This is a genomic window from Flavobacterium resistens, from assembly GCF_900182645.1.
Lineage (GTDB): Bacteria > Bacteroidota > Bacteroidia > Flavobacteriales > Flavobacteriaceae > Flavobacterium > Flavobacterium resistens.
Map to the genome: position 1 here is coordinate 692,059 of NZ_FXTA01000003.1, position 57,671 is coordinate 749,729.

Genomic DNA, 57,671 nt, shown 5'->3' on the forward strand with positions numbered 1-57,671 from the left:
AAGCATTTCTTAATTAATTTAAATCACAAAAACCTACGTCCCGAATTTAATTGGATTATTTTTCTTTAGTATCTTCAATATCTTTGAAAAAAAGACATTATACATTTTGCTTATTATAGGGATGCTTAGTACAAGTGAAATTAATATAGCTAATGCGATATATAATATTATTTCTACATAGACATTTTGATAAATTAATAATTCAGAAAACTTCTGAATTATTAAAATAAAAAAAGGATGAAATAAGTAAATTACCAATGTATTTTTACCTATATATGTAATTTTAAGTTTTTTTTCAGGAATTAGATTTATCAAAGAAAAAATAAAAGCGCTAGCGATAAAAATCAAAATTAATCTTGTCAAAAGCCCCATTACTGGCGCTAACTCAAGTTTACCGTAGCTATCTGCCCCTTTTAATATTTCAGCCGGTACATTAAATCGATCAAAAAAATACATTAGAATTAATGTAGCGCAAAAAAAAGACACAAAACCAATAAATCTTGGTAATGATTTAATCTTAGTTATAATTTCTTGCGAGCAAAAGTAACCAGCTAAAAAATAAGGAAAAAAAATTAAAGTTCTAGAAACAGATAAATATCGTGATACATCGCTAAAAAAACCAGCATATAAGCTTATTAAAACTGAAATTAAAATTATGAAGCGAATATTGACAATTTTTTTTAAACTACTTTTCCAGAAAAACATACTTAACAAAAACCAATATGCATAAATCGGTTCAAATATGTTTATTTCCATTGTTCTCCATAAAAGAATTTGGAAAAAACTATTAAAAACAAAGTATGGAATCAAAAAATCAAAAAAAAGTCCCCCTTCTTGCTTTTCAATATTTTTTGAAAAATAACCCGCAATAAAAACAAACGCAGGCATATGAAAAGCATAAATGACTTTATAAACATCCAGAATAACTTTTTTATTCAAAAAAATTTCTAAGATATGCCCCAAAACTACAACAATAATAAGAAAAGCCTTAAAATTATCAAAGAATGCGTTTCGTTGTTTTTGTTCCAAAGTGTTTAAATTGCTACACAGTTTAATAATAAATTCTAAATTTATTTTGACAAAAAACTGTAATAAAAGTATCTAATAATAGTTTTCCATTAATCAAAAAACATATGGTACTATCATTAAATTTATCAAAAAATTATTTTATTGTTTTGCTAAATCTATTGCTAATTCAGGTTCATCCGTTACTAAAGCATTAAATTTATTATTCATTGCCCATTTTATACTTTCGCTATCATTAAGTGTCCAAACACTAAGACTTATATTATTCAATCTGGCACTTTCTATCCAATCGTTATGATTTTTGAATACCGAAATATTATAACAAGCACCTGTAATTTTATCCGACTTTAATTGTTCAGGAGAAACATCCCCATTTAAATATTGAAGATCAATCAAAGGATTTGCTTCTCGCATTAACTTCAATATATAATAATCAAAAGACGAAATTGTAATTATGTTTTCTGCTTCCAGCTCTTTAATCAATTTATTTGTTTTTTCTACAAATACTTTTTTCCTCGCAGCCGGTAATTTATCAGTTTTTAATTCACAATACAGCAAAGTTGTACTTGTATTTGATTTTGTAGTCTTTACATAATCTCTCAAAGTAGGAAGTATTTCTCCATTAGACAACTTTAAAGTGGCTAATTCTGAATACTTAGATGTAGAGATTAACAAATTATTATAATAAGGATCATGACTAACAATTAAAGAATCATCTGCTGAAATACATATATCAAATTCAGAACCTTTACATTTTAACCTAATTGCCTCTTTCAAAGAAGCAATTGAGTTGTGTGGCAATTTATTTTTTTTCCATGCGCCACGATGTGCCACTACGATATTTTCTATTATAGGATCAACAATGACAATAGGATCATCATTTTCATCATTAGGTATCGTAGTATCTGGTTTCTCAACATTCACAGGTTTCGAAGTAAAATTATTTACATCTTCTGTAGAACAGCCAGCGAAAAAAACAGCGAAAAACAATGCAATAAAAAGTAATTTTCTCTCCATATTGTAATTAAATTTTAGAATCAAATCTATAACTAACTGCAATGATAATTTTAAAATCCAAATTGCCCAAAAAAAAGAGCTCTTTTTTCAAAGTATTTTCAAAAAAAATACAACATTACAAAACCATCACTCTTTATTGATATATTATTCTTACTATAAATGTTAAATTACCTTAAGAGCTTCTTTTTCTGCAACAACCTTTCTTAATCCGCTACTCGAAAAACGATGGTCTCTTTTGTTAAAATACAATTCAATTCCTTTCTCTTCGCAATAAGCCCTTCCTGTAAAGTTTTTATCTTTATATTCATCACCTAAAATACGTACATCAATTTTAAATGAGCGTAAAATATCTTCTAAATCTTGTTCTGTAGCATAAGGAACAATTTCATCTACAAATTTACATCCTTTTAACTGTATATAACGCTCAACCACTGTTTGTGTTGGTTTATTTTTTTCTGGGCGGTCCAAAGTAGGATCGGTTTGTAGAGCACAAATTAAATAATCACATTGTCTCTTTGCCTCTTCTAACATTGTAATATGACCTGCATGCAATAAATCAAATGCACTGAATGTAATTCCTATTTTCATAACCGTTTCTTTACTTATTTTTTACAATTAATTAATATTTGCTTTCAACACACGGCTTCGCCCTTCCAACTCCCAAATTTTGAAAGCAGAAAATTCACATTGACGGCAAATATATTGACAAATTTTAAGTTTTTTTTATCAAATAATACTTTAACAAACATACTAAAACTGCTGTTTTTAAACACAAAATGCTAAAAATCAACAATATAAATAACACATACGTAAGAATACCCCTCTAATATTTTTGCAAAAGTACACTTCTAAAATGAATACTGAAAGCAGGAAAGAAAGAATTGTCTTAATTTAATATCTTTCAATCTTTATAGTATGGTAACAGATAACCGTTTAGTTTTTAAAAAATTGCATCGGATATGAAATTATTGCATAAATTTTTCCTCATTTTTTAACCGATTAAAATTTACTTTTGTCTATTTATTTGATTGAAAAATATTTACATGAAAAAACTAAGTTTCTATTTTTTTTTAATTTATTGCTCGGTAAATTCTCAGGTTGTCGGCTGTAACGATTTATACGCAAAAAATTATGACAAAACTGCTATCGAAAATAATGGAAGTTGTCAATATGAAAATTTTAAAATAAGACCAAAATATTCAATCCGGCTAAATGACTCAATAAAGGAAACATCTGGACTAATATCTTTTGAAAATCTATTATGGACGCACAATGATGATCACGATAAAATTATTTATGGATTAGATACTTTAGGAAAAATCAAAAAAAAAGTTATTCTGAATAAAGCCATTAACAACGACTGGGAAGAAATTTCACAAGACAGTTCTTCTGTCTATATTGGCGATTTTGGAAATAATTATTCAGGAAACAGAAACGATTTGCGTATTCTAAAAATCAACAAAAAAGATTTTTTCGAAGAAAATCCAACTATAGAAACAATCTCTTTCAAATATGCTGATCAAACCGATTTTTCTCCAAAGAAACAAAACGCGACCGATTTTGACTGCGAAGCTTTTATAGTTTCAAAAGACAGTATTTATTTGTTTACCAAACAATGGAAATCGTCTAAAACCAGTATTTATGTTTTACCCAATCAACCTGGAAATTACATTGCTCAATTAAAACAAACACTTGACACCAAAGGTTTGGTCACCGGAGCAACCTATTTAGAGTCCAAAAAATTGATTACGCTTTGCGGCTATTCGAAGCTCGGAAAACCATTTCTATATTTATTATACGGTTTTAAAAACAATGATTTTCTTTCAGGAAACAAACGTCGAATTGACCTTCAGCTTTCTTTTCATCAAATCGAAGGAATTACAACCATAGACGGACTTCATTATTATCTAACAAATGAAACGCTGATTCGGAAACCAATCATAAATGTTCCCGCACAAATTCATTATTTAGATTTGAGTCCGATTTTAAATCAATATATTAATCCGTAGAAATAATATTGTTTTTCGTTCCCATTATTAAAAGCCATAAACACGTTCCGATTTCGCCAAGAGTTGCCGGAAGTCTTACATAAGAAGAGATTCCTAGTTCGGAATAATTCGAAAACAATGCATTTCCAAAGAAGTTTATTAAATAACTCAAGCAACCAAGCATTAATAATATCCCCAAAAATTTCGGAATTATTCCTGATTTAAAAATTAAATATCCCAACGGAAATAACCAAAGTCCCCAAAATATCTGAACGATTAAATTTCCGTAATCATATTGATTCAGATAAAACATTACAAGATCTTTTTCGGGTCTCTCTGAACTAATTATAGAAAGTACTGCAAATTTATTCTGCATGTTTATAAAAGAAATTGGTACGCTTACAACAGCCAAGACGACCATGTATATTGCATATATTTTATGGACTGATTTGAATAATTTGTACAAAACCAAAGGCAGAAATAAAAAGAATGTATAACAAATTAAACCACTTACAATACCAAGTCTGAAAAGAAATTCAGCATTAACAATATTAGCAAAAGTTTTAGCAGCATCGTTCCAGACTATTAATTTTGAAGGAACATATCCTAAACTAAAAATTCCGGTTATTACGACAACTAAATATAACAAACCGGCGATTCTTCCTGTATTTCTAAAGGACAGTTTTGATTCTTGATTCATACTATTATCTTTTAAAATTTAAACTAGCTTAGGCCATTTAAGTGCAGTCCAAAATATTATAACTGTAAGGATACTTTCTATTATTGCGAAAAAAACGTAGAAACTCCACCAAGCTCCAGTTGTCGTAAAGGCTATTAACAGCATTATGGCGGTATAAATAATTCCGAAAATAATATTTAGCAAACGGTTTATTTTTGGCTTTAAAACAACCGATGCAAAAATCATTAATGCCGGAATTGTCATTAAAATTGCACCAAGAAATAATTTTACTGGAGAATCAAGCAATGTATCTCCGCTTATAAAATCTTCAACTTTCTTTGGAACATATAGCGAGAAATAATCTCCGTAGACATAACAAAACATTACGGAAGTCCACAATGCTGCAAGTTTGATTTTTGTATTTATTTTAAAATCTTCAAAACGATTGGTATTTACTTCTTTCTCACTCATATTTAAGGAATTAAATTTTAAATATGTCGGATATAATCTTAAAATGTTACAAGCTGTTTTTATTCTAAAAGATAAAACTTAAAAGCTTTTTTCTAATTTTCATTTCTCTAAAACTTAAATAAGATTAACAATTCGCAAATCGTAAGATAAAAGTTTACTTTTGCAAAAAGTTATGTTTTTCAAAACACTCATAACTCATAATTTATAACTTACAATATACAAAGTGAATTACTTATCTGTAGAAAATATATCGAAGTCATTTGGCGAAAGAGTCCTTTTTGACAACATTTCATTTGGAATCAACAAAGATCAAAAAATCGCTTTTATTGCCAAAAATGGTTCTGGTAAAACTACCATTATGAGCATAATTAATGGCTTAGACGAACCTGACACAGGACAAGTTGTTTTAAGGAAAGGAATCAGAATGGCATTTCTTTCGCAGGACAACAATCTGCAGGATGAACTTACGATTGAAGAAAGCATTTTTGCATCTGACAATGAAACGCTGAAAATAATTGAAGCTTATGAAAAAGCATTAGAAAATCCAGCCGACGAAGAAGCTTATCAAAAGGCTTTTGACGGAATGGATCAGCATAATGCCTGGGATTTTGAAACGCAGTACAAACAAATTCTATTCAAATTAAAACTGGAAGATTTTAAACTTAAAGTAAAAAATCTTTCTGGAGGACAAAAAAAGCGTCTTTCATTGGCCATAATCTTAATTAATCGTCCAGATTTATTGATTTTGGATGAGCCAACTAACCATTTAGATTTAGAGATGATCGAATGGCTTGAAAGTTATTTTGCCAAAGAAAATATCACCTTGTTTATGGTAACTCACGACCGTTTCTTTTTAGAGCGTGTTTGTAATGAAATTATCGAATTAGACAACGGAAAACTATATCAATACAAAGGAAATTATTCTTATTACTTAGAGAAAAAAGAAGAACGAATCACTTCTGAAAACTCAAGCATTGACAAAGCTAAAAACCTGTTTGTAAAAGAATTAGAATGGATGCGCCGCCAACCTAAAGCGAGAACAACCAAATCTAAATCGCGTCAGGACGACTTTTATGTAATTAAAGAAAAAGCACAAAGCCGACGTAAAGAAAACAAAGTTGAGCTTGAAATCAATATGGAAAGAATGGGAAGTAAAATTATTGAGCTTCATAAACTTTCTAAAAAATTCAAGGATAAAGTTATTCTCGATCATTTTAGTTTTGATTTTCAGCGTGGCGAAAGAATCGGAATTATTGGTAAAAACGGAACTGGAAAATCTACTTTCTTGAATCTGCTTACAGGAACAATTCCACCAGACAGCGGCCGAGTTGTAAAAGGAGATACAATCAAAATTGGTTATTATACACAGTCTGGAATCAATCCAAAACCTGGACAGCGTGTTATTGATATAATTAAGGAATATGGTGAATATATTCCGCTGGCGAAAGGAAAAATTATTTCGGCTTCACAATTATTGGAACGTTTTCTTTTTGATGCAAAAAAACAATACGATTATGTTGAGAAATTAAGTGGTGGAGAATTAAAACGTTTGTATTTATGTACGGTTTTAATTCAGAATCCTAACTTTTTGATTCTCGATGAGCCAACAAACGATTTAGATATTGTAACGCTTAACGTTTTAGAAAGTTTTCTTTTAGATTATCCAGGATGTTTATTGGTTGTTTCGCACGACCGATACTTTATGGATAAAATTGTCGATCACTTATTTGTTTTTAGAGGACAAGGCGAAATCGAGAATTTCCCAGGAAACTATTCTGATTTCAGAGCTTATGAAGACAGTGCTGATGTCGCTCAAAAAGAAGAAAACAAAGCCGAAAAGAAAGACTGGAAACAAAACAATCCAACTGGAAATTTAAGCTTTAACGAACAAAAAGAATATCAAAAAATCGAAAGAGAGATTAAAGATTTAGAAATCGAAAAAACTAAAATCGAACAATTATTCTCTGACGGAAAAGTTGCTGATGCCGATATTGAGAAAAAAGCAAATGAATTACAAAACATCATAAATAAAATCGACGCAAAAGAAGAACGCTGGTTTGAGCTTTCTGCTAAGATAGAAGGATAGTTTTTTGTCTCAAGTATAAGATTTCAGAAAACCGAAACCTTATACTTGAAACTATTTCCCTTATATTTACGACAAAATTTAAATACCACAATGAAACATTTTTTATCTGCATTATTTGCTCTTACACTTTTTATTTCTTGCACAAGTTCTGATAAAAATTTGAATACACCTCCAAAGGATTATTCAGCAGAAAATGATAAAGAAATTATTGATTATTTAGCCAAAAATAATTTAACAGCTCAAAAAACAGCATCAGGTTTGTATTACATCATTACTGAGCCTGGAACTGGAAAACAGCCAACTGCAACATCTTCGGTAACAGTTGCGTATAAAGGATATTTAACTAACAAAAAGACATTTGACGAAAGTGTTAACGGGGCTACTTTTCCTTTAAACAGAGTTATTGCCGGATGGACAGAAGGAATTCCGTTATTCAAAGAAGGCGGAAGTGGCGTACTTTTGATTCCGGCACATTTAGCATACGGCGATAACAACGTTAGCACGATACCAGCTGGATCAGTTTTAATTTTTGATGTAAAATTAATTTCTGTGAATTAGCATCTTTAAAAATCATTCATAATTCTATAACAAGAAGACTACAGCATAAAATGTTGTGTTTTTTTATCATACAAAAGCCTAATCTATTTTTAGATTGGGCTTTTTCATTAATTTATTTCAATTTCTGATTCGTATCTTCGCACTTTCTTTCAAATTCTAGTATGCTTTTTCAAATACAATCTTATTTTAAATTCCTTTGGAAATCCAAAAATGAACATGCGGTGCATTCGCCATTTGTTTTTAATCTTTTGACAAAGTGTTTTTATGATAAAAAAAGAAAACCTGAATATTCGATACTTAAGAATTACAGAAAAACACTTTTAGAAAATCAAAATTTTATTGAAGTAACCGATTTTGGCGCAGGCTCCAAAGTTTTCAAATCGAATAGAAGACAAATTTCTAAAATTGCAAAAACAGCTGGGATTTCTTCTAAACGTGCTGAATTATTATTTCGCGTTACCAGTTATTTCAAACCAAAAAATGTTTTAGAAATTGGAACTTCTTTAGGATTAGCATCTTCTGCTATTGCATTAGGAAATAAAGATTCTTTTTTACTTAGTCTTGAGGGCTGTCAAAGTACACTTTCAATTGCAGAAAATTTATTTAACGAGCAATTTCCAAATTTCAACTTTGATTTTGTAAATTCAGAATTCAACAAATTCCTGACCCAAGGATCTGCAAATATCTGTGATTGGGACTTAATATATTTTGACGGGAATCATTCTAAAAAAGCCACTTTAGAATATTTCGAACTTTTATTACCAACGATTAATAATGATTCTGTCTGGATTTTTGATGATATTCATTGGTCTGAAGAAATGGAAGAAGCTTGGGCAATTATCAAAAATCATCCAAAAGTAAAAGTTACAATCGATACTTTTCAATGGGGATTTGTATTTTTCAGATACGAACAGGAAAAAGAACATTTTGTAATTCGCGTTTGATAAATGACTTTAAAATAATACTTTTATTACATTCGATATTATAAAATTATGAATGCAATAAAAATTAATACACCATTAGAATATCCAATAGCTGTAACAGAATTTATCTCTGATACGTCAAATGATAATTGCGTGATTATAGCCTCTGCAACAGGCGTTAAACAAAATTATTATTACAATTTCGCAACGTTTCTTTCTGACAATCATTACTCCGTTTATACTTTTGATTATGGCGGAATTGGCGATTCAAAATCCGGACCGCTTTCCAAATTTTCTACGACAGCTAGCGCTTGGGCAGAAAATGATTTTGAATCTGTTGTAAAACATGTCAAAAGTAAAAACCCAAATAGAAAATTATTTATTATAACTCATAGTATTGGAGGACAGCTTATTGGTTTAGTTCCTTCCAATAATTTATTTGATGGCGTCATAATGGTGGCTTCACAATCAGGAAGCTGGATTCATTGGAAAGGATTCGACAGATTAAAAATGCAATTTTTGTGGTATGCTCTTATACCTTCTTTTTCCAGAATTTTTAATTATTTACCTTCCAGTCATTTAACCCGAATGGAAGATTTACCAAAAGGAATGGCACTCGAATGGGCAAAATGGTGTAAAAAACCAAATTACCATTTTGACTGCATCAAAAACGTAAAAGAAAACTACGATCAAATAAAATGCAAAATCAAATCTTATAGTATCGATAATGATTTTTATGCGACAGTATCAGCAATTGACTGGATTGCTTCACAATTTAAAAAATCTGAAGTAACCAGAGTTCATTTGAAAGCAGAAGAATTTGGTGTAAAAGATATAGGGCATTTTGGTTTTTTCAGAAGTCAGTTTAAAGAAAACATTTGGCAAATTTTTCTCCAGGATTTAAGAAAATTTGAGAATTAAGATTCAAAAAAAAAAAATGACGATCAAAAACAATCGTCATTTTTTTACTAATCCAAAATTTAAAAAAAACTTATTTTTTAGCTTCTTTATTTTCTTCAGACTTTGCTCCCATTCTGTTAACAGTATACATTGGAGCGAATTTTATTTTTAAGCCGGCAATTTTTCTATTGTCCTCAGCAGTTAAACCTTCTTTTTCTACAGTGTTTTTTCGGCTATCCAACGCTTCGTACAATAATTTAACTTCATCCCAGTCTTCTCTAGAGTAATTATCTTTATTATTTTCAACTGTATGAACAAATTGTTGGTACACACTATGAATATTTTGGGCATTTACCCAAGCAAAACTCATATCATCTCCAATTTTTCCTTCACCAAACAAAGCGTTACGCAATTGCTGTTTTGGACTTGGAGCTGGTGGCGGGGCAAAAACGGCGGTCATTTCATTTTTAAATTCTTCGTATTTAATTTTACTCGCATTTACTTTTTCAGTTGCTGCTGTTTTATCTTTTAAATCTGCTAAAGCTAATTCAGCTTCCTGTGCTCTTTTGTCATATTCAGCATCAACACTTTTCCAATCGGCTTTCAAATCTTCTGCTGCGACATTTTTCACTGAATCAACGTAGGCTACATAGGAGTCTACCGTTTTTTGAGCTTTTTCTTGTTTTTCATCTTTACACGATGTAAAACCCAAAACTAACAATGCTATTCCTGATAATAATTGTATGCTTTTCATAATCCTGATTATTTTTAATTAATAGATAAACAAATTTACCTAAACCTTATTCTAAAAAATTACATTATTCTCACATTTAAAATATAAAAAATATAACAAAACTATAAAACATCTCAAATAATGATAATAATATAAATTTTATCACAAATAATATAACAACTTATCTACTAAAACATTGCATATATTTTATCATCTAAATACATTTTGAAAGCGAAAGAGATTTTTGTAACAAAAACCAATAATCTACTACTTATGAATTTTATTGAAAAGTGTTTTGTACTTTTAAAACCAAAATTGTAAACCAAAATGGCAAATCCATTAATTAAAATAACTGATATAAAACGAAATTTTGTACTTGGTAATGAAATCGTTTATGTCTTAAAAGGAATTGATCTGGAAATAAATAAAGGAGAATATGTTGCTTTAATGGGGCCTTCGGGATCTGGAAAATCAACATTAATGAATTTATTAGGTTGTTTAGATACCCCAACTTCCGGACGATATATTTTGAATGAAAAAGATGTAAGCCAAATGCGGGATGATGAATTAGCTGAAATCAGAAATAAAGAAATTGGCTTCGTTTTTCAAACCTTTAATCTTTTGCCAAGAACAACTGCTCTTGATAATGTTGCACTTCCTATGATTTATGCCGGTCATGGAAAATCAGAAAGAATTGCACGCGCTACAGAAGTATTAAAACAAGTTAATCTTGCAGACCGAATGGATCACCAGCCGAATCAGCTTTCCGGAGGACAGCGTCAACGTGTTGCGGTTGCACGTGCTTTAGTAAACAAACCTTCAATTATTCTAGCCGATGAGCCAACAGGAAACTTAGACAGTAAAACTTCTGTAGAAATCATGAAGCTTTTTGGTGATATTCACGCACAAGGAAATACTGTTATTCTTGTAACGCACGAAGAAGATATTGCGGCTTATGCACATAGAGTTATCCGTTTAAGAGATGGATTAATTGAAAGTGATACTTCCAAAGAATTTCAAACAAATAAGATTTAAATAATAAATGCGACTGATAAAACTTTTCTTATTGCTCTCTTTATTATTCACAGCCTGTAAAGAGAAAACTGCAACAGAAATTCGTTATACCAATTTGCCACCAAAACCGCCGAAAACAGAAATAAAATGGCTGACCGAAAATCCAGTTAAAATAAAAACTAAAATCAATTTATCCTATCTTAAAGGTTTTGAATGTGATTCTGTTATCGGAATTGATTATATCGGATTTTCTGGAGAAGATTTCTATTTCCCAATTAATGAAAAAGGACAGTATATAAGTACCATTTGCAAAAAACAAAAACTTAATAAAGAGCAAATTTCAAGATTGAGTTCGATTCTGAGCAATAAAAAAATGTTCGAAAATCCTAATATTGTAGGATGTTACGAGCCAAGACTAGGATTTATTTACTTTAAAAACAATGAAGTAATCTGTCAGACAATAGTCTGTATAGGCTGTTCAAAACTTGAATCGTCTGCAGAAATTGCTAGCTTAAATTTTGGTTTTAATGAAAAAGCCAGAATAGAATTTAAAAAACTGAATAGTGAACTTGGTTTTTCAAAAGACTAATCTAAAGAACATAAAAACTTAGCATCTTAAAAAATGAAAGTATATACCAAAACAGGCGACAAAGGAACAACAGCGCTTTTTGGAGGCACAAGAGTTCCTAAAGACAATATCCGAATTGACAGTTACGGAACTGTTGATGAATTGAATTCCTATATCGGATTGATTCGCGATCAGGAAATGAATTCTCATTATAAAACTATTTTAATCGAAATTCAGGATCGTCTTTTTACTGTTGGTGCCATTTTGGCAACTCCTCAGGAAAAAGAAGTTTTAAAAAATGGCAAACTTCGATTAGAAAATCTTGGAATAATTGATTCAGATATTGAATTGCTCGAAAACGAAATAGATAAAATGGAAGAAAGCCTTCCACCAATGACGCATTTTGTTTTGCCGGGCGGACATCCAACTGTGTCACATTGTCATATTGCACGTTGTATTTGCCGTCGCGCAGAGCGTTTGGCAGTGCATTTAAGCCATAATGAACACGTTCCTGAAATAGCAATCAAGTACTTAAACCGACTTTCTGACTACCTTTTTGTCTTGGCACGGAAGTTGTCGTTTGACTTAAAAGCGGAGGAAGTAAAATGGATTCCGAGGAAGTAAAATTTTAGATTTTAGACTTCCGATTTTAGATTTTTAAGATTCAATAAATCTAAAATCAACAATCTAAAATCTGCAATTAATGGGACGTTCTTAAATTTTATTAAAATAAATCAAAATTTACTTGTCTTTTTCAGTAAAAAATTTATTTTTGCACAAACTAAACAGATAACAGATGTATTGGACATTAGAATTAGCATCTTATTTAAGTGATGCGCCATGGCCTGCTAACAAAGACGAACTTATTGACTACGCTATTAGAGCTGGTGCTCCATTAGAAGTAGTAGAAAACCTTCAGTCAATAGAAGACGAAGGCGAGATATATGAATCAATGGAAGAAATTTGGCCTGATTATCCAACAGACGAAGATTATCTTTGGAATGAGGATGAATATTAAAAAATAAACCAAAGGAAAAAGTCTCATCACAGAGGCTTTTTTTTTGGTTCAAATACATATAAAATAATAAAGAAATACAATAAATCATGAGTTTCATAAACAGTATTATTAAAGTCTTTGTAGGTGATAAATCACAGAAAGATGTCAAAGCTTTACAACCTTACTTAAACAAAATTAAAACATTCGAAACTCCTTTAATGAGTCTTTCAAACGACGATTTAAGAGGAAGAACCGTTTATTTTAAAGATAAAATAAAAGAAGCCAGAGCCGACAAAGATGCTAAAATCGCTTCGCTAAAAGCAGAAGTAGAAAACATCGAAGACATTGATAAAAGAGAAGATCTTTATGATGCTATTGATGCTCTTGAAAAAGAAGCTTATGAAATCTCTGAAAAAACGTTATTGGAAATTCTTCCAGAAGCTTTTTCTGTAGTAAAAGAAACGGCTCGTCGTTTCAAAGAAAACTCTCATATTGAAGTTACTGCAACTGCAAAAGACCGTGAATTTTCTGCAACAAAACCATATATTGTTATTGAAGGCGAAAAATCGATTTGGGCAAACAAATGGAACGCTGCCGGCAAAGACATCACTTGGGATATGATTCACTATGATGTGCAGTTAATTGGTGGAATGGTTTTGCACGAAGGTAAAGTTGCCGAAATGCAAACGGGTGAAGGTAAAACTTTAGTTGCAACGCTTCCATTATACTTAAACGCTTTAACTGGAAATGGAGTTCACTTAGTAACGGTGAATGACTACTTAGCAAAACGTGATAGTACATGGAAAGCTCCTTTATTCGAATTCCACGGCTTATCTGTTGATTGTATTGATAATCACCAACCAAGTACAGAACAAAGAAAAAAAGCTTACGATGCTGATATCACTTACGGAACTAACAACGAGTTTGGTTTTGACTACTTAAGAGATAACATGGCGCACTCGCCTAGTGATTTAGTTCAAAGAAAACACAATTATGCTATTGTCGACGAGGTCGATTCTGTATTAATTGATGATGCAAGAACACCGCTTATTATTTCAGGACCAGTTCCACAAGGAGATCGTCATGAATTTAATGAATTGAAACCAAAAATCGAAAACTTAGTTGCACAACAACGTCAGTTAGCGAATGGTTTCTTGGCGGAAGCTAAAAAATTAATCAAAGAAGGAAACACTAAAGATGGAGGCTTCCAATTATTAAGAGCTTACAGAAGTTTACCTAAAAATAAAGCATTAATTAAATTTTTGAGTGAAGAAGGAATTAAGCAATTACTTCAAAAAACTGAAAATCAATACATGCAGGATAACAATCGTGAAATGCACAAAGTAGACGAAGCTTTGTATTTTGTGATTGAAGAAAAAAACAATCAGGTAGAATTAACAGATAACGGTATCCAATACCTTTCTGGAGATACTGATGCCGATTTCTTCGTTTTACCAGACATCGGAACTGAAATCGCTGCGATTGAAAAACAAAAATTAGACAAAGACGCTGAAGCTGAAGCAAGAGAAAGATTATTTCAGGATTTTGGTGTAAAAAGCGAGCGTATTCACACTTTGACTCAACTTTTAAAAGCATACGCTTTATTTGAAAAAGATGTAGAGTACGTTATCATGGACAACAAAATTATGATTGTCGATGAACAAACAGGTCGTATCATGGATGGCCGTCGTTATTCTGACGGTTTACACCAAGCGATTGAAGCAAAAGAAAACGTAAAAATCGAAGCTGCAACTCAAACATTTGCAACTGTTACATTACAGAATTATTTCAGAATGTACAGCAAATTAGGAGGTATGACTGGTACAGCTGTTACAGAAGCTGGCGAGTTATGGCAAATTTACAAATTAGATGTTGTTGAAATTCCAACTAACCGTGGTATTTCAAGAATTGACAAAGAAGATTATATCTACAAAACTACACGTGAAAAATTCAACGCTGTAATCGAAGACGTTACTGAACTATCAAATGCGGGAAGACCTGTATTGATTGGAACAACTTCGGTAGAGATTTCAGAATTATTAAGCCGTATGCTTAAAATGAGAGGAATCACGCACAACGTATTGAATGCTAAAATGCACAAGCAGGAAGCACAAATCGTTGAAGAAGCTGGTAAAGCAGGAGTTGTAACAATTGCAACAAACATGGCTGGTCGTGGTACCGATATTAAATTATCTCCAGAAGTAAAAGCTGCGGGAGGTTTAGCAATCGTTGGTACAGAGCGTCATGATTCTCGTCGTGTTGACAGACAGTTACGTGGTCGTTCTGGTCGTCAAGGAGATCCGGGAAGTTCTCAATTCTATGTTTCTCTTGAAGATAACTTAATGCGTTTATTCGGTTCTGAAAGAGTAGCGAAAGTTATGGACAGAATGGGACTTAAAGAAGGCGAAGTTATTCAGCATTCTATGATGACTAAATCTATCGAACGTGCTCAGAAAAAAGTAGAAGAAAACAACTTTGGTGTTCGTAAACGTTTATTAGAATATGATGACGTAATGAACTCTCAGCGTGAAGTAGTTTACAAACGTCGTCGTCATGCATTGTTCGGAGAACGTTTGAAACTGGATATCGCTAATATGCTTTATGACACTTGCGAATTAATCGTAAGCAACAGCAAAGTAGCGAATGACTTCAAAGGTTTTGAATTCGATTTAATTCGTTATTTCGGAATTACATCTCCAATTTCTGAAGCTGATTTTACAAAATTATCGGATATTGAAGTTACTGGAAAAGTTTACAAAGAAGCTTTAGCTTTCTACACTGAAAAAACTGAAAGAAGTGCAAGAGAAGCTTTCCCTATTATTAAAGGAGTTTACGAAGAGCCAAATAATCATTTTGAAAGAATTGTAGTTCCATTTACAGACGGAATCAAAACTTTAAATGTTGTTACTGATTTGAAAAAAGCTTATGACAGCCAAGGTGCTCAATTAATTGCTGATTTCGAGAAAAACATCACACTTTCTATTGTTGATGAAGCTTGGAAAAAACACTTGCGTAAAATGGACGAATTGAAACAATCTGTTCAATTGGCTGTTCACGAACAAAAAGATCCATTACTAATTTACAAATTAGAAGCTTTCAACTTGTTTAGAGGAATGTTGGACAACGTTAATAAAGAAGTTATTTCATTCTTATTCAAAGGTGATTTACCGGCTCAAAACGTTCCTGAAATTCACGAAGCAAGAGAAGTTCGTCAAAAAGAAAATTTACAATTAAGTAAAGACGAAATTCCAAACAGCGAAAGTATGAACCGTGAAGCTGGAGAAACACAACAACGTCAGGTTACTGAAACTATCGTTAGAGATATGCCAAAAATCAACCGTAATGATACCGTTACTGTTCAGGAAGTTGCAACGGGCAAAACTGAAGAAATGAAATTCAAAAAAGCTGAAACGCTTTTAGCTTCAGGAGCTTGGGTTTTGGTTAAATAATAAATATTGAAAACCTTCTTTGTATAAAGATTCCTTTCAATTAAATTTAAAAACAGCTGTAATTTTTATTACAGCTGTTTTTTTTATGCAAAATGACAAAAATCATTCTTGTAAATAATATTTATAATGTATTTTTGCTCTCGAAAACAACGAAACACACTTTGAAACGACTTTTCGTCATATTTCTTTCTTGCATGCTATTAGTTCCTTCTTTTGGCAGTTTTTTTGTTTATGCCTCATTCAAATTAAATCAGGAAGAAATCTCAAAAACAATATGTGTACAGCGTAAAATGGTTTTCAATACCTGTAACGGTCGTTGTGAACTTCAAAAAAGCTTAAAAAAATACGCTGATAACGAAAAAAGAATGCAAAACAATCTGAAAGAAAAAACAGATGTTGTTTACATTCAGACTTCCATTTTAAATAATTTCAAATTGACGGCACCTATCGAATCAAGAACAAAAATTTTCGCTTCTTTCGATAAAAAACCTATTGCCGTTTCCAATACGACTTTTCGTCCTCCATCCTATTTTATATAAATTTTTATCTGGCTTTTCGCCAAAACTGAAAACCTTTTTTTTTGATGTATGTCAAAGAAAGATGGTTACTCTTTAAAATTTATATAATCTAAAATGAAAAAGATATACTTTACCCTATTAATCATAGGGCAATGTGTTTTTGCTCAAAACAAAACGGAGCAAGACACAACAAAATCGCATGAACTTGAAAATGTTTTTGTAACTGCTAATCGCACAGCAACTTTAAGAAAAGAAACTCCTGTTGCAATCAGTAAATTGACAGCAAAAACAATCAATGAAGCCAAAGCTACAGCGGTTTACGAAATCATAAATAAAACTCCTGGTGTCTTGATGATAAATCTAGGGAACGAACAACATATGATGTCTATTCGTCAACCCATGACTACAAATGCTTACTATTTATATTTAGAAGACGGATTACCAATTCGCCCGATGGGAATTTTCAATCATAATGCTTTATTAGAAATAAATCAATATAACTTACAAAGTATTGAGGTCGTTAAAGGTCCGGTTTCTTCTTTATACGGGCCAGAAGCTGTGGGTGGAACTATTAATTTAATTTCGATAAAACCTCCTGTTGATCCAGAATTTAAATTTGGAATCCAAGCAGATAATTATGGCTATCGAAGATTTCAAGCAGCCGGAGGTGCAACAATTGGAAAAGTTGGTTTTCATATTGCCGGAATTTCAAGTTTACAAGAAAATGGTTGGATGACCTATTCTGATTATAACAAAGACAATCTAAATGCGAGAATTGATTACAACATTTCTCCATCTACCCGATTGATTAGCAATACGATGTATGGAAAATATTATTCGGATATGAGCGGCACGGTCAATGAAGAGGCTTTCAACAATAGAACTTATAAAAGCACTTCTGATTTCACCTATCGAAAATCGGACGCTTTGCGAACTCGTTTAACGTTAGAACATGATTGGAACGAAAATTCGAGCAGTTACATTACGGCTTATTTACGCGACAATAAATTAGGCCAAAATCCATCATACGGAATCAAATGGAGCCCAACAGTAAATCCGACCAAAGCGACGGGTGAAGTAAATTCAAACAATTTCAAAAGTTATGGTGCAATTGGGCAACATACTCAAAAATTTGATTTCTTAAACACCAAAATTGTTGCCGGCGCTTTATACGATTATTCTCCAGTAACCTATTGGTCGTATGTAATTGATTTAAAAGCAAACTTAAATCCGGGAGAACCAGGAAAACAAACGGTAGATTCTTATCAAATTATTGCTGAGCATCCAGATTCTAAACTTTCGGATTATACCGCAGATATTTTCAACACAGCCGGTTACGCACAAATCAGCTTTAATCCAATTGAAAAATTAGTTATTACTGTTGGAGGACGTTATGATAATATGAAAGTGAATTATGATAATGCAATTGATCTTTCTACAGGAAGCAAAGTTTATGATAAAGCCACTTTTAAAGCAGGAGCAAATTACAATCCGTTTGAATTTGCAGGATTTTATGGCAATTATTCACAAGGTTTTGCGCCTCCGGGAATTACTTCAATTTTTAGAGCTAAACCGGGAACCGGAGGAACAACAGGCGTCCCAGCTGAATTTTATTACAATCTAAAACCAGCAGATTTTGATAATTATGAAATTGGCGGATGGCTGTCATTTTTAGAAAACAAACTGAATTTTGATTACGCTTTCTATTATATGGAAGGCAAAAATGAATTATTGAATATAAAACTTCCTGATAATTCAACCGATTATCGATCTGCGGGAGAAACGCGTCATAAAGGAATTGAGTTTGGTGCTTCATATAAACCATCAAAACAATTTAATATTCGTCTTGGCGGAACTTATGCGCAACATACTTATATAGATTTTAAACTTTCAGATAAACCATCAGATCCGATTCAGGATTTAAACGGAAAAGAAATGCCGTCAGCTCCAAAATGGTCAGGAAATTCAGAAGTAAGTTATTATCCAAACTGGCTTCCTAATCTAAGAACATCTTTAGAATGGCAACTTGTTGGCAGTTATTACCAAGATCAGATCAATACCGTAAAATATGATGGGTACAATATTTTCAATGCCCGAATTGGCTATCAATGGAAAAAAATTGAGGTTTACGGAAATGTGCTAAATCTTACTGACAAACTATATGCATACAATGTTTCAAGAACAAATGTTGCAAATGCCCAACCTACTTATACAGCTGCAGCACCACGAACTTTTGTTTTCGGAATTCAATATAATTTTTCATTAAAAAAATAATTATGAGTAAAAAAACTTATAAAAAGAAAGATTCTAAATTCATCAAAAAAATCAAACAACACATGTACAAATGGCATCGTGTTATTGGATTAATCACAATTGTTCCAGTAATTTTCTGGACATTTTCAGGTTTGATGCATCCGTTTATGGCGCATTTTTTCAAACCAGAAATTGCTCATGACAAAATTGAACAATCAATTATTGATAAAAGCCAACTGCATTATTCAATTCAGGAAGTTTTGCTGAAAAACGAAATATCGCAATTCAAAAATTTTAGAATTGTTACTTTCAATAATGCGACTTATTATCAGGTAAAAACAATTCTTGGTGAACTTTGGTATTATGATGCTTCAACTGCCAAAAAACTGGAAAATGGAGATCAAAAATATGCCGAATGGCTTTCACGTTATTTCTTAGACGATCAAAAAAGTCAGGTAAAAAACAGTGAAATTGTAACCGAATTTACTTCGCAATACAAATATGTAAACCGCTATTTACCTGTTTATAAATTAAGTTTTGATCGCCCTGATGCCATGCAGATTTATGTAGAAACCTCATCAAGCAAGCTGGCAACTTACAACCCAACTTCCAGACAAGTTTTCATTTGGTTTTTCGACACTTTTCATAATTGGTCGTTTATCGATGCCATTAGTAATAACAGTGTCCGAATTATTACGATGATTTTCTTATTGTCAATTATTGGATTTTCAGCCTTGAGCGGTATTTTAATTTATGGTTTGCTTTGGAAACAATTCAAAAAAACAGATAGTGTAGCGCCAAAAAAAGGTTTAAGAAAATATCATCGCCAAATTGGAATCTGGATTTCACTTTTCACTCTCACTTTTGCCTTCAGCGGTGCTTATCACGCTACGACAAAATGGGCGCCATATACGTTGTCACAAATGATTTATGAACCAACCTTTGTAACCAAAGAAATTCCTGGAGCAAATAATAATCTTGATTTAGACTGGAGTCGTTTCCAAAACATTAGCATAATTACATTAAATGACACCACCTATTATCGTTGCCAATTACTTGAAAACGAAAATAAAAGATTCAAAAGACCAAAATCAGATTCGAAGTGGAATAAAAAAGAAGACTCAAAATCTGAAGTCGTTTACATAAACGCGACAACAAATAAAATCGCGCCAAATCTGGATTTAGAATATGCCGAATTTTTAGCATATTACTTTACAGATGGAGCGCCAAAAGCTTCATGTTGCGAAATGATCGACACATCAGAAGATGACTCTCAGCCTTCATTCGAAAACATAAAATTATTGGAGTCAAAAGTACTAACCGATTTTGAAAGCAGAGAATATGGCTTTGTAAACAAAAGGCTTCCGGTCGTAAAATTAGCTTATGACACACCTGAAAAAACAACTTATTTTATTGAAACTTCAACCTCAAGATTGGCTGCAGTGATCAATAATTCGGATAAAGTCGAAGGTTATTCTTTTGCTATTTTACACAAATTTTTATTTATGGATTGGGCTGGAAAAAACATTCGGGATTTAGCAACTGTTTTGGCCGCGCTTTCAATTTTAATTGTGAGTGTTTTAGGTTTTATTCTTTTTCTGAAAAAATAGTTGAAAGATGCTAAGGTTCTAAGATTCTAAGACGCTAAGTTTTATTTTCTTAGAATCTTTTTCTAAATTTGATTATCACATAACCTCTTGTAAACAAAATTGAAAAAATATCTAAAGCTTTCCTTGCCACTTTTATTAACGCTTTGTTTTAGCTTTTTTTTCATATTGATGATTCGAATTACCTGTCAATATATTCCATTCAGGAATGATGTCGCTTTTCTTCAAATAAAACAGACGGAAGTTACCGAAATCCCTTTTTACACCACTTTCTTTTATATACATGTATATTCGGCCATCTTTGTTTTACTTGCCGGATTTACTCAATTTAATTCTGATTTATTAAAGAAAAAGCCTATCATTCATAGAAATATCGGGAAATTATATGTATTTATTGTACTGTTTTTAAGTGCACCTTCGGGTTTATTTATTGGCATTTTTGCGAATGGAGGTTTTTATTCAAAAATCTCTTTTGTCACTTTATCAATTTTATGGTTTTACTTTACACTGAAAGGTTTTTCGGCCATTAAAAACAAAAATATTAAGCTTCATAAGGCTTTTATGATGCGAAGTTTTGCTTTAACATTTTCAGCAATAACCTTACGTTTTTGGAAGGTTTTTCTTGTATATTTGTTTCAGCCTTCGCCAATGGATGTTTATCAGATAATAGCCTGGCTCGGCTGGGTTCCTAATTTATTGATCATTGAATATTATCTTTTTAATCAATCTAAAAAATGAAAAAACTTTTTGGTTTATTACTGCTTACAATGCTGTTTTCCTGTAAAGAAAACAAAAACGAAAAAAATAAAAATGACAAACCACAAGAAAAAGAAATTTTGACTGAATTATACGGTTCGTGGGTTGGTGGATTTATTGTAAAAGAGCGTGATACAACCAAGGAATTAACTGAAATGTATAGTAACAAAATAAACATTGTTATAAAAAAAATAACGGAGAGTGAAGTTATTGGACAAAATATTGTTGCTGGAAACGAAAGACCTCTTAAAGGAAAAATGATTCAGAACGGAAATATAATTCACTTTGTACTTAATGAACCCGGAGACGATAAAAATGATGGTGTTTTTGATTTCGAAATAAAAAATAACGTTTTAAAAGGAACTTGGATTGCCAATAACAAAAATAAAAACGTTACAGAAAGAAGTTTTGAACTTACTAAAAAGAAATTTATCTATAATCCTGCTGCAATGCTCTCTGAAGGAGATATGTATGTTGACTTTGTAAATCCGAAAAAGCAAAAAATTAAATTTGAAGACGAAGAAAATAACGAAGAATACATTGAGAACACTTATAGAATGGCCTCGCCTTCTGTCTACACTATAAATTCATCAAAACAAAAACTAAAGGAATCTGATGTTAAAAACCTCAAAAAACTGGACTTGGAAATTCTTAGAAACACGATTTTTGCAAGACACGGACTTACTTTTAAAACAAAAACTATTCGTCAATTTTTTGATCGTGTAGATTGGTATATCCCGATTTCAGAAAATGTCAATAGTGAATTAACAATGGTCGAAAAAGAAAACATCGCTTTACTAAAACGCTTTGAAAAATACGCCGAAGATAATTATGATACTTTTGGAAGATAATTTTAAAAAAGGGGCTAAGGTACTAAGGTTCTGAGTTACTAAGTTTTCTCTCTCATTATTTCATAAAAAAACTCAGCTAGATATACTGCAGTCTATCTAGCTGAGTTTTTTTTTTAAAGATACTTAACTAAAAAAACTTATCACCTCAGAACCTTAACATCTTAGAAGATTCAAAAAACTTTATCTCGGATTTTCCTGATAATAACGTTCTTCAATTCGTTTAATATCTTTAATAGAATTTTTCGCCCATAAAAGACGTTTTTCCAGAATTTCTTCTTCAGACAATTGCCATTTTACATTTGATCTTCTAAGTCGGTTTGTCAAACTTTGGATAATAATTGAGGCTGAAACCGAAATATTCAGACTTTCTGTAAAACCGACCATTGGTATTTTTAAAAACCCATCGGCGTTGTCCATAATTTCTTGTGACAAACCTTCTTTTTCTGTTCCAAAAAATAACGCGCTTGGTTTTGAAATATCGAAATCTTCCAACATCGAATCTTTTTCGTGCGGCGTTGTTGCAATGATTTGGTAGCCTTTATTTTTTAAATCGGAAAGACATCCGGAAACCGAATCAAATCGGTTGATGTCAACCCATTTCTGTGCACCAAGAGCAATTTCTTTATCGATTCTTTTTCCGAAACGCTGTTCGATTACATTCAATTCCTGAATTCCAAAAACCTCACAACTTCTCATTACCGCACTTGTATTATGCATTTGAAAAACATCTTCTACAGCAACTGTAAAATGTTTGGTACGATTTTCCAAAACATGCAAAAATCTTTCTTTACGGTTATCAGTTAATATATTTTCAAGAAATTCGAGGTAATCTAAATCAATCATTTTATTTCTGTTTGCGGCAAAAATAACAATAATTGTTATATCGGGCAAAATGACTTCTTATGGACTCAAATTCATTTATAGATCTAAACTGGTATGGTTTAAGTCCTCATTATACTTAAATCGGTTATTTTTACTGATTCGAAGAATTTAACCAATCTTCATTTCTCACTAACTACAACCAAACAACAACTTTTTAATGAAACCGCATTTTTACAAAATCCTTTTTTTTCTTTTTTTTAGTTTACTTTCCTGCGTCGCACAAAAAAACGTAGAAATTCCTGTGGGAAACGGCTGGAGCAGCAATTCTGTCAATACCGTAAAATTTAGAAAAAACGCTTTAACGACTTTTAAAGATTTTCAATTTATAGCCTATTATGATAATGATGGCGCGGTAATTTTAGGCAAAAGAAAACTAAATTCAACTAATTGGGAAATTGTAAAAACATCTTACAGCGGAAATGTAAAAGATGCGCATAATACGATCAGCATTGCAATTGATGGCGATGGATATTTGCATATCAGCTGGGATCATCACGATACAAAACTTCGATATGCAAAAAGCAAATATCCTTTAAGCTTAGATTTAGGCAAAGAAGAATCAATGACAGGAATTGCTGAACAAAAAGTAACGTATCCCGAATTTCACAATCTGCCAAACGGGAATTTAGTATTCTTTTATCGCTCAGGTGCTTCGGGACGAGGAAATATGATTCTTAATTTATATTCGGTAAAAGAAAAAAAATGGTCGCAACTGCAAAGCAATTTATTAAACGGCGAAGAGCAAAGAAGCGCATATTGGCAGGCAAAAGTTGATAAAAAAGGTACAATTCATCTTTCATGGGTTTGGAGAGAAAGTTGGGATGTTTCGACGAATCACGACATTTGCTATGCTCGTTCTTTTGACGGCGGTTTGACCTGGGAAAAATCAAATGGAGAAAAATACAATTTGCCTATAACAGTTGCATCGGCAGAAATTGCCTGGAAAATTCCTGAAAAATCAAGTTTAATTAATCAGACTTCAATGATTGTGGATAAAAATGAAAATCCTTATATCGCCAATTATTGGAGTGAAAATACTATTCCGCAGTTTCAAATTGTTTACCTAGAAAACGGTATTTGGAAAAAATCAAATACGGGTTTCAGAAAAACTTCTTTTTATTTAGGAGGCGGAGGTACGAAGAAAATTCCAATTTCGAGACCTGATTTATTGATTAAAGAAGAAGGGAAAAAACGCAATTTGTATTTGCTTTTCAGAGATGCTGAAAGAGAAAACAAAGTATCGATGGCGTATACCAATTTAAGCCAAAACGCCCCATGGAAGGTAACCGACTTAACCTCAGCTTCTATCGGTGAATGGGAGCCCAATTATGATATTTCGCTTTGGGAAAAACAAAAAAAACTTCATATCTTTCTTCAAAATGTAAATCAGGTTGATGGCGAAGGTTTAGCCAAATCAGAACCAACAATGGTCAGGGTTTTGGAAGTGAATCAGTTGCCTAAATAATAGAATTTAAGAAAATGAAAAAGAAACTTGTAGTCTTAACCGGCGCCGGAATTAGTGCAGAAAGCGGGATCAAAACGTTTCGCGACAGCGACGGCTTATGGGAAGGTCATGACGTCATGGAAGTCGCAACTCCTGAAGGCTGGCATAAAAATCAGGAATTGGTTTTGGATTTTTATAATAAAAGACGTCAGCAACTAAAAGAAGTAAAACCTAATTTAGGTCACACTATTTTAGCCGAATTAGAGAAAGATTTCGACGTTTATATTATCACCCAGAATGTTGATGATTTGCACGAACGTGCCGGAAGCACAAATGTTTTGCATTTACATGGCGAATTACTTAAAGTTCGAAGTGTACAAAATAAAAACTTAATTTTAGATTGGACAGAAGATTTAAACACTGGCGATTTTGATATAAACGGACATCAATTGAGACCGCATATTGTTTGGTTTGGCGAAGAAGTTCCAGCATTAGAAGAAGCAATCGACATTACAGAAACAGCTGATTATTTTGCTGTAATTGGAACTTCGCTTCAAGTTTATCCCGCAGCAGGTCTGATTGCCTATGCGCCAAGTACAACTCCGGTTTTTTATATTGATCCAAAACCAATTGCAATTCCAAATATTAGAAATAAAGTGGAAACGATTGCCAAATTTGCATCAGAAGGAGTTGCCGATTTAAGAGCGCGATTAAATTCATTTTGAATGCATAAATGCACGTTTTAATTATCTCTAATCGCTAAATTCTGCTTATATTTGCACCTTTCGAAAAAACAACATAACAATGACTACTCTAAACGAATTGAATGCTATATCACCAATTGATGGAAGATATAGAAATAAAACTCAAAATTTAGCACCTTTTTTCTCTGAAGAAGCCTTAATTAAATACCGCGTTTTGGTTGAAGTGGAATATTTTATTGCTTTATGCGAAATTCCATTGCCTCAACTAAAAGGTATTGATTCAGGTTTATTTGACAGTTTAAGAAACATCTACAAAAATTTCTCAACTGAAGATGCGCTTTGGATTAAAGAAACGGAGAAAGTAACCAACCACGACGTAAAAGCGGTTGAATACTTTATCAAAGATGCTTTTGAAAAATTAGGTTTATCTCAATACAAAGAGTTCATTCACTTCGGGTTAACTTCTCAAGATATTAACAATACTGCGATTCCGCTTTCTACAAAAGAAGCTTTTGAGCAGGTTTATATGCCTTCACTAATTTCTTTAATTTCTAAATTAAAAGAATTAAGTGTAGAATGGAAAGATATTCCAATGTTGGCGCGTACGCACGGACAACCAGCATCTCCTACTCGCTTAGGAAAAGAAATTTTAGTTTTTGTTGAGCGTTTAGAAGAGCAAATGCGTTTGTTGTTCAATGTTCCGTTTGCAGCTAAATTTGGTGGAGCAACTGGAAATTTCAATGCGCACCATGTTGCATATCCACAAATTGACTGGAAACAATTCGGAACTAAATTTGTTGAAACGGGCTTAGGCTTACAACATTCATTCCCGACAACTCAAATTGAGCATTACGATCATTTTGCAGCGTTTTTTGATGGTTTAAAAAGAATCAACAATATCATTATCGATTTAGATCGTGATATTTGGACATATGTTTCAATGGATTATTTTAAACAAAAAATCAAAGCAGGAGAAATTGGATCTTCGGCAATGCCACATAAAGTAAACCCAATTGATTTTGAAAATTCTGAAGGAAACTTAGGAATTGCAAATGCTATTTTCGAACATTTGGCTGCTAAATTACCTATTTCAAGATTACAACGTGATTTAACTGACAGTACCGTTTTAAGAAATGTAGGCGTTCCGGTTGGACACACAATTATTGCTTTTGAAGCAACTTTAAAAGGTTTGAACAAATTACTGTTAAACGAAAGCAAATTTGCTGAAGATTTAGAGAAAAACTGGGCAGTTGTTGCTGAGGCTATTCAGACAATTTTGCGTCGCGAGGCATATCCAAATCCTTACGAAGCATTGAAAGGTTTGACAAGAACAAATGAAGCAATTGACAAAAATGCGATTCATAATTTTATTGCGACTTTAGAAGTTTCAGATGCTGTTAGAGCAGAATTAATGCAGATAACGCCTAGCAATTACACAGGTATTTAAAGAAAACCTAAAATATTTTCCCAAAAAAAGCTATCTTTATCGAGATAGCTTTTTTTATTAAATCTGATTGGAAACTAGCCCAGACTGAAATGAAAAGCCTTTTGCTCGAAAAACTATATTTTTTTGCTGTTACAGAGCGACCGGAGGAAGCTCCTGTAACGGCGTTAAAAATATGTTTTTTGAGCAAAAGCTTGAAATGTAAGGCTGGAAATAGCTCCTGAAACTAAAACACCACTTCTATATGATTGCCTTAAACGCCGCTGCTGAAACTACACACCATTTACAACCCTTAATCAGCGACTTGGGATTAATCCTAATGACCGCCGGGATTGCCGTGCTGATTTTCAAAAAAATGAAACAGCCGCTGGTTTTAGGATATTTAATTGCGGGTTTTTTGGCTGGAAATCATTTCGATTTTTTCCCATCGATTACAGACATGAAAAGTGTTGAAGTGTGGGCAGAAATTGGTGTTATCTTTTTACTTTTTAGTTTAGGACTCGAATTTAGTTTTAAAAAACTGATGAAAGTTGGTGGCACTTCGTCCATCACCGCCATAACTCAGATTATGTTTATGACCATGATTGGTTATCTGGTTGGACAGTGGATGGGTTGGGGAAAAATGGATAGTATTTTTCTTGGTGCAACGCTTTCAATTTCCTCTACAACCATAATTATTCGGGCATTTGATGAATTGGGAGTTAAAGGAAAAAAATTCGTAGGAATTGTATTTGGTGCCTTGATTGTCGAAGATATTGTCGCAATTTTAATGCTTGTTTTATTATCAACAATTGCGGTGAGCGATCAGGTCTCCGGAACTGCTTTATTGCAATCTGTTTTAAAATTAATTTTCTTTTTGATAATTTGGTTTTTAGGCGGAATTTTCATTATTCCAACGATTTTAAAAAAGGCAAAGCATTTATTGAGTGACGAGATGTTGCTTATTATTTCGCTTGCATTATGTTTGATGATGGTAATGTTTGCTGCCAATGTTGGTTTCTCTCCTGCATTAGGAGCTTTTATAATGGGTTCTATTATTGCTGAAACCACTCAAGCGGAAAAAATTGAGCATTTAATTCAGCCAGTAAAAGACTTATTTGGGGCTGTTTTCTTTGTGTCAGTTGGAATGTTGATCAATCCGGTAACTTTGATTGATTATGCGCTTCCTGTTTTGATCATCACATTGGTCACTGTTTTTGGAAAAGCATTCAGTTCTGCATTTGGAGCTTTATTATCTGGTCAACCTTTAAAACAATCTGTACAAACTGGAATGAGTTTAGCACAAATTGGAGAATTCTCATTTATCATCGCCACGCTCGGAATGACATTGAAAGTGACAAGCGATTTTTTATATCCAATAATTGTGGCAGTTTCAGCAGTTACCACGTTTACAACTCCGTTTTTAATTAAATATTCTGAAACTTTTGCTTTGTTTTTAGAATCAAAAATGCCAAAAAAATGGGTTAAAAATATTAATCGTTATAGCGTAAATGCACAGGCGATTAAATCGGTAAGTACTTGGCAAATTGTTTTAAGAGCTTCTGTGACACAAATTATACTTCATACTATAATTATTACGGCTATTATTTTATTATCTGCCAAATTTGTTGCGCCTTTAGTAGCTGATACCCGATTTGGAAATACGCTTGCCGCATTGATTACATTAGTGATTATTGCTCCATTTTTATGGGCACTTTCGTTGCGAAGAGTAAAAGTGGATGAAGTTGAAATTTTATGGGAAGAACGAAAATATCGTGGTGCACTTTTAATGCTGATTTTAATCAGAATGAGTCTTGGCTTGTTTTTCGTGGGCTTTTTGTTGAATATTTTCTTCTCGCCTTTGGTTGCTTTTGTTGCGCTGATAATTGCAATTGGAGCATATCAAATATTCCCGAAAAAATTAAACGAACAATATCATAAAATTGAAAATCACTTTCTGAAAAATCTGAATGATCGTGAAAACAAAAAAATTGACAGACGTTATGCTAATTTGATGCCGTGGGACGGTCACATGTCGTTTTTTGATATTGGAAAAGAATCAAACCTGGCTGGAAAAACTTTAGAAGAATTAAAAATTCGAGAACAGCTTGGAATTAATATTGCAGAAATAAAACGAGGCGATATTACAATTCCAATTCCAACTAAAAATGAACGTTTGTTTCCGGGTGACGAAATTTGCGTAATTGGTACGGATGCTCAAGTTACTGAATTTGCCAAATATTTAGATCAAAATGAAATTGAAGCTCCTCCTGTGGTCCAAGAATCTGAAATTGTGTTGCGTCAGTTAGAAGTTTCTCAAGAAGAATTTATTCAGAAAAGCATTGGACAATTTAGAGGAAAAACTGGCGGCCTAGTCGTAGGAATTGAGCGAAATGGAAACCGAATCCTAAATCCTGAATCGAATATTATTTTGAGTCAGAATGATATCATTTGGGTTGTAGGCGACAAGAAAAAAATGAATGAGTTGGTTTCTTCGAAAAGGAACTAAGGTTCTGAGGAGCTAAGGCTCTAAGGTTTTTTTTTAATAATTAAGGCGCTAAGATGTTGAGTTTTCAAATAGAAATCTTAGCATCTTAGCGCCTTAGTATCTTAGCATCTCAAAAATTACTTATTCGGCTGTGGCGTCAATCTTAAATAAGGTTTGATTGGCGTGTGTCCTTTTGGGAATTTTGCCGGAATATCGCTGTCTGGAATTGCCGGAGCAATTACAACATCTTCACCATCTTTCCAATTTGCAGGAGTAGCAACGCTATAATTTGCAGTTAATTGCAAACTATCAATAACGCGAAGCAATTCGTCAAAATTTCTTCCTGTTGAAGCTGGATACGTCAATGTTAGTTTGATTTTTTTATCGGCACCAATTACAAAAACAGAACGCACTGTGAATTTATCGCTGGCATTTGGATGAAGCATATCATATAAAGTTGCTATTTTTTTATCTTCATCCGCAATAATTGGAAAATTGACTTCTGTATTTTGAGTTTCGTTAATGTCCTTAATCCACTCTTTATGTGATTCCAAGCCGTCTACACTCAAAGCTATAACTTTCGTATTTCTTTTAGAAAATTCCGGAAGATAGTTTGCTACTGTTCCCAATTCAGTTGTACAAACCGGAGTAAAATCGGCAGGATGTGAAAATAAGACACCCCATGAATCTCCCAAGTATTCGTAAAAATTGATTGGTCCTTGTGTGGTTTCTGCATGAAAATCTGGAGCTATATCGCCTAATCTTAATGTTGACATAATTTATAGTTTTTAGTTCCTCTAAAATTAACTAAAAAATACATTTAGAAAACACGTAAGAATTAAAAAAAAGTTAAAATTCTACATTCTCTATCTAGTTAGTATTTTATTTTAGATAAAACCAACTATAAAATACCAAAACGCAAGCGTTAAAAACGAAATTGGGATTCCGAAACCAATCATCATACTACTTAATTTTGGTTTTAAACCATAAGTAGAAGCCAAAATTGCGCCCGTAATCATTGGCGCCATGGCAATTTCAACAATTGTTATTCTTATCGCTTCAGAGCGCTGATTGAAGATGAAAACATATAAGATGAAAATAATCAGCGGCGTCAAAATAAGTCGGACAAAAAGACCTAATCTTAAAAATTTCCAATGTTTACTATTTCGATCAAAACTTAATTGTAATCCTACTGAGAACAAAGCCAGCGGTGTAACTAAACTTCCTAATTTCAATAAAACATATTGAATATTTGAATCCAAATTATAATCTGTAACATTCATCAAACAGGCAACAACAAACGTAAGAAAAGGCGGAAAAAGAAGTATCTTTTTAGAAATACTTTTAAAATCGGGACTTCCGTTAGAATAAAATGCCGCCACAAAAACACCTAAAGTCGAAACCACAACAAAAGTTCCCGGCTGATCTACAAGTACGGCAGTTTCTAAACCTTTTTTTCCAAATAAAGCTTCAATAATTGGATATCCAAGAAAAGAAGAATTGCTCAATCCTGCAGTCAGAATCAGACAGCCAATCAGTTTATTTGACCAACCTAATTTTCGTCCTAAAAAATGAAAAATAACAAACGCTAGAAAAAAACTAATCCAGCCCGCTCCTATTGGAAACAATAATTCATTGCTCCATTTTATTTTCGGAATATGATATAAGGTAATTGCAGGAAGGCATACATAAATGACAATTTTATTGATTGTTTTATAAATGTGCGTTGGAAACTGCTTGATATTCTTCAGAAGCAATCCTAAAAACAGAAAAAAGAATATTATAATAAAGTTGTTCATATCGAGGCTTGAATGCAAAAATAACTATTTATAATTTAGTGATTAGTGAAAAGTGTATAGTAATTAGCTATATTAAGTGAATACTAACTACTGATTTTCTTTTGTTAAACATATAACATTTCGTTGAAACCTATTACAACTTATTACTATACACTTTTCAATTCTCACTAATCACTTTTCACTTTTCACTTTTCACTTTTCAGTAATCACTCATTTCTAAAAAAATAGTTAAATTAGTATTTTGTGTTAGAAAAACCCATACATTTGTAACATATTTTATTACAGTATGCTTTCAGGTAAATTTGCCATAACGATTCACATTCTTACTTTGCTCAATAAATTTCCAAATGATTATTTATCATCGGAATATATTGCAGGAAGCATGAACCTCAACCCTGTTTTGGTTAGAAAAGAAATCGCAAACCTAAAAGCGCACCATATTGTAGAAAGCAAAGAAGGTAAAAATGGCGGTACAAAACTGTCTGTAGACGCTGCTAAACTGACTTTAAAAGAAATTTTCGAAATGACTTTTGAAACCATTGGTTTAGGTTATGCTAAAAATCAGCCAAACCCTGATTGTCCTGTCGGAAAAAAAATCAATCAGAATTTGGATGCTTTATATAAAGAAATGAATCAAAAAGTTAATGCACAACTGGAAAAAATTTCTTTGGAAGATTTTTCGAACCAGTTTTAAAGCTATTTTTTTGCCTTAAACTGTAACATTTTTTATTACTAAATAAATTTATATATTATGAAAATCGCACTTATTGGAGCAACAGGATTTGTTGGCTCAGCAATTTTAAACGAATTGGCAGACAGAAAACATGAAATTACAGCAATTGCAAGAACTCCAAAAGATACTGCCAACGCAACTTGGGTTGCCGCAGATATTTTTAATGCTGATGCTTTAGCAGAAATTTTAAAAGGACATGATGTTATAATTAACGCTTATAACCCGGGTTGGACAAATCCAAACTATAGCTCTGATTTCGAAAACGGATCAAAATCGATTCAGGAAGCTGCAAAAAAATCAGGTGTAAAACGTTTTATCACAATTGGAGGTGCTGGAAGTTTATATGTAGCGCCAGGCGTACAGGCAGTTGATACTCCAGAGTTTCCAAAAGAATATTATACAGCCGCTTCTGCAGCAAGAGATTATTTGAATGTCATTAAAGAGGAAAAAGAATTAGATTGGGCATTTTTTAGTCCTGCTCTTGAAATGCATCAGGGAATTACAACAGGAAGAACTGGACAATACCGTTTAGGCTTAGAAAACCCAGTTTTTAACGACGAACAAAGAAGTATTTTATCTGTTGAAGATCTAGCAGTCGCTATTGCTGATGAAACTGAAAATGCAAAACATCACCAAGTGAGATTTACTGCGGGGTATTAATTTTTTTTTCGCTACGAATTCATGAATTATTTTTTTGAATTACGCATGTCATCCTGAGCGAAGTCGAAGGACACGTCCGAAATTCTACAATCAAAATAGACAAACTTTGTCGAGCTACTTGTGTGCCCTTCGACTTCGCTCAGCGTGACAAAAAATTGTGAAAATTAGCGTAATTTGTGGCAAATAAATGTAAACAGTTTCAAAGGAACATTTGTCTTTTGAAACTGTTTTTGTTTTCAGTACTTTTACAATACTAAAAAAGTATTTTGTCAAGTTTAAAGAAACAGTCGAGCAGTTTAACTGAAAAAGCTGGAATTTCATCTCCTGAAATCACCAATGTTTCAGCTATAAATCAAATTAAAAACAAACGCAGACAACAACCTACAGCTGAAGAATTAATTTCAGGAATACTTTCAGGAAACAGGACTTCTCTAAGTCGTGCAATCACACTCATAGAAAGTACCAATCCTGAACATGCAGAAAAAGCAAACCAAATTATAAAGGGTTGTTTGGCTCATGCCAATAAATCGGTTCGTGTTGGAATTACTGGTGTTCCCGGAGTTGGAAAAAGCACTTTTATTGAAGCTTTCGGAACCTATCTTACGCAATTAGGAAAAAAAGTGGCTGTTTTGGCAGTTGATCCAAGCAGTTCAATTTCGCACGGAAGTATTTTGGGAGATAAAACCAGAATGGAAGAATTGGTAAAAGATGAAAATGCTTTCATCAGACCGAGTGCATCTGGAGAAAATCTGGGCGGTGTGGCGCGCAAAACCCGTGAAGCAATCATTTTATGCGAAGCTGGGGGTTTTGACACGATAATTATCGAAACTGTTGGCGTTGGACAAAGCGAAACTGCAGTTCACAGTATGGTTGACTTTTTTCTTTTGTTAAAAATTTCCGGTGCTGGTGACGAACTTCAGGGTATCAAACGCGGTATTATGGAAATGGCTGACGCAATCGTAATCAATAAAGCTGACGGAGATAATATCAAAAAAGCCAATCAGGCAAAATTAGAATTCAATCGAGCTTTGCATTTATTTCCACCAAAAAAATCAAATTGGCAACCAAAAGTTACCACTTGCAGTGCAATTGCAAAAGAGGGTATTTCGGAAATATGGAATACTATTTCTGACTATTTCGAAATGACAAAAGAATCTGGATTCTTTCAGGAAAAACGACATGAACAAAATCAGTTTTGGATGATGGAAACCATCAATGAACAATTAAAATCAAATTTCTATAATCAACCGGAAATTATTTCTTTATTAGAACAAAACAAAAAAGCAGTGCAAAATGATGAAATTTCACCTTTTGCAGCTGCTTCTGAGTTATTGAAATTTTATTTTAGTAAAGATACAAAGTGACAAAGTTTCAAAGTGGCAAAGTTTCAAAGTGGCAAAGTTTCAAAGTGGCAAAGTTTTTTCTCTGCTTTGAACCTTTGTTACTTTGTCACTTTGAACCTATTTTTTCCTAAGTTTATATTTACTTTCTTTATATAAATTTCCTGCTGTTATCACGTGAGCTAAAGCATCTTTTGCTAAATCTTCATTTAATTTTACAGGAATTAAAGTTGTATCATTTTTGATTTCAAATTGAAGCGGTTTCAAATTTGGCTGCATGATTACAACCTGATTTTCTACTCTAAATGCATTGATATCATTAAACTGCATAATTGATCTTCCTTGTACTTTTTGATCTAGTTTCGTAAGATTTCTTCCAACCATTGGAGTTTCGAACGGAATTCCTAAATACCCTAATAATGTTGGCGGAATATCGATCTGACTTGCTAATCTGTCATAGACTGCACCTTTTGCAACTCCAGGTCCCATAATAAATGCCGGAATATGGAATTTATTAATTGGCACTAAATTTTTCCCGTAAGTTCTTGTATTATGATCCGCGATTACGATGAAAATTGTGTTTTTAAAATACGCTTCTTTTTTAGCCATTTCGAAGAATTTTCCAATTGAAAAATCAGCATATTTCATAGCATTATTAACCGTTGCCGGTTTTTTATCGTAAGGTTTTATTCTTCCTGCTGGATATTCAAAAGGTTCGTGATTTGAAGTCGAGAACATCAAAGAGAAAAATGGCTTATTTCCTTTTGACTTGAAATACTGATTGGCTTTCGTAACCAAATCTTCATCGGAATAACCCCAAGTTCCTTTGAAAGCATATTTATTTCCGTCTGATTCAAAATCCGTTTGATCTACAATGTCACTGAAACCATTTCCGTTGAAAAACGAAGCCATATTGTCAAAATTAGCCATTCCACCATAAATGAAACTCGTGTCATATCCTTTTTGTTTTAAAGCATCAGCAAGTGTAAAAAATCCTTGTTGAGAATTCCCAAGTCTGACAACGCTTTCAGAAGGCGAAGGCAAAAATCCTGTTACAACTGCCTCGATTCCACGAACACTTCTGGTTCCTGTGCAGTACAAATTGGTGAATAATGTTCCTTCCTTTGATAACTTATCAAATTCCGGAGTTAAAGGTTTTCCTCCCAAAATTCCAACATATTCAGCGCCTAAACTTTCCTGAAGGAAAATAACCAAATTATACGGTTTTTGTCTCACTGAATCCGGTTGTTGTACGTGAAGAAACGGAATTTCAGCATCGGTAAAATCGTTTGGACCTGCAATCATGTATTTTTTCACACGAGCAATTGCTTCGGCTTCATCCATTTTACCGTACATTTTTGTGTTTGCTTCATTTTTAATCGAATAAGCGGCAAAAGCAACAGTATAAAAAGAATTTAAGCCTAAAGTATTTGTTAACTGATCAGTAGAAAAAACTGCATTACTGGCATTAATTGGTCGTTTTGAAGTTAGACTTGAACGCGCACCAAAAAACAATAAAAAAGCCAATAATGGAAAAACCATTAATTTGAATTTATAATCTGTAGCTGAAGTATGAAAATATTTTTTTCCTTTTTTGATAGCAAAATACAGCACAATTCCCAAAATCAAAAAGGAAACGATAATTGAAGTTAGATAACTTTTTAAAAGCATTCCAACAACCTCTTTTGGGTAAATTAGATAATCTAAGAAAATTTTATTCGGGCGAGTATCATATTGTTTTACAAAATCAGGCGAAGCCAATTCAACAAAAAGAATCAGAAAGAGAAACAAGAAACTGTAAATCACCAAAAATTTGTTGGTGAACTTTATTCCTTTATTTGGAATAAAAGTAATCAGGGCAGCCGGAAGAAATGATAAATAACAAAGTAAAATCATATCCATTCGCAGACCGATTGGGAAAATATACCAGAAATTTGGCGTTTCGACTACTCTATCTTTAAAAATAAAAAATAAAACAAGGCGGCTTAAAGTAGTAATCAGCAATCCGATTACTATAAAATTAAAAATGGGTTTTAAGTAACTTAATTTTTTCATTGAACGATTTACATTATTTTAAGACTAAGGAACATTATAAGGCAAAACGAGAGTTTATCTCTACTCTTCGTAACGATTAATTTCTCTGTCATAAAAATCATTTGCTTTTTCGATCAAGCCTTCCATTTCGGCATTTAATTCAGCTTCATCAAGATCCTCAGCTTCTTCTAAAAACTCAACCTCATCATCTTTTAAATTGATAATAAATCGAGGATAATCTAGATGAATGATGAAAATATCATCTGGAAAATCAGTATTGTCTCCAAGTAAAAATTTAGGTAATTCCATTATATTTATTTTTTAGTATTTGTTATTATTTTTCACAGATTTATAAAAGAAATACAATCTGTGATTTATCTTTTATCAAATTTAATTATTTGAATCTGAATTAATGATTAATCTCTTTGTTAAGTAGTGGAAGCGAATGTACAGAAAAATTGCTGCTGTTGTTAAACCCGCCAAAAGTCCAATCCAAACTCCCTGCGCTTTCAGTTCTGTATGTTCTCCAAGATAATACGAAATTGGAAAACCAATCACCCAATAGGCTACAAAAGTGATGTACATAGGAATTTTTACATCTTGCAGACCGCGCAAAGCACCTAAAACCACAACCTGAATTCCGTCAGAAATTTGAAAAACTGCAGTTATTAAAAGCAATTTTGATGCAATGCTTACTACTTCAGCATTATCCAAAACTTGTCCGCTGTTTTCCATTTTCAAAAATATTGGAGGCAGATACTCGTGGAAAGCCACAAATAAAACTGCAAAAACCGTTTCAATAATAATCGCCAGTAAAAAAATAGAGCGTGCCACAATCACTAATTTTTTAAAATCCTGTAAACCTCTTTGGCTACTAATTCTAATCATTGAAGTTACACTTAATCCCATCGCAAACATAAAAGTCAATGATGCAAGACTCAATGCAACCTGATTGGCTGCCTGACTTGTCTTGCCAATATTACCGCAAAGCCAAACCGAAGCAGAAAACAGTACTACCTCAAAAAGCATTTGCATAGCAGATGGAAACCCGATTCGGGCTATTTTTTTTATAGTTGTTTTTTTTATTTCACTAAAACTGAATTTTTTGAAAAATCGTTTTAAATCATTTCGTCCGGAAAGCATAATATGCATAAACATCACTAAAAATATTCTTGAAATTACAGTTCCAAGTGCGGCACCAATGATGCCCATTTTAGGAAAAATCCAGATTCCGTAAATTAAGACATAATTAATTCCGACATGCAGGACGTTGGCCATAATCATAGCATACATAGAATATTTGGTCAAAGACATTCCGTCTGCAAATTGTTTATAACCTTGGTACACAATCAAAGGAATTAAAGAAAATGCAACCCAATCTAAATAAGGTTTTGCAAGTGTTATAACATCAGCAGGCTGATTCATTACTTCCATCATTGGCTTTGCCAAAACTATTACCCCAAAAAGTACCAATCCTAAAATAGTGCACAAAAACAAACCATGATGAAAAGCAGAACGAATTTTGGTGTCATTATTTTCGACATTACCTTCAGCAACAATTGGCGTAATTGCTGTCGAAAAACCAATTCCAATTGACATTGCCACAAAAATCATCGTATTTCCCAATGAAACCGCTGCTAATTCAGTTGCTCCAATTTTACCTACCATAATATTGTCGACAATACCTATTAAAGTATGCCCGACCATACCTAAAATCACAGGATATGCCAGTCTGAAATTATACGAAAACTCTTTTGTGTACTGCTTTAAATTCACTTCTATTTTATTTTGTCGGCAAAGATAGTCAGAAGCTTGGAATTCTTTCCTATCAATAAAAAGATATCCAATTTTTAAGGCAAAATTAATTACACCCTAATATTATGTAACGATTTTTAAAAATTATATAACAAGCTCCAAAGGCCTTGATTATACTTTTACATTATTAATAATTCAAAAATATATGCCATGAGAAAAGTACAAATGTTATGCCTAGCTGCTTTTGCATTTTTATTCGCCAACACTGCTGTCGCTCAGGACAGCGCAGCAACAAATTACGATCAGGGATTTAGATTAGGATTTGGGATCAATGGAGGAATTCCAACAGATAACGATTACGACTGGTCACTAGGCGGAGATGTTCGTTTACAATATGATTTGTCAAAAAGAACATCGCTGACACTAACAACGGGATTTACAAATTTATTTATGGGAAAAGATGAACTTGGAAATAACGTAAAAGATCTTGGATTCATTCCTGCAAAAGCAGGTTTTAAAGCCTTTGTTTGGGAAGACCAATTTTATGTTTTAGGTGAAATCGGTGCCGGTTTTGCAGTAACAAACGGTTATGATCAAACCACTTTTTTATGGGCACCCGGAATTGGATACGCAAACAAATACATTGATTTGAGCGTACGTTACGAAGATTATCACGATTTCAGAACCAACCAGGTAGCATTGCGTGTTGCTTATGGTTTTGACTTATAAAAGTTAAGGTTTAATTTATTTTTTGTTTTTGGTATGAACCCGGCAGATAGCACAGTCTGCCGGGTTTGGTGTTTTATATAGAATAGTAAACCCGACAGATTTTGAAAATCTGTCGGGTTTAAACTCATAACTCATAATTTCTAATTCATAACTCTTTAGAATATTTTTTATCTGTCAGCGTTTTCATAAAAGTAATCAATTGTTTTTTCTCTTGATCAGATAAGTTCAATTTATCTTCTGGCAATGTCTGATTTGGAATATCAAAACCTTTCCCTAAACCTCCGCCTTCATTATAAAAATCGATTACTTCTTCTAAAGTTTTATAAACACCATTATGCATATATGGCGCTGTAAGTTCAATATTTCGGATAGTTGGCGTTTTAAACGAATTTTTATGAATCGCCGCTTGCGTTATAACAAATTTGCCTAAATCGCCATCGAGTTTTTTATTTCTATCTGGAACACCTAAAATTTCGCTTTCAGACCTATCAAAGTTTGGCGGTACGGTGCCATTTGTTAGCGGAATAAAATGACATGTAGCACATTTGGCTTTTCCTGCAAATAAATTAAAACCTGCTTTTTCATCAGCAGTAAAATTTGTTTTGTTTTGCATAAAACGATCAAATTTAGAATCGTATTTGCTTAATGATCGTATATAAGATCCCAGAGCATTTTTGATCGCAAATTCATTTATTTCTCCTTTTGGAAAAGCTTTTTTGAAAGACTGCACATATTGAGCATTTTTTTGAATCGCCAAAGCGGATTTTTCTAAAGAGCCATGCATTTCGTTTTCATTTTTAATCACTGCAACTGCCTGATCTTCGAGATAACTCACTCTTGAATCTGCAAAAAATACACGCTGAAAAGCGATGTTTGAAAGCGTTGGCGTATTACGCTGAATCATCGATTTTCCGTCTAATGAAACCGCTCTTTCCAATCCGTCAGTAAATGCTTTATCTGCATGATGGCATGAAGCGCAGGAACGTGTGTTGTTTCCGGATAAAACAGGATCATTAAATAACTTTTTGCCTAATGCAATTTTTTCTGGTGTTGTTTTGTAATCGGGAAAACCCGAGAAAGCTTCTGGATCAAAGGCATCTTTATCAAATAACGTCTGAGCCGTAACTTTTAATCCGCGCTGTTCCTTCATTAATGAAATTCCTAATTCAGACTGTGTTTTAAAAAGTCCTCTGCTTAACGGATTTAAAATTTCATTGATAAAATAAGCACGATCAAAAGCATTAAAATTGGTATTTGCTTTTAGATATTTTTTCCCTTTTTCAAAAATCTGAAGTACTTGTTTTGAATTTTCTGCATTTTGATTTTCTGTATAAACACGATAATATCTTTCGATAGTTTCTAACGAAACCTGAGCCTCAGGAAGTGAATTTAGCACAACTGGTGAATCAAATCCGGTAATTCCTAAAGTAACAATTCGGTATACTTCTAATCGCATGGCGTCAAAAACATGAGCATCAGTCAATTCATTGGAACTTGAAACTTTTTCTAACCGAATTAAATTGGCAGATAAAACACCCAATTCCTGAATTAATTCTTTTTTATTCGCTTTGCTGTATTTCGGAAAAACCAATTCTTCAATAACCTGAAATCCTTCGGGCGGAACCGTTACTTTATCATTTTCTTCAAACTCACTTATCGCTGGACCATTAATCGATTTTGAAACTGCAGGCGAATAATACTCACTTATCATTTCGACCTTTTTATAACTTTCGTGCGCTTCCAGAAACTGTCGCTGAATTTGTGTTTCAGTCGAATCTTCTTGCACAGAATATTTCAGCTTTGCAACTTTTTCAATTAATGAAGTAATATCTTTCTGAAATAATTCATTTACTTCTTGATGTTTGCTCTTTTTTTGACAGGAAACAAAAGCCATCAAAAACAACAAACAATATATTTTTTTCATGATTTTATGAGAATTAAAAAGAAGAATATTTAGAAAAACAGAAACCACTACCTCAAAATCGAGATAGTGGATTACTGTTTTATAATGACTTAAAAATTTATCTCGCCAAACCTTTAATAACTACAATTTGACTTGCTTGTTGTTCGTTAGGACGGTTAGTTCCTCCATCAACTCCTTTATATTTTGCACCAGTCCAAGTATGTGGCTGAACGCTTAACATAAAAGTATCAGCAATACCAACTTGCTCCGAAACATCAATCAAAGCACCATATTCCCAATCTCCAAATTTTGAAGTTCCACCTACGTTGTATTTTGCAGCATCTGTTGCAGTACGACGGTGATCTAATTCAACTACAACTTTTAAATCTTTTGTAGCAATGTTGTATTGATAAATGTAGGCATCGTGAGTTTCGTCACCATATCCGTTTGCATCTTCCTGCACGTAAACGTAGTTTTTAGTTACACAGATATTATCTGGATTTTGAAATTTACCAGCAATTCCGCTTCTATTGTCACCATCAAGGATTACTTCCAAAGTTCCTTTTAACGGGTCAGCAGCATCAAGATTTAGTCTGTAAACTCTTCCGTATTTCGTTCTTGAACCATCAGCATTTGTTCCTGTTGTTGCTTGTCCGGTTACGTTAAAATACAATTCACGATCTGCATTGCTTCCACCTTTACGGTAATCCAAATCCTCAACACGTCCAAATTTGATTCCTTTTAAAGTATTTACTGCAGCATTAATTTGCGCACCAGTAAGTGTTGTATGGTTATCGATTTTCACAAAAGAAACTGGATAAGTTTTGCTAACTTCCATGTCTTTCTCTCTTTGATTATCATCATTTCTTTTAAGCATGTATAAAGAACCATTTGTTAAATCACCAACAGTATTTGATACATACATAAAAACCTGACCTCCATAAGTTCCAGAATCGTCATCGCCAATTACTACAACTGTTTTACCGCTGTAGGCAGAAGTACGTAATGGCAAAGCATTCTCAGCACTTAAACGTCCAAAACCAGCTAATTCTTTAGATACAGATGCAGAACCTACATCTCCATAAGGATTTAATGCATGTGTACGAGATTCTTCTCCAGATTCTCCACAAGTCAAATAAACTGGTCCAAAACCATGTTCTGCCTGAGTTGCCATTGTAGCACCACATAATCTCCAAGTTCCTCCGCTAGAATTTAATAAATATTCTCCTTTTGTAGGTTTGAATGTTTTATCAAGCGTAATTCTTGAAACGGCAAAGTTATCTTCGTTGTTTACTAAAAAAGTAAATGTTCCGTCTGTGTTTTTCAATAAACCAGAACCATCCGCAGAACCACCAAAAACAAAGTTTGGACTATCTGGGAAAACATCATCTGAACTAAAAAGAGAATAAATTTTTAAATTTTCAAAACCTGCCTGCGCTTTCAATAAACTTGGCGTTACAGACTGATCTTTCAAAACAACATTTGTTGTTTCACTGTCGTCTTTAGAATCGTTATTACAAGATGTAAGTACCGACCCTAAAATCATTAGAGGTAGAATAATTCGTTTCATAAGCTAAAAGTTGGTTTTATTTTTTTACAAAGTAAATCCCATCATTTTAACTAAAAATGATTTCCATATTATCAAAAAAACAAGACTTTTACCACAAAACGCATTTACTGAAAGAAAATTTAACAATAAATTAGTAATACAAAATTCTCATAAACTTTCAGTAACATTCAAACGAAAAAAAGAGCCTTATTTTAAGACTCTTTTTTTAATTGTGCTTTATAAGCTTCAAAATTGGCTTTTATTTTTTCATCCAGTTCTGGTTCCTTAATATCAGTATGTTTTTGCATTTCTTCCCAAATTATTTTGGCTACAATGTATCGCGCCATTTCTTTATCATCAGCGGGAACAATATACCACGGCGCATAGTCTGTCGAAGTTTTATTGATTGCTTCCTCATAATACTTTTGATATTCATCCCAATGTTCGCGTTCCTTTAAATCGCCTGGCGAAAATTTCCAATGGTGTTTTTCTTCCTCCAAGCGGCGCAACAAACGTTCTCTTTGCTCCTCTTTGCTCAAATGCATATAAAACTTCATTACTATAGTTCCGTTTTGCGAAATATGCTTTTCAAAATTATTAATCTGTTCAATTCTGTTTTCCCAAAAAGCAGGCGTAATATCTTCAACCGAATTAATTCCCGGCAAATTTTCACCCAAAATATATTCTGGATGCACGCGCGTTACCAACACATTTTCGTAATGCGTTCTATTAAAAATCGCAAACTTTCCTTTTTCCGGCAAAGCAATATAATGGCGCCATAAATAATCGTGTTCCAATTCGGTTGAATTTGGCGTTTTAAAACTATGCACCACAACTCCACGCGGATTAAATTCTTTAAAAACTTCCCTGATCAAACTATCTTTTCCCGAAGTATCCATTCCCTGCAAACAAATTAAAACCCCGTATTTATTGTGCGCATACATGACATCCTGCAAATTGCTCAACTTTGCCTGAACCTTATCTAGTTTTTCTTCTTTTTCATCATCATCGGCATCAATATTTAATAAAGTCGGAATCTTGCTTAGTTTTATTTTATCTGTAACTTTAAAATCTTTCGGATCTATTGATTTCATATATTTTGATTTTTTTATATCATAAATATACTATTTTTACGTAGCACATTCCTGCTATTCATTGCAATACTTTTCAATAAATTGCTTTTTTCCAAAGCCATAACAAGAGCTTCCGCTGGTCGCTTTGTTCTGTCAGGAAAAAATGCAATTTCTTTTCAAAGTATTTCCATTGCTATCAGGGCTAGGCAGTTATTTTCAAAACAACATTCATGGAAAAATTCACCTTAGAAATATTATTTCAAATCATCGGAATCGGTTCGGCATCAGGATTATTTTATAACAATGACGCACTTTACATTATTGGCGACAACAGCGGATTTCTTTACGAATACAATATTCAGAATCAGCAATTAAACCAACATCCTTTAATTGACAATCCGACGCAAAATATTCCGAAAAACTTAAAACCCGATTTTGAATCCATTACGCATCATAATGATACATTGTACGTTTTTGGTTCCGGCTCCACCGAAAACCGAAACAAAATGATTGAGTTTGACATCAAATCCAAAAAGGTTTTACAGAAGAATAATTTAGTCGATATATACGGTTTAATGCAAAGTTTTGGCGAAATAAAACCAGAAGATTTCAATTTGGAAGGTGCGATTTTCGATGGCGAAAACTGGTATTTATTCAACCGAGGAAATGGCGTTTCAAACAAAAACACGATTTTCACCATTCACGCCAAAAGCCTTGGAGAAGAATTCGCTTTGATTGCTGTCAATTATAAACTTCCAAAAATCAAAGGTGTTCGTTCCAGTTTTACCGATGCGATTTTAGTCGAAGACAAAATCTATTTTCTTTCAACTGCTGAAGATACCAAATCAACTTACGACGACGGCGAAATTCTGGGAAGTTTCATCGGAAGAATCGATGTCAAAACCATGAAAATTGATTTCACACAAAAAATAACTTCAACTAATAAATTTGAAGGTTTGACTTTCTATAAAAAAGAAAACAACAAAATTGAGTTTTTACTTTGTGAAGATAATGATACTGATGTTTTAGAAACTAAGATTTTTAAATTGACTTTGCCGATTAAGTAATTTTTTTAACCTCATTTTATGTCATTTCGACGAAGAAAAAATGACAAGATCATAAAAAGTTGAAATCCAAGCTAAATAATAAATCCCCAAAACCTACAACCAAAATAAATGCTCAACATTTCAAATTCTGCCAAGAAACCAGCTTTAATTATCAGCATTTTACTTTCTGTACTTCTTCCGGTTCTGGCTATTTATTTTTCTTTATTATTTAAAAATATCGGAATCAGTCATGAAATTCAATTTTACATCTCGAGATTTGCAATTTGGATTTCCTTGTTGCTACTATTTTTATATTCGCTAAAAATAGAAAAACAGCCTTTTTTGCTTTGGCCGGAAACTGAATATTCTTTTCCTGATTTCACAATGGCATTTTTCAAAACTTTTGTAAAATTGTTTATTGCGGTATATTTTACCGGGCTTTTAATAATGTTATTTAAAATTACTGGCGAAAGTGCAGTATTGCAAAAAGCTTTGGCACTTTTTAAAAAGAGCTACATTTTACTTTTTTTTACTTGCGTCACCGCAGGTATTACAGAGGAATTAATTTTCAGAGGTTATTTAATGCCAAGATTAGAACTGCTTTTTAAAAACAAAATTCTGGCTATTATTATTTCCAGCGTTTTGTTTGGATTACTGCATATTGGTTACGGAACATTGCTGAATGTCATTGGACCAATTGTTATTGGACTCGTATTTGCAATTCAGTATGAAAAATACAGAAACATTAAAATTCTGATAATCTGTCATTTTTTATGGGATCTTTTTCTTTTGATGGCAAAAACATAAAAAATCAGATTCGAAATAAAACCCACAAAAACAACACTTTAGAAAATAATTTCAACTATTTTTATATTTATTTCATCTTCATCCCAACCTTTTTATCTTTTTCGCTCTCTTTATAAATAAAGACCAACATTGTGATAAACGAAACGCTAATTTCTAACTGCAAAAAAATGAACCGAGATGCCCAGCGTCAGGTTTATGAGCACATGGCTCCAAAATTGTATCGCGTTTGCAAACGATACCTGAAGAAAGAAGAAGAAATTGAAGAAGCTCTGGCCGACGCTTTCTATACCTTATTTACCAAATTAGACCAGCTCAAAGAAGACAAAGCTTTTGAAGCTTGGGCCAGAAAAATTACCGTTAATCACTGTTTGGCAACCATCAGGAAGAACACTAATTTCAATATGTATCTTGATGATGTAAAAGTGCTTGCACAACCTTTTACAGAAGAAATGAACGAGTTAGAAGAGGAAGATTTACTCAATTTATTAAACCATATTCCGGATGGATGCAAAACGGTTTTCAACCTTTTCGTTATTGAAGGTTTCGGTCACAAAGAAATAGCAGCAATGCTGAATATTTCTGAAGGCACTTCAAAATCACAATTGAATGCGGCCAAAACCAAATTAAAAGATCTGGTTAATAAATTGTATTATCAAAAAGCAAAATAGTCATGGACAATCAAGATAAAATATTCGATAGATTTAAAGAAGCCGCAGAAAATGCTCCCGCAAAAGATTTTCCGGGAATGGAAAAAGTCTGGTCGCGCGTTGAACAAAAACTCGATAAAAAAGAAGATAAAAAAACAATTTCTCTTTGGAAAAAAATTGCAGTTGCGGCATCACTTTTATTAGTTATCTCATTAAGTTATCAATTTCTGAAAACAGATAAAAAAGCAACTTTAGAAAACACAGATCAAGTTGTAACCAATGATACACAAAATCAAACAACTAAAAACAATTCGGCAGAAAAAAGTAGTTCGCCAGTTTCATCAGATTCACAATTAGTTCCAAAAGAAGAAGGTGCGGCAATTTTAGAAAATCAGATAAAACATAAACAAAGCGTTGCAATTCAGGAAACGACGGGTTCAGGCACTACAGAAGAATTAGCATTACCAATAAGCACCGGAACCCAAGAAGTGATTGTAGCAGCAAATGAAGAAAACGCTGACGAAGAAAGTGACAACATCGTTTCTAAAAAAGAAGTGACGCCACAAATGGGTTATTCAAGTTATCCTGAAAGAGAAGCGGCAAAAGTTGCTTTTGCCGACAAACAAGCGGCAAAAGCTAAAAAAAGTGCTCCTTTAATTATTATGAACGGAAACGCAATGGCGCATAGCGATGATGCAAAAAGAGATAAAATGATGCAGGCAGAACTTCCTAATGTGCAACCTGAAAATGTAGAATCATTAGTAATTCTGGATGAACCACTTTACATTATTGACGGGATATATTATTCGGAAAATGATTTATTCGGAAAAAATCCAACGAGCCCTTATGCGCCGTTAAATCAGCAGGATATCAAAACAATAACCATTTTACAAGACCTTGAAGCTACTGAAAAATATGGCGAAAAAGGAAAAAAAGGAGTTGTAATAATTACAACAAAAACAGGAAAACCAACTCTGAAAAAATAATCTCAAGCTTTGTCAAAGTCTGCAGCTTTGACAAAGCAAAATCAAAACATTAATTCTTAAAACTTATTATCATGAAAAGTCTAAAACTTATTTCATCAGCCATTGCTATGCTTATATGTTTCGTAACCATGGCACAAGAAAGAACTATTACTGGAATCATTACAGATGAAACCAAACTGGCTGTTCCGGGAGTAAACATTTTTAATCAGGCTTCTAAAGCAATTGCCACAACTGATTTCGATGGAAAATATAGTATTCAAGCTAAAACAGGAGATATGCTGGTTTTTACCTTCATTGGATACAAAAAACAAAGTCAAAAAGTTCAAAATTCAAATATCATCAACATAAAACTTTTTCCAGAATCTTCAAGTCTTCAAGAAGTTGTAGTTGTTGGCTATGGCACAAGTGAGAGCGCTTCTGATTACAGTGCAAGAAGCTATGAGAGAGCGGAAAGAAGAAGAGAAAAAAAGGAGGCTAAACAGGCTGCCGCCTCTGTTGCTTTACAAGGAAGAGCTGCGGGACTTCAAGTTCAAAGCAATGTTGGATATGTTGCAAATTCAAATTTTCAAATGCCACGAGAATCTCCATCCATTTCTCCAAAAAATGAACCAATGTATATTATCGACGGAGTTCCTGCAAAAGCCAATCAAATGGCAAAAATTAATCCGAACGACATTAAAGATTTAAAAGTGCTGAAAGACGAAGCAGCAACTTCTATTTATGGCAGCAAGGCTTCAAATGGCGTTGTCGTGATTTCGACAAAAAATGAAATGTATAAAAACCTTTCAGAAAAAGAATTGGATAAAAAATTAAATATTATCCCAATTCCAACTGAACCAACTCAGGAAGATTATGATTCTTTTGTAGAAAATGCTTTCGAAAGCCCAAAGACTGCTCCGCTTTCTACTTTTTCAATAGATGTTGATAATGCTTCGTATACTAATATCAGACGCTTTTTAAACAACGGACAACAAGTTCCGAAAGATGCTGTTCGCGTAGAAGAAATGGTTAATTTCTTTAAATATACTTATCCACAGCCAAAAAATGAACATCCGTTTTCTATCAATACAGAAGTAAGCGATTCTCCTTGGAATTCAAATAATAAAATTTTAAAAATTGGTTTGCAAGGGAAAAATATTCCAACCAATGATTTACCAGCTTCAAATCTTGTTTTCCTGATTGATGTTTCAGGCTCAATGGGCGATATGAACAAATTGCCTTTATTAAAACAATCGATGAAAATTTTGGTAAACGAATTGCGAGCAAAAGATAAAGTATCAATTGTCGTTTATGCGGGAGCTGCCGGAATGGTTTTACCTCCTACTTCTGGAGACGAGAAAACAACAATTATCAATGCATTAGATAACTTACAGTCTGGCGGAAGTACTGCTGGTGGCGCGGGAATCGAATTAGCTTATAAAACAGCAACAGAAAATTTCATTAAAGGTGGAAATAATCGTGTGATTCTGGCAACTGATGGCGATTTTAATGTTGGAAGCGCTTCTAATTCGGATATGGAAAAATTAATCGAAGACAAAAGAAAAACAGGCGTTTTCCTAACTTGTTTAGGCTACGGAATGGGAAATTACAAAGACAGTAAAATGGAAATTTTAGCTGATAAAGGAAACGGAAATTATGCCTATATCGATAACATTCAGGAAGCGAATCGTTTTTTAGGAAAAGAATTTAAAGGTTCGATGTTTGCTATCGCGAAAGATGTAAAAATCCAGATAGAATTCAACCCAAAACAAGTTCAGGCGTATCGTTTGATTGGTTATGAAAATAGAAAATTGCGTCCGGAAGATTTTAAAAATGATGCAATTGATGCGGGCGAATTAGGTAGCAATCATACTGTAACAGCTTTGTATGAAATTATTCCGGCAGGTGTAAAAAGCAATTATTTAGCTGAACAGCCAGATGATTTAAAATACACAAAAACAGAACCAAGTTCAAACAATTACAGCAACGAATTGGCAACCATAAAATTCCGTTACAAAAAACCTGACGGTGATAAAAGTATCGAAATGGTTCAGACAATTGAGAATAAATCGGTTGCTTTGGAAAAATCCAGTGATGATATGAAATTCAGTTCTGCCGTAGCTTGGTTCGGATTGAAATTGAGAGATTCAAAATTGATTGCTGACAAATCTTCTGAAGAAATTGTGAAATTGGCGAAGCAAGGAAATTCAAATGACAGCGAAGGTTATAAAGCTGAATTTATTCGTCTTGTCGAAGGTGCGAAACAATATAATTAATAGCTAAACATGAAAACAATAAAATTTATTTTATTCATTTTTCTGGTTAGTTATGCCGCAAACGCACAAGATAAAACAGCATTGGAAACAAAAGATACAATAGGAAAAACAAAAAATTCTCCTATTACTAAGGAAACGCAAATTCAAACTGCTGTCATAATATGCGGTCCCTCGAGATCTACACTCATTGAGTTATTGTATGTATTGAACGGCAAGATTATAGATCAAGTTCAATTTAGTAAAATTAATCCGAATGCCATTGAGTCACTAAAAGTTTTGAGACCAGAAGAAGCTAAATTAATTTACGGAGAACAAGGCAAAAATGGCGCAATTATAATCATTAGTAAAAAATGAATTTTATCATCCTTAAACAAATATAAAAACCTCAGCGATTAACAAACGTTTTACTACATTTGGCTTTCATTAAAAAAATCAATTTTACACGCATATGAACCCAATTTTAAGCCAAAATCTATTTTTAGTAAAAGAACATATCGGAATGTTCAAAGCCTCAAATAATTACGATATTTATAATCCCGAAACGAATCAGATTATCATGAATTGCCGTGAAAATAATTTGGGCTTTTTTACCAAAATATTACGTTTCACCGATTATAAAAGAGCAACGCCATTTAATGTTGAAATCACAACGGCTTCTGGTGAAAAATTAATTACTGTAAAAAGAGGAATTGCTATTTTCAGATCGACTGTTGAAGTCTTAGACGAAAAAGACAGACTGATTGGAACTTTCAAACAAAAATTCTTCTCGTTTGGTGGAAGATTTGAAATTTTAGACAAAAATGAAAAACCTGTCGCAACACTTCAGGGAAAATGGACAGGCTGGGATTTTAAATTCTCTCATGAAAATAAGCAACTAGCTCAAGTAAGTAAAAAATGGGCTGGATTAGGAAAAGAGTTTTTTACCAGCGCCGATAATTATGTTTTACAAATTGAAAATACTGTTGCAGCCGATAGTTCGCTGAGACAATTAATCTTAGGAGCCGTGATGTGCATTGACATGGTTCTGAAAGAATAAAAAAGGTGTTAAACTTAGATTAAGAAAGCACTGAAAGCATCATTTTAGGAAGCAAAAACTGTATTTTTGTGTAACTCAAATGATGCTTTCTGCATTTCTAAAAATACTATCATGACAGACTTAAAAAATAAAACTGCCTTAATTACCGGGGCAGGAAAAGGAATTGGAAAAGCAATTGCAATTGCATTAGCCAAAGAAGGTGTAAATGTAATTTTAATTGCCAGAACTCAGGCCGATGTTGACCAACTTGCAGATCAAACAAATAATCTGGGCGTAAAATCTTTGGCTTTGGCAGCCGATGTTTCAGATATGAATTCAATAAATTCTGCTGTTCAAAAAGCTTTGGCAGAATTCAAAAACATTGACATTTTAATTAATAATGCCGGAATTGCTTCTTTTGGAAAATTCTTAGAATTGGAACCAAGCGATTGGGAAAAAATCATTCAGGTGAATTTAATGGGAACGTACTATACTACTCGTGCCGTTATTCCAAACATGATTGAAAGACAAACTGGAGATATCATCAATATTTCATCAACTGCAGGTTTGAACGGAAACCCATTGACAAGTGCTTACAGTGCCTCTAAATTTGCTGTTTTAGGATTAACAGATTCTTTGATGCAGGAAATGAGAAAACATAACATTAGAGTTTCAGCTCTTACACCAAGTACCGTTGCAACAGATTTGGCAATAGACTTAAATTTAACCGATGGAAATCCTGAAAAAGTAATGCAATCTGAAGATATTGCCGAATTATTAATCGCTCAGCTTAAATTAAACCGAAGAGTATTTATCAAAAATAGCGCTATCTGGTCAACTAATCCTTAAAAAGCATTTCTCTGACAACTTTGTCAAAGTTTTAAACTTTGACAAAGTTCCTAACTGCCTTAACATAAAATCAAATGGAACAATATTTAAGACAATTAATTGCGATAGAATTTCAGGATAAAAAAGAAATTTTTACCGGATTTCTTATTGATTATTCTGACGATTGGATTTTACTTCGAAATAATCCGGTTGATTATATTTTGGATGGCTTTGTTATTTTAAAGAATAAAAATATCGAAGCGATTCACCGAGATGAAGATCTCGTTTTTACCGAAAAAGTTATTCGCCTAAAAGGAATAAATATTAATACAGAAGATATTATCCCTATTCAGGATTTGAATGCTATTGTAAATTTTCTTGATAGAAAGTACACCATTTTTCAGATTGCTAAAAAATCTTCAAAAGCTGTCTATTTGGGCAAACTGATTTCTCTTACACCAGATGAACTATTAATTGATTTCCTTGAAACAAAAGGTAAATTTGGTGGTGAATTAGGTTTTAATCCTGAAAAAATTAGAGTTATTGAATTTGATACAGATTATATTAATTCTTTGAAATTAGTGATTCCTGAGGATCGGAAATAAATTTTTATAAAAACAAAAAGCGTATAATTTTTAAAAAATTATACGCTTTTTGTCATTCCGAGGAACTATTCGCAAAATTGGATTATCTTAAGATTTTAAGCTTCCGCCAATTTATTCACAAACTCCATACGAACACTTCCGTCTTCGTCAATTTTAGTTAAATTGATTTCTTGCAAAGTATTTACCAATTCTGGATTCCAAGGTGTTTTTACTTTTACGTAATTTTCTGTGAAACCGTGAATATATCCTTCTTTATTCTCTCCTTCAAAAAGAACAGTTCTTTGCGTTCCTAATTGACTTTCGTAAAAAGCACGGCGTTTTTTAACCGATAATCCACGAAGCATTTTACTACGTTTTGCACGAACATTTGCAGGTACAACGCCATCCATTTCCGCAGCTTCTGTATTATCTCTTTCTGAATACGTAAATACGTGTAAATATGAAATATCTAATTCATTTAAGAAATGATAAGTTTCTAAAAAGTGCTCATCAGTTTCTCCAGGAAAACCTACAATAACGTCAACACCAATGCAGGCATGAGGCATTACCTCGCGAATTTTGCTTACGCGATCAATGTAAACTTCGCGCAAATAACGGCGTTTCATCAATTTCAAAATATCATTGCTTCCTGATTGCAGCGGAATATGAAAATGCGGTACAAAAGTGCGGCTTTTAGAAACGAATTCAATTGTTTCGTTTTTTAATAAATTCGGTTCAATTGACGAAATTCTTAAACGCTCGATTCCTTCCACTTTATCTAAAGCCTGAACTAAATCAAGAAAAGTATGTTCGTGTTTTTTATTCCCGAATTCTCCTTTTCCATAATCTCCAATATTCACTCCAGTTAGAACAATTTCGCGAATATTTTGAGCCGAGATTTCTTTGGCATTTTTCAAGACATTTTCTAAAGCATCACTTCTAGAAATTCCTCGTGCTAATGGAATTGTACAATACGTACATTTATAATCGCAACCATCCTGAACTTTCAAGAAAGCACGTGTACGATCTCCAATGGAATAACTTCCAACATAAAAATCGGCCTCAGCAATTTCGCACGAGTGAACTTCACCCATATCGTTTTTGCTTAAATCATGAATATAATCGGTGATTTTAAATTTCTCGGTCGCACCTAAAACCAAATCAACACCATCAACAGCGGCCAATTCTTCAGGTTTTAATTGTGCATAACAACCAACAGCAGCAACAAATGCTTTTTCATTAAGTTTCATTGCTTTCTTGACAACCTGCTTAAACTGTTTGTCAGCATTTTCAGTTACAGAACAGGTATTTATTACATAAATATCGGCAACTTCTTCAAAATCGACGCGGTCAAAACCTTCGTCATTAAAATTTCTGGCGATTGTAGAAGTCTCTGAAAAATTCAGTTTACAACCCAGCGTATAAAAGGCAACTTTCTTTCTATTTTTCATAATTTTCTTAAATTAATGAAATCGTTGTCAAAAAATTTAAGGGTGCAAATTTACAAACAATATTTGTAAAAGAAAATTCAATAATCGACTTCGTTTCAACAATTTGCATAAATTAGAGTTTTATTAAAAATAAAATACACTTAATGGTTGCAAAAATTTTGAAAAACAATATTTTTTTCGAACTTTACGTTATATAATTCAATAAGAATTAAATGACAAAAATATCGATTAAGTGCAAATTTCATCGATTAAATACATTTTTTTTCGATTTAAATTGAAAAAATCTTACATTTACTAGAGCTAAATCCTTAATTGAAATTTAGCGCGATTTGTAAATCATAGAACGTATTGATTAATTTAATAATAAATCGGACATAACAATTTTGAATTTCAATCGTTATGTTGTTGTTTTGTGTTACAAAATGAAATGGGAAAGCCGAAAACCAAAGAGAGTAGGCAAAATAAATTTACAAATACCACACTTTATGAAAGCATTTTTACCCACAATCTGCTTGATGTTCTTAGCCATTTTTAGTTCCCAAGCGCAAACTAATGCTGCCCCAGCAACAAATCCATTTCCATCTATCAGTACTTTAACGACTTGGGCAAGTTTAAACTCTCAGCAACAATTTGACGTTGCTATTCGTGCCGTTGGTTTTAAATTTGAAGTAAAAGAACCTGGTGCAGAATCTACTGCCTATACTTATATTCGTAAAGTAACCGTAAATGAAGTAAATTACACAGACAGAATTGTTTACAGAATCACAAATAATAATTCTGCAAGCATTATTTCCCTTGTTACAGCTTCTACAGACTTAGTAAGTTTGTACACACCACAATTAGCAACTTTCAAAAACAACAATTGCAAAACTGAAATGTCTAAAGACAAAAACACTACTTGCAGCTGTTACGAAAGTGCTGCTTATGCAATCGATCTTTGCGACGAGCGTGTAAAATTAACAATGGGTGACGGAAATAAATATTTTGTTTCTGTAGCTAAAAAATAAAAAATTAAGAAACGACGTTTTCCAAATCTTTGCAAAACTTTCTAAAAGCTTACAAAGATTTGGAACGCATTTCTTAGAAAATTATAAGTTTGGATTTTTCATTTCATACCAGACTTCAATTTCTCCTTCATGTTCAAAAGAGTTTACAAATTGTAGACCTAGTTTCTCCAGAATTCTTCTTGAATTTTCATTTCCAGCATCAGCGTACGCATAAAGCGCTTTTACTTTCATTTCATTGAAGGCATAATCAACAAATGCTTTTCCGGCTTCGGTTGCATAACCTTTTCCCCAATGCTTTTCAATAAAGCGATATCCTATTTCGTAGAAATTTTTATAGCCATTAATTTCATCAGTAATAAATTTTATCCCTGACCAGCCAATAAATTCATTTGTTTCTTTAAGAATGACAGCATATCGGCCCGTTCCAAAATCTTTGTATTGTTTTTGAGCAAAATGAATATATTCAATACTTTGTTCAAGATGTTTTACAGGATTATTATCCAAAAAAAGATGGACATTTGGGTTTGAATCCAATTCGAACATTCCATCAGCATCTGAAAGAAGAAATTCCCTTAAGATCAAACGTTCTGTTTCGATTGGATTTTTCATTTTAATTTAGTTTAAAATATACTTTTGAACCACCTCAGCAACTCCATCATCATTATTTGAAGCGACAATCAAATCGGCTCTGTCGCGTAATTCAGGTGTTACGTTATCAACCCAAACGCCAAGACCAGCATATTCTATCATCGTCAAATCATTTCCTGCATTTCCAACTGCAATAATTTCTTCTTGACGAATGTTTAGTTTTTGAGCTAAAAAATGCAAGCTTGCCGCTTTGTCAATTCCCTGTTGTGCAGCTTCAAGGAAAAAAGGTTTTGACATTGAAACACTTAAATGTGGCATTTTAGCTTTCAAATCTTCTTCTAATTCCTTCAATTCAGACGGTTCTTTTAACAGAATACATTTTACAGCAGGTCTATCTACATAATCTTTAAAACTAGAAACCAAAAGATGAGGCATTCCTGTAATTTCTTTTTCGATTTCTATAAATTCAGAATCAGTTTCGCTTATAATTTCGTCGTCTAAATAGGTAATGATATGTGTATTCATTTTCACGCTGTAATCATACAAATCGTGAATTTGTTCAACAGTTAATTTCTGTTCAAATAAAACAAGATCGTCTTTTGCCTGGCTTATAATAGCGCCGTTAAACGAAATTATATAAGAATCATTCAGATCCAGTTCCAATTCCTTAGCATAAGCCGTCATTGCCGAAGTAGGTCGACCAGAGGCCAAAACCACATACACGCCTTTTGCCTGAGCTTCTAATAATACTTTTTTATTTAAATCTGAAATTCTATGATCGTCTGTCAACAAGGTATCATCCATGTCGAGCACTAACATTTTGTATTGCATTCTAATTTTCTTAATTTAAACTAAGATTAAATACTCATTCTGAAATTTTCAATAACAGGATTTGCTTTTGCAAAATCGGTTTCCTGAATAAAAACCTCAACTGCCAAATCTGTTCCGCCAAAACCTCCTAAACGAGCTGACTGGATATTATCTTTTTTTACTGTTTCTACTCCCGCTTCTTCTAATCTTTCCTGTAAAGCAATTGCTAATACTTCACTTCCTGAAAACACCTTCATTAATCCCATAACATTCTATTTTTTATTGTAAAATTATTTTTAATTCTTCCTGAAAACTTTCATTTTCATTCATTCCGATATGTCCTTGTTCTTTTAAGGGATAAAAATGCCCTTTATTACCTAAAATTTTATTTAAGCGAATTGAATTTTCAACTGGAATTAGCTGATCATCCAAACCATGAAAAATATAAATCGGCGCTTTAACTTTTGGTAAAAATTGATACGTTTCTAAGTGAAATTTCTTCATGAAATCAGGAAAAAAACGAACTTTAGTTCCTGATAATTCTGTGAAACTAAAATAAGGCGATTGCAGTATTAACGCTTTTGGATTATTTTCTGAAGCTAAAATTGCTGCTAATCCGGAACCAATTGAATAACCCGCAATGATAATTTTATTTTCAGAATATTTTTGACGTAATTTTTTATACGCAACAGCAACATCTTTATTTAATTGTTCCTCATTCTCAATTTCGCCTTCGCTTTTTCCAAAACTGCGGTAATCCAGAATAAAAATATCATATCCTAAATTAGTATACGTTTTCGCAATTTTCCCCCAGGTTTCTAATGTTCCTGCATTTCCATGAAGATAAAACACAAGTCCTTTTGAATTTTCAGCCTTAAACAACAAACCATTTAAGTGTACACCATCAAATGATTTAATATTCAGTTCTTCAAAATTGCTTTGATAATCAAATTGATAATCTTTTGGAAGAGCAACATTTTGAAACACCATTCCAACTTGATTAAAATATACGTATGAAACGACAATTACATAAATAACAACAAAAAACGCCAATAGCGCAATTGTCAAAAATTTAAGTGTATGTATCATTTCCAGAAATATTCTAAGATTTTTACTCCTCTTCCTCTACGTCATCTTCCTCTTCATCCAATTCTTCTTCGCCTTCTTCATCCATATCGAACAAATAAGGTTCAAGCAGCATTTTATCAGCTAGAATTTCAACACGTTCTGTTAGGTTTTCAGTAAAAATTAAACGCTGTGTTTTAGTAATACTATTCGAAATACGCATAATTTTAGGTTCATGGCGTAATTTCAAAATTGGGTCTGCATCATCCAAAATAAACATTTTTAGACGATTCACATTATAACCTGCCGTACTAAACATATCATTTAATTTGGTTGGAGTTCCGATCAAAACATCGATTCCGGTAGAAATATAGTTTTTATCATAATCCATATCGCCTTTTTCATTTACACCGTAAACTTCTAAATTGGTGTATTTTCCATATTTCTCAAAAAGCTCAACCATTTCCAAAACCTTTGCTTTGTCTTCAACAATAATCAAAGCACGTGGAGATTCTTCTGTTTTTCCAGCCAATTGCTGAATTACATTTAAGACAATTGTCGTTGTTTTTCCACTTCCGTTTGGAGAAACAATAATGGCATCAGCCCCACTTTTGATAATCGAAAAAGTTTCCATCTGCAAAACATTTGCTTCTGTTAAACCGTTTTCAATAAGTCCGTCCTGTAATTTTTCGTTTATTTTTTTTAGTTTCATTTTTTTATGCTTTAAGCTTTAAGCACTAGGCTATAAGCTAAATATCTAATTTTTAAAGCCTAAAGCCTATTGCTTATAGCCTATTGCGCGAAGCATCTATTTGCTTGCGAACATTTTTACATCACCTTCAGAGATTTCGTTTCCTCCCAAAATGATTAATCTTTCAATTACATTTCGAAGTTCACGGATATTTCCTGTCCAATCATATTCCTGCAATAATTTTATGGCTTGCGCCGAAAATCCTTTAACAGCATTTCCTTGTTCCGAAGCAATTTTTTCAGCAAAATGCGAAATCAAAGCCGGAATATCATCACGTCTTTCATTCAATGGCGGAACTTTAATTAAAATAACCGCAAGACGATGGTATAAATCCTCACGGAAACGACCTTCGGCAATTTCTGTTTTTAAATCTTTATTTGTTGCCGCAACTACGCGAACATCTACTTTAATATCTTTATCAGCACCAACTCTGGTAATCATACTTTCCTGAAGCGCCCTTAGAACTTTGGCTTGCGCCGAAAGGCTCATATCACCAATTTCATCTAAGAAAATAGTTCCTTTATCTGCCGCTTCAAACTTTCCTGCACGATCTTTCACCGCCGATGTAAAAGCACCTTTTACGTGACCAAACAACTCACTTTCAATTAATTCACTCGGAATCGCCGCACAGTTTACCTCAATTAAAGGAAAATTAGCACGTTCGCTTTTTTCATGTAATTGATGCGCTACTAATTCTTTTCCAGTTCCGTTTGGTCCCGTAATTAGAACTCTGGCTTCAGTTGGTGCCACTTTATCTATCATCACTTTAATATGATTAATAGATTCGCTGTCACCAATCATTTCGTAATTTTTACTGACTTTTTTCTTCAGAATTTTATTCTCAACAACTAATTGTTTTTTGTCTAAAGCATTACGAACCGTATTCAATAAACGATTCAAATCTGGCGGTTTTGAAATATA

At 32.9% G+C, this 57,671-nt stretch carries 55 protein-coding genes (1 of these 55 running past the window's edge); 33 read left to right on the forward strand and 22 right to left on the reverse strand.

What is annotated here, in order from left to right:
• Positions 1-33 precede the first annotated feature (33 nt).
• From FN795_RS14325 to FN795_RS14335, 3 genes are all read right to left on the reverse strand, one after another.
• Positions 34-1,029, reverse strand: coding sequence for an acyltransferase family protein (locus FN795_RS14325; protein WP_142451221.1), 996 nt, complete (start codon positions 1,027-1,029; stop codon positions 34-36).
• A gap of 138 nt (positions 1,030-1,167) precedes the next feature.
• The gene (locus FN795_RS14330; protein WP_142451222.1) at positions 1,168-2,043 is read right to left on the reverse strand and encodes a glycerophosphodiester phosphodiesterase; all 876 of its coding nucleotides are present in this window, start codon (positions 2,041-2,043) and stop codon (positions 1,168-1,170) included.
• Positions 2,044-2,205: 162 nt separating this feature from the next.
• Positions 2,206-2,631 (reverse strand): adenylyltransferase/cytidyltransferase family protein, encoded by a 426-nt coding sequence (locus tag FN795_RS14335; RefSeq protein WP_026728005.1) that lies wholly within the window; start codon positions 2,629-2,631, stop codon positions 2,206-2,208.
• A 455-nt stretch (positions 2,632-3,086) separates the two neighbouring features.
• Between FN795_RS14335 and FN795_RS14340 the strand changes: the two genes are divergently transcribed.
• The gene (locus tag FN795_RS14340) at positions 3,087-4,052 is read left to right on the forward strand and encodes a T9SS C-terminal target domain-containing protein (protein ID WP_142451223.1); all 966 of its coding nucleotides are present in this window, start codon (positions 3,087-3,089) and stop codon (positions 4,050-4,052) included.
• Here the strand turns inward: FN795_RS14340 and FN795_RS14345 are convergent.
• The gene (locus FN795_RS14345) at positions 4,042-4,731 is read right to left on the reverse strand and encodes a DUF4386 domain-containing protein (protein ID WP_142451224.1); all 690 of its coding nucleotides are present in this window, start codon (positions 4,729-4,731) and stop codon (positions 4,042-4,044) included. The genes FN795_RS14340 and FN795_RS14345 overlap by 11 nt on opposite strands.
• A gap of 18 nt (positions 4,732-4,749) precedes the next feature.
• Positions 4,750-5,181: a DUF6326 family protein gene (locus FN795_RS14350; protein WP_142451225.1), complete on the reverse strand. Its 432-nt coding sequence runs from the start codon at positions 5,179-5,181 to the stop codon at positions 4,750-4,752.
• A 223-nt stretch (positions 5,182-5,404) separates the two neighbouring features.
• Here FN795_RS14350 and FN795_RS14355 point away from each other — a divergent pair, with 223 nt between their 5' ends.
• From FN795_RS14355 to FN795_RS14370, 4 genes are all read left to right on the forward strand, one after another.
• A complete protein-coding gene (locus tag FN795_RS14355; protein ID WP_142451226.1) occupies positions 5,405-7,267 on the forward strand; it encodes an ABC-F family ATP-binding cassette domain-containing protein in 1,863 nt (620 codons plus the stop codon).
• A gap of 90 nt (positions 7,268-7,357) precedes the next feature.
• A complete protein-coding gene (locus tag FN795_RS14360) occupies positions 7,358-7,825 on the forward strand; it encodes an FKBP-type peptidyl-prolyl cis-trans isomerase (RefSeq protein WP_142451227.1) in 468 nt (155 codons plus the stop codon).
• A 161-nt stretch (positions 7,826-7,986) separates the two neighbouring features.
• Entirely contained in the window at positions 7,987-8,769 is a 783-nt protein-coding gene (locus tag FN795_RS14365; RefSeq protein WP_142451228.1) for an O-methyltransferase, read from the forward strand.
• A gap of 48 nt (positions 8,770-8,817) precedes the next feature.
• Positions 8,818-9,669 (forward strand): alpha/beta hydrolase family protein, encoded by an 852-nt coding sequence (locus FN795_RS14370; RefSeq protein ID WP_142451229.1) that lies wholly within the window; start codon positions 8,818-8,820, stop codon positions 9,667-9,669.
• A gap of 70 nt (positions 9,670-9,739) precedes the next feature.
• Here the strand turns inward: FN795_RS14370 and FN795_RS14375 are convergent, their stop codons facing one another.
• Positions 9,740-10,402, reverse strand: coding sequence for a DUF6565 domain-containing protein (locus FN795_RS14375; protein ID WP_142451230.1), 663 nt, complete (start codon positions 10,400-10,402; stop codon positions 9,740-9,742).
• Positions 10,403-10,708: 306 nt separating this feature from the next.
• Here FN795_RS14375 and FN795_RS14380 point away from each other — a divergent pair, with 306 nt between their 5' ends.
• From FN795_RS14380 to FN795_RS14425, 10 genes are all read left to right on the forward strand, one after another.
• Positions 10,709-11,416: an ABC transporter ATP-binding protein gene (locus tag FN795_RS14380; protein WP_142451231.1), complete on the forward strand. Its 708-nt coding sequence runs from the start codon at positions 10,709-10,711 to the stop codon at positions 11,414-11,416.
• Positions 11,417-11,423: 7 nt separating this feature from the next.
• The gene (locus FN795_RS14385) at positions 11,424-11,984 is read left to right on the forward strand and encodes a hypothetical protein (RefSeq protein ID WP_142451232.1); all 561 of its coding nucleotides are present in this window, start codon (positions 11,424-11,426) and stop codon (positions 11,982-11,984) included.
• Between the two features lie 33 nt (positions 11,985-12,017).
• Entirely contained in the window at positions 12,018-12,587 is a 570-nt protein-coding gene (locus tag FN795_RS14390) for a cob(I)yrinic acid a,c-diamide adenosyltransferase (protein WP_142451233.1), read from the forward strand.
• 172 nt (positions 12,588-12,759) lie between these two features.
• Positions 12,760-12,981, forward strand: coding sequence for a DUF2795 domain-containing protein (locus FN795_RS14395; RefSeq protein WP_007138072.1), 222 nt, complete (start codon positions 12,760-12,762; stop codon positions 12,979-12,981).
• 86 nt (positions 12,982-13,067) lie between these two features.
• On the forward strand, positions 13,068-16,409 hold the full coding sequence (gene secA / locus FN795_RS14400; protein WP_142451234.1) for a preprotein translocase subunit SecA: 3,342 nt from the start codon (positions 13,068-13,070) through the stop codon (positions 16,407-16,409).
• Between the two features lie 194 nt (positions 16,410-16,603).
• The gene (locus tag FN795_RS14405; protein WP_035647920.1) at positions 16,604-16,948 is read left to right on the forward strand and encodes a hypothetical protein; all 345 of its coding nucleotides are present in this window, start codon (positions 16,604-16,606) and stop codon (positions 16,946-16,948) included.
• Positions 16,949-17,041: 93 nt separating this feature from the next.
• Positions 17,042-19,201 carry a TonB-dependent receptor gene (locus tag FN795_RS14410; protein ID WP_142451235.1) on the forward strand — a complete coding sequence of 720 codons (2,160 nt, stop codon included), beginning with the start codon at positions 17,042-17,044 and terminating at the stop codon, positions 19,199-19,201.
• Positions 19,202-19,203: 2 nt separating this feature from the next.
• Positions 19,204-20,790, forward strand: a complete 1,587-nt coding sequence (locus FN795_RS14415; RefSeq protein ID WP_142451236.1) for a PepSY-associated TM helix domain-containing protein — start codon at positions 19,204-19,206, stop codon at positions 20,788-20,790.
• A gap of 168 nt (positions 20,791-20,958) precedes the next feature.
• The gene (locus FN795_RS14420; protein WP_142451237.1) at positions 20,959-21,525 is read left to right on the forward strand and encodes a DUF2306 domain-containing protein; all 567 of its coding nucleotides are present in this window, start codon (positions 20,959-20,961) and stop codon (positions 21,523-21,525) included.
• Complete coding sequence (locus FN795_RS14425; protein ID WP_142451238.1) at positions 21,522-22,394, forward strand: YARHG domain-containing protein; 873 nt, start codon at positions 21,522-21,524, stop codon at positions 22,392-22,394. Before FN795_RS14420 ends, FN795_RS14425 begins: the two co-directional genes overlap by 4 nt.
• Before the next feature lie 180 nt (positions 22,395-22,574).
• Here the strand turns inward: FN795_RS14425 and FN795_RS14430 are convergent, their stop codons facing one another.
• Positions 22,575-23,237: a TrmH family RNA methyltransferase gene (locus FN795_RS14430; RefSeq protein WP_142451239.1), complete on the reverse strand. Its 663-nt coding sequence runs from the start codon at positions 23,235-23,237 to the stop codon at positions 22,575-22,577.
• A gap of 196 nt (positions 23,238-23,433) precedes the next feature.
• On the opposite strand from FN795_RS14430, the gene FN795_RS14435 reads away from it, so the two are divergent.
• The 4 genes from FN795_RS14435 (at position 23,434) to FN795_RS14450 (ending at position 29,356) form a co-directional block, all read left to right on the forward strand.
• Positions 23,434-24,741 carry a BNR repeat-containing protein gene (locus FN795_RS14435; RefSeq protein ID WP_142451240.1) on the forward strand — a complete coding sequence of 436 codons (1,308 nt, stop codon included), beginning with the start codon at positions 23,434-23,436 and terminating at the stop codon, positions 24,739-24,741.
• Positions 24,742-24,755: 14 nt separating this feature from the next.
• The gene (locus FN795_RS14440; RefSeq protein ID WP_142451241.1) at positions 24,756-25,445 is read left to right on the forward strand and encodes an SIR2 family NAD-dependent protein deacylase; all 690 of its coding nucleotides are present in this window, start codon (positions 24,756-24,758) and stop codon (positions 25,443-25,445) included.
• A 79-nt stretch (positions 25,446-25,524) separates the two neighbouring features.
• A complete protein-coding gene (gene purB / locus FN795_RS14445) occupies positions 25,525-26,871 on the forward strand; it encodes an adenylosuccinate lyase (RefSeq protein ID WP_142451242.1) in 1,347 nt (448 codons plus the stop codon).
• A 241-nt stretch (positions 26,872-27,112) separates the two neighbouring features.
• The gene (locus FN795_RS14450) at positions 27,113-29,356 is read left to right on the forward strand and encodes a cation:proton antiporter domain-containing protein (RefSeq protein WP_142451243.1); all 2,244 of its coding nucleotides are present in this window, start codon (positions 27,113-27,115) and stop codon (positions 29,354-29,356) included.
• Positions 29,357-29,472: 116 nt separating this feature from the next.
• On the opposite strand, the gene FN795_RS14455 is transcribed toward FN795_RS14450, so the two are convergent.
• Together FN795_RS14455 and FN795_RS14460 are read right to left on the reverse strand one after the other, a co-directional pair.
• On the reverse strand, positions 29,473-30,111 hold the full coding sequence (locus FN795_RS14455) for a peroxiredoxin (protein WP_142451244.1): 639 nt from the start codon (positions 30,109-30,111) through the stop codon (positions 29,473-29,475).
• 111 nt (positions 30,112-30,222) lie between these two features.
• A complete protein-coding gene (locus FN795_RS14460; RefSeq protein ID WP_142451310.1) occupies positions 30,223-31,134 on the reverse strand; it encodes an AEC family transporter in 912 nt (303 codons plus the stop codon).
• A gap of 286 nt (positions 31,135-31,420) precedes the next feature.
• Between FN795_RS14460 and FN795_RS14465 the strand changes: the two genes are divergently transcribed.
• From FN795_RS14465 to meaB, 3 genes are all read left to right on the forward strand, one after another.
• Positions 31,421-31,828, forward strand: coding sequence for an RrF2 family transcriptional regulator (locus tag FN795_RS14465; RefSeq protein WP_142451245.1), 408 nt, complete (start codon positions 31,421-31,423; stop codon positions 31,826-31,828).
• A 57-nt stretch (positions 31,829-31,885) separates the two neighbouring features.
• Positions 31,886-32,527, forward strand: coding sequence for an NAD(P)-dependent oxidoreductase (locus FN795_RS14470; protein WP_142451246.1), 642 nt, complete (start codon positions 31,886-31,888; stop codon positions 32,525-32,527).
• 266 nt (positions 32,528-32,793) lie between these two features.
• Positions 32,794-33,891 (forward strand): methylmalonyl Co-A mutase-associated GTPase MeaB, encoded by a 1,098-nt coding sequence (gene meaB / locus FN795_RS14475; RefSeq protein ID WP_142451247.1) that lies wholly within the window; start codon positions 32,794-32,796, stop codon positions 33,889-33,891.
• Positions 33,892-33,987: 96 nt separating this feature from the next.
• Here the strand turns inward: meaB and FN795_RS14480 are convergent, their stop codons facing one another.
• From FN795_RS14480 to FN795_RS14490, 3 genes are all read right to left on the reverse strand, one after another.
• Complete coding sequence (locus FN795_RS14480; protein WP_142451248.1) at positions 33,988-35,922, reverse strand: LTA synthase family protein; 1,935 nt, start codon at positions 35,920-35,922, stop codon at positions 33,988-33,990.
• A 60-nt stretch (positions 35,923-35,982) separates the two neighbouring features.
• Complete coding sequence (locus FN795_RS14485) at positions 35,983-36,210, reverse strand: hypothetical protein (protein WP_026984926.1); 228 nt, start codon at positions 36,208-36,210, stop codon at positions 35,983-35,985.
• An 81-nt stretch (positions 36,211-36,291) separates the two neighbouring features.
• Positions 36,292-37,677 carry an MATE family efflux transporter gene (locus FN795_RS14490; RefSeq protein WP_142451249.1) on the reverse strand — a complete coding sequence of 462 codons (1,386 nt, stop codon included), beginning with the start codon at positions 37,675-37,677 and terminating at the stop codon, positions 36,292-36,294.
• A gap of 189 nt (positions 37,678-37,866) precedes the next feature.
• Here FN795_RS14490 and FN795_RS14495 point away from each other — a divergent pair, with 189 nt between their 5' ends.
• Positions 37,867-38,385 carry a hypothetical protein gene (locus tag FN795_RS14495; RefSeq protein ID WP_142451250.1) on the forward strand — a complete coding sequence of 173 codons (519 nt, stop codon included), beginning with the start codon at positions 37,867-37,869 and terminating at the stop codon, positions 38,383-38,385.
• A gap of 145 nt (positions 38,386-38,530) precedes the next feature.
• Here FN795_RS14495 and FN795_RS14500 read toward each other — a convergent pair whose 3' ends face one another.
• From FN795_RS14500 to FN795_RS14510, 3 genes are all read right to left on the reverse strand, one after another.
• Positions 38,531-40,309 (reverse strand): cytochrome-c peroxidase, encoded by a 1,779-nt coding sequence (locus tag FN795_RS14500; RefSeq protein WP_142451251.1) that lies wholly within the window; start codon positions 40,307-40,309, stop codon positions 38,531-38,533.
• Between the two features lie 97 nt (positions 40,310-40,406).
• Positions 40,407-41,858: a PhoX family protein gene (locus FN795_RS14505; protein WP_142451252.1), complete on the reverse strand. Its 1,452-nt coding sequence runs from the start codon at positions 41,856-41,858 to the stop codon at positions 40,407-40,409.
• 191 nt (positions 41,859-42,049) lie between these two features.
• Complete coding sequence (locus FN795_RS14510; RefSeq protein WP_142451253.1) at positions 42,050-42,931, reverse strand: PPK2 family polyphosphate kinase; 882 nt, start codon at positions 42,929-42,931, stop codon at positions 42,050-42,052.
• A gap of 209 nt (positions 42,932-43,140) precedes the next feature.
• Between FN795_RS14510 and FN795_RS14515 the strand changes: the two genes are divergently transcribed.
• The 9 genes from FN795_RS14515 (at position 43,141) to FN795_RS14555 (ending at position 51,099) form a co-directional block, all read left to right on the forward strand.
• Positions 43,141-43,977: a DUF6929 family protein gene (locus tag FN795_RS14515; protein WP_142451254.1), complete on the forward strand. Its 837-nt coding sequence runs from the start codon at positions 43,141-43,143 to the stop codon at positions 43,975-43,977.
• A 108-nt stretch (positions 43,978-44,085) separates the two neighbouring features.
• Positions 44,086-44,763: a CPBP family intramembrane glutamic endopeptidase gene (locus tag FN795_RS14520; RefSeq protein WP_142451255.1), complete on the forward strand. Its 678-nt coding sequence runs from the start codon at positions 44,086-44,088 to the stop codon at positions 44,761-44,763.
• A 167-nt stretch (positions 44,764-44,930) separates the two neighbouring features.
• The gene (locus tag FN795_RS14525) at positions 44,931-45,431 is read left to right on the forward strand and encodes an RNA polymerase sigma factor (RefSeq protein ID WP_154275336.1); all 501 of its coding nucleotides are present in this window, start codon (positions 44,931-44,933) and stop codon (positions 45,429-45,431) included.
• A 2-nt stretch (positions 45,432-45,433) separates the two neighbouring features.
• The gene (locus FN795_RS14530; RefSeq protein WP_142451257.1) at positions 45,434-46,396 is read left to right on the forward strand and encodes a hypothetical protein; all 963 of its coding nucleotides are present in this window, start codon (positions 45,434-45,436) and stop codon (positions 46,394-46,396) included.
• Positions 46,397-46,467: 71 nt separating this feature from the next.
• A complete protein-coding gene (locus tag FN795_RS14535; RefSeq protein ID WP_142451258.1) occupies positions 46,468-48,651 on the forward strand; it encodes a VWA domain-containing protein in 2,184 nt (727 codons plus the stop codon).
• A 9-nt stretch (positions 48,652-48,660) separates the two neighbouring features.
• Positions 48,661-49,005, forward strand: a complete 345-nt coding sequence (locus FN795_RS14540) for a TonB-dependent receptor plug domain-containing protein (RefSeq protein WP_142451259.1) — start codon at positions 48,661-48,663, stop codon at positions 49,003-49,005.
• Between the two features lie 94 nt (positions 49,006-49,099).
• Complete coding sequence (locus FN795_RS14545; protein ID WP_142451260.1) at positions 49,100-49,687, forward strand: LURP-one-related/scramblase family protein; 588 nt, start codon at positions 49,100-49,102, stop codon at positions 49,685-49,687.
• Positions 49,688-49,798: 111 nt separating this feature from the next.
• Complete coding sequence (locus FN795_RS14550) at positions 49,799-50,515, forward strand: 3-ketoacyl-ACP reductase (RefSeq protein ID WP_142451261.1); 717 nt, start codon at positions 49,799-49,801, stop codon at positions 50,513-50,515.
• A gap of 74 nt (positions 50,516-50,589) precedes the next feature.
• The gene (locus FN795_RS14555) at positions 50,590-51,099 is read left to right on the forward strand and encodes a hypothetical protein (RefSeq protein WP_142451262.1); all 510 of its coding nucleotides are present in this window, start codon (positions 50,590-50,592) and stop codon (positions 51,097-51,099) included.
• 95 nt (positions 51,100-51,194) lie between these two features.
• On the opposite strand, the gene mtaB is transcribed toward FN795_RS14555, so the two are convergent.
• Positions 51,195-52,529 carry a tRNA (N(6)-L-threonylcarbamoyladenosine(37)-C(2))-methylthiotransferase MtaB gene (mtaB, locus tag FN795_RS14560; protein WP_142451263.1) on the reverse strand — a complete coding sequence of 445 codons (1,335 nt, stop codon included), beginning with the start codon at positions 52,527-52,529 and terminating at the stop codon, positions 51,195-51,197.
• A gap of 485 nt (positions 52,530-53,014) precedes the next feature.
• Here mtaB and FN795_RS14565 point away from each other — a divergent pair, with 485 nt between their 5' ends.
• Positions 53,015-53,536 carry a hypothetical protein gene (locus FN795_RS14565; protein WP_142451264.1) on the forward strand — a complete coding sequence of 174 codons (522 nt, stop codon included), beginning with the start codon at positions 53,015-53,017 and terminating at the stop codon, positions 53,534-53,536.
• Positions 53,537-53,617: 81 nt separating this feature from the next.
• On the opposite strand, the gene FN795_RS14570 is transcribed toward FN795_RS14565, so the two are convergent.
• From FN795_RS14570 to FN795_RS14595, 6 genes are all read right to left on the reverse strand, one after another.
• Positions 53,618-54,145, reverse strand: a complete 528-nt coding sequence (locus FN795_RS14570; RefSeq protein ID WP_142451265.1) for a GNAT family N-acetyltransferase — start codon at positions 54,143-54,145, stop codon at positions 53,618-53,620.
• Between the two features lie 6 nt (positions 54,146-54,151).
• On the reverse strand, positions 54,152-54,955 hold the full coding sequence (locus FN795_RS14575; protein WP_142451266.1) for a Cof-type HAD-IIB family hydrolase: 804 nt from the start codon (positions 54,953-54,955) through the stop codon (positions 54,152-54,154).
• Between the two features lie 26 nt (positions 54,956-54,981).
• A complete protein-coding gene (locus tag FN795_RS14580) occupies positions 54,982-55,200 on the reverse strand; it encodes a putative signal transducing protein (RefSeq protein WP_142451267.1) in 219 nt (72 codons plus the stop codon).
• A gap of 13 nt (positions 55,201-55,213) precedes the next feature.
• Positions 55,214-56,023: an alpha/beta hydrolase gene (locus FN795_RS14585; RefSeq protein ID WP_244289988.1), complete on the reverse strand. Its 810-nt coding sequence runs from the start codon at positions 56,021-56,023 to the stop codon at positions 55,214-55,216.
• 22 nt (positions 56,024-56,045) lie between these two features.
• Positions 56,046-56,711, reverse strand: coding sequence for a DEAD/DEAH box helicase (locus FN795_RS14590; RefSeq protein WP_142451269.1), 666 nt, complete (start codon positions 56,709-56,711; stop codon positions 56,046-56,048).
• Between the two features lie 96 nt (positions 56,712-56,807).
• Positions 56,808-57,671, reverse strand: partial view of a sigma-54-dependent transcriptional regulator gene (locus tag FN795_RS14595; RefSeq protein WP_142451270.1) — the 3' portion only. 300 nt of this gene lie beyond the right edge of the window; the window shows 864 of its 1,164 coding nt (coding positions 301-1,164); its start codon lies off the right edge, out of view — the gene reads right to left on this strand; the stop codon is at positions 56,808-56,810.

Bases quoted from the DNA above. Each gene is read 5' to 3' on its own strand.
- FN795_RS14330 (WP_142451222.1), bottom strand. From the start codon at position 2,043: ATGGAGAGAAAATTACTTTTTATTGCATTGTTTTTCGCTGTTTTTTTC.
- FN795_RS14335 (WP_026728005.1), bottom strand. From the start codon at position 2,631: ATGAAAATAGGAATTACATTCAGTGCATTTGATTTATTGCATGCAGGT.
- FN795_RS14340 (WP_142451223.1), top strand. From the start codon at position 3,087: ATGAAAAAACTAAGTTTCTATTTTTTTTTAATTTATTGCTCGGTAAAT.
- FN795_RS14345 (WP_142451224.1), bottom strand. From the start codon at position 4,731: ATGAATCAAGAATCAAAACTGTCCTTTAGAAATACAGGAAGAATCGCC.
- FN795_RS14350 (WP_142451225.1), bottom strand. From the start codon at position 5,181: ATGAGTGAGAAAGAAGTAAATACCAATCGTTTTGAAGATTTTAAAATA.
- FN795_RS14360 (WP_142451227.1), top strand. From the start codon at position 7,358: ATGAAACATTTTTTATCTGCATTATTTGCTCTTACACTTTTTATTTCT.
- FN795_RS14365 (WP_142451228.1), top strand. From the start codon at position 7,987: ATGCTTTTTCAAATACAATCTTATTTTAAATTCCTTTGGAAATCCAAA.
- FN795_RS14370 (WP_142451229.1), top strand. From the start codon at position 8,818: ATGAATGCAATAAAAATTAATACACCATTAGAATATCCAATAGCTGTA.
- FN795_RS14375 (WP_142451230.1), bottom strand. From the start codon at position 10,402: ATGAAAAGCATACAATTATTATCAGGAATAGCATTGTTAGTTTTGGGT.
- FN795_RS14380 (WP_142451231.1), top strand. From the start codon at position 10,709: ATGGCAAATCCATTAATTAAAATAACTGATATAAAACGAAATTTTGTA.
- FN795_RS14385 (WP_142451232.1), top strand. From the start codon at position 11,424: ATGCGACTGATAAAACTTTTCTTATTGCTCTCTTTATTATTCACAGCC.
- FN795_RS14390 (WP_142451233.1), top strand. From the start codon at position 12,018: ATGAAAGTATATACCAAAACAGGCGACAAAGGAACAACAGCGCTTTTT.
- FN795_RS14395 (WP_007138072.1), top strand. From the start codon at position 12,760: ATGTATTGGACATTAGAATTAGCATCTTATTTAAGTGATGCGCCATGG.
- secA (WP_142451234.1), top strand. From the start codon at position 13,068: ATGAGTTTCATAAACAGTATTATTAAAGTCTTTGTAGGTGATAAATCA.
- FN795_RS14405 (WP_035647920.1), top strand. From the start codon at position 16,604: ATGCTATTAGTTCCTTCTTTTGGCAGTTTTTTTGTTTATGCCTCATTC.
- FN795_RS14410 (WP_142451235.1), top strand. From the start codon at position 17,042: ATGAAAAAGATATACTTTACCCTATTAATCATAGGGCAATGTGTTTTT.
- FN795_RS14415 (WP_142451236.1), top strand. From the start codon at position 19,204: ATGAGTAAAAAAACTTATAAAAAGAAAGATTCTAAATTCATCAAAAAA.
- FN795_RS14420 (WP_142451237.1), top strand. From the start codon at position 20,959: ATGATTCGAATTACCTGTCAATATATTCCATTCAGGAATGATGTCGCT.
- FN795_RS14425 (WP_142451238.1), top strand. From the start codon at position 21,522: ATGAAAAAACTTTTTGGTTTATTACTGCTTACAATGCTGTTTTCCTGT.
- FN795_RS14430 (WP_142451239.1), bottom strand. From the start codon at position 23,237: ATGATTGATTTAGATTACCTCGAATTTCTTGAAAATATATTAACTGAT.
- FN795_RS14435 (WP_142451240.1), top strand. From the start codon at position 23,434: ATGAAACCGCATTTTTACAAAATCCTTTTTTTTCTTTTTTTTAGTTTA.
- FN795_RS14440 (WP_142451241.1), top strand. From the start codon at position 24,756: ATGAAAAAGAAACTTGTAGTCTTAACCGGCGCCGGAATTAGTGCAGAA.
- purB (WP_142451242.1), top strand. From the start codon at position 25,525: ATGACTACTCTAAACGAATTGAATGCTATATCACCAATTGATGGAAGA.
- FN795_RS14450 (WP_142451243.1), top strand. From the start codon at position 27,113: ATGATTGCCTTAAACGCCGCTGCTGAAACTACACACCATTTACAACCC.
- FN795_RS14455 (WP_142451244.1), bottom strand. From the start codon at position 30,111: ATGTCAACATTAAGATTAGGCGATATAGCTCCAGATTTTCATGCAGAA.
- FN795_RS14460 (WP_142451310.1), bottom strand. From the start codon at position 31,134: ATGAACAACTTTATTATAATATTCTTTTTTCTGTTTTTAGGATTGCTT.
- FN795_RS14465 (WP_142451245.1), top strand. From the start codon at position 31,421: ATGCTTTCAGGTAAATTTGCCATAACGATTCACATTCTTACTTTGCTC.
- FN795_RS14470 (WP_142451246.1), top strand. From the start codon at position 31,886: ATGAAAATCGCACTTATTGGAGCAACAGGATTTGTTGGCTCAGCAATT.
- FN795_RS14480 (WP_142451248.1), bottom strand. From the start codon at position 35,922: ATGAAAAAATTAAGTTACTTAAAACCCATTTTTAATTTTATAGTAATC.
- FN795_RS14485 (WP_026984926.1), bottom strand. From the start codon at position 36,210: ATGGAATTACCTAAATTTTTACTTGGAGACAATACTGATTTTCCAGAT.
- FN795_RS14495 (WP_142451250.1), top strand. From the start codon at position 37,867: ATGAGAAAAGTACAAATGTTATGCCTAGCTGCTTTTGCATTTTTATTC.
- FN795_RS14500 (WP_142451251.1), bottom strand. From the start codon at position 40,309: ATGAAAAAAATATATTGTTTGTTGTTTTTGATGGCTTTTGTTTCCTGT.
- FN795_RS14505 (WP_142451252.1), bottom strand. From the start codon at position 41,858: ATGAAACGAATTATTCTACCTCTAATGATTTTAGGGTCGGTACTTACA.
- FN795_RS14510 (WP_142451253.1), bottom strand. From the start codon at position 42,931: ATGAAATCAATAGATCCGAAAGATTTTAAAGTTACAGATAAAATAAAA.
- FN795_RS14515 (WP_142451254.1), top strand. From the start codon at position 43,141: ATGGAAAAATTCACCTTAGAAATATTATTTCAAATCATCGGAATCGGT.
- FN795_RS14520 (WP_142451255.1), top strand. From the start codon at position 44,086: ATGCTCAACATTTCAAATTCTGCCAAGAAACCAGCTTTAATTATCAGC.
- FN795_RS14525 (WP_154275336.1), top strand. From the start codon at position 44,931: ATGAACCGAGATGCCCAGCGTCAGGTTTATGAGCACATGGCTCCAAAA.
- FN795_RS14530 (WP_142451257.1), top strand. From the start codon at position 45,434: ATGGACAATCAAGATAAAATATTCGATAGATTTAAAGAAGCCGCAGAA.
- FN795_RS14535 (WP_142451258.1), top strand. From the start codon at position 46,468: ATGAAAAGTCTAAAACTTATTTCATCAGCCATTGCTATGCTTATATGT.
- FN795_RS14540 (WP_142451259.1), top strand. From the start codon at position 48,661: ATGAAAACAATAAAATTTATTTTATTCATTTTTCTGGTTAGTTATGCC.
- FN795_RS14545 (WP_142451260.1), top strand. From the start codon at position 49,100: ATGAACCCAATTTTAAGCCAAAATCTATTTTTAGTAAAAGAACATATC.
- FN795_RS14550 (WP_142451261.1), top strand. From the start codon at position 49,799: ATGACAGACTTAAAAAATAAAACTGCCTTAATTACCGGGGCAGGAAAA.
- FN795_RS14555 (WP_142451262.1), top strand. From the start codon at position 50,590: ATGGAACAATATTTAAGACAATTAATTGCGATAGAATTTCAGGATAAA.
- mtaB (WP_142451263.1), bottom strand. From the start codon at position 52,529: ATGAAAAATAGAAAGAAAGTTGCCTTTTATACGCTGGGTTGTAAACTG.
- FN795_RS14565 (WP_142451264.1), top strand. From the start codon at position 53,015: ATGAAAGCATTTTTACCCACAATCTGCTTGATGTTCTTAGCCATTTTT.
- FN795_RS14570 (WP_142451265.1), bottom strand. From the start codon at position 54,145: ATGAAAAATCCAATCGAAACAGAACGTTTGATCTTAAGGGAATTTCTT.
- FN795_RS14575 (WP_142451266.1), bottom strand. From the start codon at position 54,955: ATGCAATACAAAATGTTAGTGCTCGACATGGATGATACCTTGTTGACA.
- FN795_RS14580 (WP_142451267.1), bottom strand. From the start codon at position 55,200: ATGGGATTAATGAAGGTGTTTTCAGGAAGTGAAGTATTAGCAATTGCT.
- FN795_RS14585 (WP_244289988.1), bottom strand. From the start codon at position 56,023: ATGATACATACACTTAAATTTTTGACAATTGCGCTATTGGCGTTTTTT.
- FN795_RS14590 (WP_142451269.1), bottom strand. From the start codon at position 56,711: ATGAAACTAAAAAAAATAAACGAAAAATTACAGGACGGACTTATTGAA.